This is a genomic window from Rhodococcus sp. 14-1411-2a (assembly GCF_002259485.1).
Taxonomy (GTDB): domain Bacteria; phylum Actinomycetota; class Actinomycetes; order Mycobacteriales; family Mycobacteriaceae; genus Rhodococcoides.
Genome location: NZ_NPGA01000011.1, coordinates 170087 through 225690 on the forward strand (window position 1 = coordinate 170087; position 55604 = coordinate 225690).

At 63.9% G+C, this 55604-nt stretch carries 61 protein-coding genes (2 of these 61 running past the window's edge); 31 read left to right on the forward strand and 30 right to left on the reverse strand.

Annotated features, from left to right (window positions below; translation table 11 throughout):
• The 7 genes from deoC to CH291_RS09210 all read right to left on the reverse strand — a co-directional run.
• A protein-coding gene (gene deoC / locus CH291_RS09180; RefSeq protein ID WP_094687270.1) for a deoxyribose-phosphate aldolase crosses the window boundary here: on the reverse strand, positions 1-670 show its 5' portion. Its footprint begins 23 nt before the window's first position; only the first 670 of its 693 coding nucleotides appear in the window; the start codon lies at positions 668-670; its stop codon lies off the left edge, out of view.
• Between the two features lie 39 nt (positions 671-709).
• Positions 710-1699: an ABC transporter permease gene (locus tag CH291_RS09185; protein WP_094687271.1), complete on the reverse strand. Its 990-nt coding sequence runs from the start codon at positions 1697-1699 to the stop codon at positions 710-712.
• Positions 1692-3182: a sugar ABC transporter ATP-binding protein gene (locus CH291_RS09190; protein WP_094687272.1), complete on the reverse strand. Its 1491-nt coding sequence runs from the start codon at positions 3180-3182 to the stop codon at positions 1692-1694. The genes CH291_RS09185 and CH291_RS09190 overlap by 8 nt, the downstream gene beginning before the upstream one ends.
• Positions 3179-4132, reverse strand: coding sequence for a sugar-binding transcriptional regulator (locus CH291_RS09195; protein WP_094687273.1), 954 nt, complete (start codon positions 4130-4132; stop codon positions 3179-3181). Before CH291_RS09195 ends, CH291_RS09190 begins: the two co-directional genes overlap by 4 nt.
• Positions 4129-5652, reverse strand: coding sequence for an FGGY-family carbohydrate kinase (locus CH291_RS09200; protein ID WP_094687274.1), 1524 nt, complete (start codon positions 5650-5652; stop codon positions 4129-4131). Before CH291_RS09200 ends, CH291_RS09195 begins: the two co-directional genes overlap by 4 nt.
• A 6-nt stretch (positions 5653-5658) precedes the next feature.
• Positions 5659-6690, reverse strand: coding sequence for a galactitol-1-phosphate 5-dehydrogenase (locus CH291_RS09205; RefSeq protein ID WP_094687313.1), 1032 nt, complete (start codon positions 6688-6690; stop codon positions 5659-5661).
• A 79-nt stretch (positions 6691-6769) separates the two neighbouring features.
• Positions 6770-7765 carry a substrate-binding domain-containing protein gene (locus CH291_RS09210; RefSeq protein ID WP_256980781.1) on the reverse strand — a complete coding sequence of 332 codons (996 nt, stop codon included), beginning with the start codon at positions 7763-7765 and terminating at the stop codon, positions 6770-6772.
• Between the two features lie 159 nt (positions 7766-7924).
• On the opposite strand from CH291_RS09210, the gene CH291_RS09215 reads away from it, so the two are divergent.
• Together CH291_RS09215 and CH291_RS09220 are read left to right on the forward strand one after the other, a co-directional pair.
• A complete protein-coding gene (locus CH291_RS09215; RefSeq protein WP_094687275.1) occupies positions 7925-8659 on the forward strand; it encodes a pirin family protein in 735 nt (244 codons plus the stop codon).
• Positions 8660-8672: 13 nt separating this feature from the next.
• Entirely contained in the window at positions 8673-9482 is an 810-nt protein-coding gene (locus CH291_RS09220) for an alpha/beta fold hydrolase (protein ID WP_094687276.1), read from the forward strand.
• 2 nt (positions 9483-9484) lie between these two features.
• Here CH291_RS09220 and CH291_RS09225 read toward each other — a convergent pair whose 3' ends face one another.
• Complete coding sequence (locus tag CH291_RS09225) at positions 9485-9919, reverse strand: MarR family winged helix-turn-helix transcriptional regulator (RefSeq protein ID WP_068049409.1); 435 nt, start codon at positions 9917-9919, stop codon at positions 9485-9487.
• Between the two features lie 63 nt (positions 9920-9982).
• On the opposite strand from CH291_RS09225, the gene CH291_RS09230 reads away from it, so the two are divergent.
• The 3 genes from CH291_RS09230 to CH291_RS09240 are packed head-to-tail and all read left to right on the forward strand — an operon-like array spanning position 9983 to position 11211.
• On the forward strand, positions 9983-10354 hold the full coding sequence (locus CH291_RS09230; RefSeq protein ID WP_094687277.1) for a VOC family protein: 372 nt from the start codon (positions 9983-9985) through the stop codon (positions 10352-10354).
• A gap of 48 nt (positions 10355-10402) precedes the next feature.
• Entirely contained in the window at positions 10403-10990 is a 588-nt protein-coding gene (locus CH291_RS09235; protein ID WP_256980782.1) for an ArsR/SmtB family transcription factor, read from the forward strand.
• 8 nt (positions 10991-10998) lie between these two features.
• On the forward strand, positions 10999-11211 hold the full coding sequence (locus CH291_RS09240; protein WP_094638340.1) for a hypothetical protein: 213 nt from the start codon (positions 10999-11001) through the stop codon (positions 11209-11211).
• A gap of 12 nt (positions 11212-11223) precedes the next feature.
• Here CH291_RS09240 and CH291_RS09245 read toward each other — a convergent pair whose 3' ends face one another.
• From CH291_RS09245 to CH291_RS09260, 4 genes are all read right to left on the reverse strand, one after another.
• Positions 11224-12165: a DUF808 domain-containing protein gene (locus CH291_RS09245; RefSeq protein ID WP_094638341.1), complete on the reverse strand. Its 942-nt coding sequence runs from the start codon at positions 12163-12165 to the stop codon at positions 11224-11226.
• Between the two features lie 115 nt (positions 12166-12280).
• Positions 12281-13444, reverse strand: coding sequence for an NADH:flavin oxidoreductase/NADH oxidase (locus CH291_RS09250; RefSeq protein WP_094687279.1), 1164 nt, complete (start codon positions 13442-13444; stop codon positions 12281-12283).
• 161 nt (positions 13445-13605) lie between these two features.
• Positions 13606-14826 carry a pyridoxal phosphate-dependent aminotransferase gene (locus CH291_RS09255; protein ID WP_094687280.1) on the reverse strand — a complete coding sequence of 407 codons (1221 nt, stop codon included), beginning with the start codon at positions 14824-14826 and terminating at the stop codon, positions 13606-13608.
• Entirely contained in the window at positions 14823-15764 is a 942-nt protein-coding gene (locus CH291_RS09260; RefSeq protein WP_094687281.1) for a DMT family transporter, read from the reverse strand. Before CH291_RS09260 ends, CH291_RS09255 begins: the two co-directional genes overlap by 4 nt.
• Between CH291_RS09260 and CH291_RS09265 the strand changes: the two genes are divergently transcribed.
• A complete protein-coding gene (locus CH291_RS09265; RefSeq protein WP_094687282.1) occupies positions 15763-17157 on the forward strand; it encodes an aminotransferase-like domain-containing protein in 1395 nt (464 codons plus the stop codon). The two genes, CH291_RS09260 and CH291_RS09265, sit on opposite strands and share 2 nt — an antisense overlap.
• Here the strand turns inward: CH291_RS09265 and CH291_RS09270 are convergent.
• Positions 17150-17425: a PLD nuclease N-terminal domain-containing protein gene (locus CH291_RS09270; RefSeq protein ID WP_094687283.1), complete on the reverse strand. Its 276-nt coding sequence runs from the start codon at positions 17423-17425 to the stop codon at positions 17150-17152. The genes CH291_RS09265 and CH291_RS09270 overlap by 8 nt on opposite strands.
• Before the next feature lie 276 nt (positions 17426-17701).
• On the opposite strand from CH291_RS09270, the gene CH291_RS09275 reads away from it, so the two are divergent.
• Positions 17702-18280: a hypothetical protein gene (locus CH291_RS09275; protein ID WP_256980783.1), complete on the forward strand. Its 579-nt coding sequence runs from the start codon at positions 17702-17704 to the stop codon at positions 18278-18280.
• Between the two features lie 66 nt (positions 18281-18346).
• Positions 18347-18970, forward strand: a complete 624-nt coding sequence (locus CH291_RS09280) for a luciferase domain-containing protein (RefSeq protein ID WP_094687284.1) — start codon at positions 18347-18349, stop codon at positions 18968-18970.
• 20 nt (positions 18971-18990) lie between these two features.
• On the opposite strand, the gene CH291_RS09285 is transcribed toward CH291_RS09280, so the two are convergent.
• Positions 18991-19611 (reverse strand): TetR/AcrR family transcriptional regulator, encoded by a 621-nt coding sequence (locus CH291_RS09285; protein WP_094687285.1) that lies wholly within the window; start codon positions 19609-19611, stop codon positions 18991-18993.
• Positions 19612-19667: 56 nt separating this feature from the next.
• Between CH291_RS09285 and CH291_RS09290 the strand changes: the two genes are divergently transcribed.
• Together CH291_RS09290 and CH291_RS09295 are read left to right on the forward strand one after the other, a co-directional pair.
• A complete protein-coding gene (locus CH291_RS09290) occupies positions 19668-20102 on the forward strand; it encodes a PaaI family thioesterase (RefSeq protein ID WP_068049268.1) in 435 nt (144 codons plus the stop codon).
• Between the two features lie 39 nt (positions 20103-20141).
• Entirely contained in the window at positions 20142-20600 is a 459-nt protein-coding gene (locus tag CH291_RS09295) for a DUF6194 family protein (protein ID WP_094668975.1), read from the forward strand.
• Here the strand turns inward: CH291_RS09295 and CH291_RS09300 are convergent, their stop codons facing one another.
• Both CH291_RS09300 and CH291_RS09305 read right to left on the reverse strand, forming a co-directional pair.
• Entirely contained in the window at positions 20601-21500 is a 900-nt protein-coding gene (locus CH291_RS09300; RefSeq protein ID WP_094638347.1) for a transketolase family protein, read from the reverse strand.
• Complete coding sequence (locus tag CH291_RS09305; protein WP_094638348.1) at positions 21500-22180, reverse strand: thiamine pyrophosphate-dependent enzyme; 681 nt, start codon at positions 22178-22180, stop codon at positions 21500-21502. The genes CH291_RS09300 and CH291_RS09305 overlap by 1 nt, the downstream gene beginning before the upstream one ends.
• Positions 22181-22328: 148 nt before the next feature.
• Here CH291_RS09305 and CH291_RS09310 point away from each other — a divergent pair, with 148 nt between their 5' ends.
• The 6 genes from CH291_RS09310 to CH291_RS09335 all read left to right on the forward strand — a co-directional run bounded on the left by CH291_RS09310 (position 22329) and on the right by CH291_RS09335 (position 26945).
• Complete coding sequence (locus CH291_RS09310; RefSeq protein ID WP_094638349.1) at positions 22329-22700, forward strand: VOC family protein; 372 nt, start codon at positions 22329-22331, stop codon at positions 22698-22700.
• Between the two features lie 57 nt (positions 22701-22757).
• On the forward strand, positions 22758-23102 hold the full coding sequence (locus tag CH291_RS09315) for a hypothetical protein (protein ID WP_218829020.1): 345 nt from the start codon (positions 22758-22760) through the stop codon (positions 23100-23102).
• Between the two features lie 14 nt (positions 23103-23116).
• On the forward strand, positions 23117-23590 hold the full coding sequence (locus CH291_RS09320) for a GNAT family N-acetyltransferase (RefSeq protein WP_094687287.1): 474 nt from the start codon (positions 23117-23119) through the stop codon (positions 23588-23590).
• A gap of 23 nt (positions 23591-23613) precedes the next feature.
• Positions 23614-24369, forward strand: a complete 756-nt coding sequence (locus tag CH291_RS09325; protein WP_094687288.1) for a class I SAM-dependent methyltransferase — start codon at positions 23614-23616, stop codon at positions 24367-24369.
• Between the two features lie 91 nt (positions 24370-24460).
• Positions 24461-24745: a DUF1490 family protein gene (locus CH291_RS09330; protein ID WP_068049254.1), complete on the forward strand. Its 285-nt coding sequence runs from the start codon at positions 24461-24463 to the stop codon at positions 24743-24745.
• Positions 24746-24764: 19 nt separating this feature from the next.
• Complete coding sequence (locus tag CH291_RS09335) at positions 24765-26945, forward strand: heavy metal translocating P-type ATPase (protein ID WP_068049252.1); 2181 nt, start codon at positions 24765-24767, stop codon at positions 26943-26945.
• A gap of 46 nt (positions 26946-26991) precedes the next feature.
• On the opposite strand, the gene CH291_RS09340 is transcribed toward CH291_RS09335, so the two are convergent.
• Together CH291_RS09340 and CH291_RS09345 are read right to left on the reverse strand one after the other, a co-directional pair.
• Entirely contained in the window at positions 26992-27249 is a 258-nt protein-coding gene (locus CH291_RS09340) for a DUF3297 family protein (RefSeq protein ID WP_094638354.1), read from the reverse strand.
• Positions 27250-27411: 162 nt separating this feature from the next.
• Positions 27412-27642, reverse strand: a complete 231-nt coding sequence (locus tag CH291_RS09345) for a hypothetical protein (RefSeq protein WP_094668983.1) — start codon at positions 27640-27642, stop codon at positions 27412-27414.
• Between the two features lie 163 nt (positions 27643-27805).
• Here CH291_RS09345 and CH291_RS09350 point away from each other — a divergent pair, with 163 nt between their 5' ends.
• A complete protein-coding gene (locus tag CH291_RS09350; protein ID WP_094687289.1) occupies positions 27806-28342 on the forward strand; it encodes a hypothetical protein in 537 nt (178 codons plus the stop codon).
• Here the strand turns inward: CH291_RS09350 and dnaB are convergent.
• The 6 genes from dnaB to rpsF all read right to left on the reverse strand — a co-directional run bounded on the left by dnaB (position 28339) and on the right by rpsF (position 34420).
• Entirely contained in the window at positions 28339-29733 is a 1395-nt protein-coding gene (dnaB, locus tag CH291_RS09355; RefSeq protein WP_032396923.1) for a replicative DNA helicase, read from the reverse strand. The two genes, CH291_RS09350 and dnaB, sit on opposite strands and share 4 nt — an antisense overlap.
• A gap of 521 nt (positions 29734-30254) precedes the next feature.
• The gene (locus CH291_RS09360; RefSeq protein ID WP_068048787.1) at positions 30255-32534 is read right to left on the reverse strand and encodes a SulP family inorganic anion transporter; all 2280 of its coding nucleotides are present in this window, start codon (positions 32532-32534) and stop codon (positions 30255-30257) included.
• Positions 32535-32768: 234 nt separating this feature from the next.
• A complete protein-coding gene (gene rplI / locus CH291_RS09365) occupies positions 32769-33224 on the reverse strand; it encodes a 50S ribosomal protein L9 (RefSeq protein WP_032378698.1) in 456 nt (151 codons plus the stop codon).
• A gap of 14 nt (positions 33225-33238) precedes the next feature.
• Positions 33239-33481, reverse strand: a complete 243-nt coding sequence (rpsR, locus tag CH291_RS09370; protein ID WP_032396926.1) for a 30S ribosomal protein S18 — start codon at positions 33479-33481, stop codon at positions 33239-33241.
• Positions 33482-33523: 42 nt separating this feature from the next.
• The gene (locus tag CH291_RS09375; RefSeq protein ID WP_037195207.1) at positions 33524-34075 is read right to left on the reverse strand and encodes a single-stranded DNA-binding protein; all 552 of its coding nucleotides are present in this window, start codon (positions 34073-34075) and stop codon (positions 33524-33526) included.
• A gap of 57 nt (positions 34076-34132) precedes the next feature.
• A complete protein-coding gene (gene rpsF, locus CH291_RS09380) occupies positions 34133-34420 on the reverse strand; it encodes a 30S ribosomal protein S6 (RefSeq protein ID WP_008711385.1) in 288 nt (95 codons plus the stop codon).
• A 162-nt stretch (positions 34421-34582) separates the two neighbouring features.
• On the opposite strand from rpsF, the gene CH291_RS09385 reads away from it, so the two are divergent.
• The 3 genes from CH291_RS09385 (at position 34583) to CH291_RS09395 (ending at position 37411) form a co-directional block, all read left to right on the forward strand.
• Entirely contained in the window at positions 34583-35986 is a 1404-nt protein-coding gene (locus CH291_RS09385) for a hypothetical protein (protein ID WP_082898661.1), read from the forward strand.
• A gap of 21 nt (positions 35987-36007) precedes the next feature.
• Positions 36008-36706: a response regulator transcription factor gene (locus CH291_RS09390; RefSeq protein WP_068048783.1), complete on the forward strand. Its 699-nt coding sequence runs from the start codon at positions 36008-36010 to the stop codon at positions 36704-36706.
• A gap of 339 nt (positions 36707-37045) precedes the next feature.
• On the forward strand, positions 37046-37411 hold the full coding sequence (locus tag CH291_RS09395) for a helix-turn-helix transcriptional regulator (protein ID WP_068048450.1): 366 nt from the start codon (positions 37046-37048) through the stop codon (positions 37409-37411).
• A gap of 24 nt (positions 37412-37435) precedes the next feature.
• Here CH291_RS09395 and CH291_RS09400 read toward each other — a convergent pair whose 3' ends face one another.
• Both CH291_RS09400 and CH291_RS09405 read right to left on the reverse strand, forming a co-directional pair.
• Positions 37436-38533 carry a DUF475 domain-containing protein gene (locus tag CH291_RS09400; RefSeq protein ID WP_068048447.1) on the reverse strand — a complete coding sequence of 366 codons (1098 nt, stop codon included), beginning with the start codon at positions 38531-38533 and terminating at the stop codon, positions 37436-37438.
• Between the two features lie 93 nt (positions 38534-38626).
• Entirely contained in the window at positions 38627-39202 is a 576-nt protein-coding gene (locus CH291_RS09405) for a TerD family protein (RefSeq protein ID WP_032396932.1), read from the reverse strand.
• A 220-nt stretch (positions 39203-39422) separates the two neighbouring features.
• On the opposite strand from CH291_RS09405, the gene CH291_RS09410 reads away from it, so the two are divergent.
• The 9 genes from CH291_RS09410 to CH291_RS09450 all read left to right on the forward strand — a co-directional run bounded on the left by CH291_RS09410 (position 39423) and on the right by CH291_RS09450 (position 49233).
• Positions 39423-40508: a hypothetical protein gene (locus CH291_RS09410; RefSeq protein ID WP_094687316.1), complete on the forward strand. Its 1086-nt coding sequence runs from the start codon at positions 39423-39425 to the stop codon at positions 40506-40508.
• Between the two features lie 23 nt (positions 40509-40531).
• Complete coding sequence (locus tag CH291_RS09415) at positions 40532-41680, forward strand: HpcH/HpaI aldolase/citrate lyase family protein (RefSeq protein ID WP_094638539.1); 1149 nt, start codon at positions 40532-40534, stop codon at positions 41678-41680.
• Positions 41677-44010: a phosphoribosyltransferase gene (locus tag CH291_RS09420; RefSeq protein WP_094687290.1), complete on the forward strand. Its 2334-nt coding sequence runs from the start codon at positions 41677-41679 to the stop codon at positions 44008-44010. Before CH291_RS09415 ends, CH291_RS09420 begins: the two co-directional genes overlap by 4 nt.
• The gene (locus CH291_RS09425; RefSeq protein WP_094687291.1) at positions 44007-44810 is read left to right on the forward strand and encodes an HAD family hydrolase; all 804 of its coding nucleotides are present in this window, start codon (positions 44007-44009) and stop codon (positions 44808-44810) included. Before CH291_RS09420 ends, CH291_RS09425 begins: the two co-directional genes overlap by 4 nt.
• A gap of 39 nt (positions 44811-44849) precedes the next feature.
• Positions 44850-46250, forward strand: coding sequence for a PPE domain-containing protein (locus CH291_RS09430; RefSeq protein WP_094687292.1), 1401 nt, complete (start codon positions 44850-44852; stop codon positions 46248-46250).
• A 17-nt stretch (positions 46251-46267) separates the two neighbouring features.
• Positions 46268-46999, forward strand: a complete 732-nt coding sequence (locus tag CH291_RS09435; RefSeq protein ID WP_143545905.1) for an ESX secretion-associated protein EspG — start codon at positions 46268-46270, stop codon at positions 46997-46999.
• An 84-nt stretch (positions 47000-47083) separates the two neighbouring features.
• Positions 47084-47683 carry a DUF2975 domain-containing protein gene (locus CH291_RS09440; RefSeq protein WP_256980784.1) on the forward strand — a complete coding sequence of 200 codons (600 nt, stop codon included), beginning with the start codon at positions 47084-47086 and terminating at the stop codon, positions 47681-47683.
• The gene (locus CH291_RS09445) at positions 47683-47910 is read left to right on the forward strand and encodes a helix-turn-helix domain-containing protein (RefSeq protein WP_068047485.1); all 228 of its coding nucleotides are present in this window, start codon (positions 47683-47685) and stop codon (positions 47908-47910) included. Before CH291_RS09440 ends, CH291_RS09445 begins: the two co-directional genes overlap by 1 nt.
• Before the next feature lie 90 nt (positions 47911-48000).
• Positions 48001-49233: a TerD family protein gene (locus CH291_RS09450; RefSeq protein WP_231893746.1), complete on the forward strand. Its 1233-nt coding sequence runs from the start codon at positions 48001-48003 to the stop codon at positions 49231-49233.
• Here the strand turns inward: CH291_RS09450 and CH291_RS09455 are convergent.
• From CH291_RS09455 to CH291_RS09465, 3 genes are all read right to left on the reverse strand, one after another.
• The gene (locus CH291_RS09455) at positions 49208-50659 is read right to left on the reverse strand and encodes a glycosyltransferase family 87 protein (RefSeq protein ID WP_094687318.1); all 1452 of its coding nucleotides are present in this window, start codon (positions 50657-50659) and stop codon (positions 49208-49210) included. The genes CH291_RS09450 and CH291_RS09455 overlap by 26 nt on opposite strands.
• 112 nt (positions 50660-50771) lie before the next feature.
• Positions 50772-52880, reverse strand: a complete 2109-nt coding sequence (locus tag CH291_RS09460; protein ID WP_094687294.1) for a transglycosylase domain-containing protein — start codon at positions 52878-52880, stop codon at positions 50772-50774.
• Positions 52881-53582: 702 nt separating this feature from the next.
• Complete coding sequence (locus CH291_RS09465) at positions 53583-54014, reverse strand: DUF5318 domain-containing protein (RefSeq protein WP_170944655.1); 432 nt, start codon at positions 54012-54014, stop codon at positions 53583-53585.
• Positions 54015-54205: 191 nt separating this feature from the next.
• Between CH291_RS09465 and CH291_RS09470 the strand changes: the two genes are divergently transcribed.
• The gene (locus tag CH291_RS09470) at positions 54206-54736 is read left to right on the forward strand and encodes a GNAT family N-acetyltransferase (RefSeq protein ID WP_068047494.1); all 531 of its coding nucleotides are present in this window, start codon (positions 54206-54208) and stop codon (positions 54734-54736) included.
• Between the two features lie 35 nt (positions 54737-54771).
• Here CH291_RS09470 and CH291_RS09475 read toward each other — a convergent pair whose 3' ends face one another.
• Entirely contained in the window at positions 54772-55179 is a 408-nt protein-coding gene (locus tag CH291_RS09475; RefSeq protein WP_094638365.1) for a hypothetical protein, read from the reverse strand.
• A gap of 121 nt (positions 55180-55300) precedes the next feature.
• Between CH291_RS09475 and CH291_RS09480 the strand changes: the two genes are divergently transcribed.
• On the forward strand, positions 55301-55604 hold the 5' portion of the coding sequence (locus tag CH291_RS09480) for a PadR family transcriptional regulator (protein ID WP_068047497.1). Its footprint extends 287 nt past the window's final position; only the first 304 of its 591 coding nucleotides appear in the window; its start codon is at positions 55301-55303; its stop codon lies off the right edge, out of view.

The following is a 55604-nucleotide window of genomic DNA, read 5'->3' on the forward strand; positions in this document are numbered from 1 at the left end:
TGTTCACCGCGCCGGAAACCACCGCTTCCGAACCCGACACTCCCAGCCTGGTAGCTCCAGCCGCAATCATCGCCACAGCATCGTCGTAGCTGCGGATGCCTCCCGACGCCTTGACCCCCAACTTGCCCTGCACGGTGTCGGACATCAGGGATACAGCATGTGCCGACGCCCCACCGGTCGGATGGAAGCCCGTCGACGTCTTGACGAAATCCGCGTCGGCGGCGACAGCGGCGCGGCATGCCCCGACGATCTCGTCATCTGTGAGAGCAGCCGACTCGATGATCACCTTGAGAACTGCCGGCCGCTCGACTGCAGCGCGGACGGCCGCGATATCGGCTTCGATCGCATCGAAGCGACCCTCTCTGGCTGCCCCGATGTCGATGACCATGTCGATCTCGTCGGCCCCCCGGCTCACGGCGAGCCGCGCTTCCGCAGCCTTGACCTCCGTTGCGTGCTTTCCGCTCGGAAAGCCGCACACCACAGCCACTTTCAGATTCGATTCCTCAGGTAGTTCGAGTGGCAACATCGAAGGAGACACGCACACCGAATAGGTGCCGAGCCTCGCTGCGTCGGCGACGGTAGCGGCAACATCCGCCGTGGTGGCCTCCGGCTTGAGCAGAGTGTGATCGATGTAGCGGGCCAGCTGTGCGGGTGAGATCGAAGACGGCATCGGAACTTCCTTGTCGGTAACGAGAATGGTGTGGACGGACTAGCGACTGCCGCGCCTGTCCAGGACATGGTTGAGGATGAGGGCAGCCACGAGAATGAGACCCGTGACGAGCATCTGGAAGAACGAGCTCAAACCCATGAGGTTGAATAGGTTTCGTAGTACCGAAAGCAGCAGCACGGCAACGAAGGTTCCGAAGATGCTGCCCTTGCCGCCGAACAGACTGGTCCCGCCCAATACCACCGCTGCGATGGCGTCGAGTTCGAGTCCCTGGTTGGCGGTCGGCTGCCCGATGGTCAGTCGGGCGGTCAGCAGGATGCCGGCGAAGGCGGCGAGCGAACCCGAGATCACGTAGACGCTGACCAGAATCTTCTTGACCGGAAGTCCGGACAACCGGGCCGCGTCCTTGTTGCTTCCGACGGCATAGATGTATTCGCCGTACGTCGTCTTGTTCAACACGACACCGGCGACGATGGCCACCACGATGAAAATGATTCCTACCGTCGGGATGGGTCCGACCGAGCCGGCCCCCAGAAACCGAAGTCCCAGAGGAATTTCCGACGTGGTCGGCGTTCCGTTGGTGGTCAGGTACGTCAGTCCACGCACCGATTGGAGGGCAGCGAGGGTTACCATGAATGCCGGCAGCATGAGATAGGCGCTCAGGCTTCCCACGATACCGCCGGAGACCGCACCCGCCAGCACAGCGAGCAGCAACGCCACTGGCCACGCGATTCCCATCCCGATGAAGATCGCGACGAGCATTCCAGCTAGAGCCGCAACACTTCCCACTGACAGATCGATACCTGCCGTCAGGATCACCAAGGTCATACCGATGGCCACGATGCCGGTCAACGAAGACTGCTGAAGCAGATTGGCCAGGTTCTGCGACGTCAGGAACTGCGGTGCCACGAGTGAGGCAACGACGAACAGCGCCGCGAAGATGAACAGAAGGTTGAACTTGACGATGATGTTCTGCCGGTGCTGCTTCTGCGTCGACAATGTTTCGGCGACGGCGACAGATGTATCAGACATTGCTCTCGATGCTTCCTGTGACGACGACTCGTGCGATGTCGGCCGATGCGGTTGTGTGGGGGTCGTACTGGGCTACGTTCCGGCCTTCGTGCAGAACCCAGACGGTGTTGCAGTTTTCGGTCAGCTCGGACAACTCACTGCTGGCCATCAGTACCCCGACTCCGGAATCAGCGAGGCCTCGAACCTGCTCGAACAGGTCCGCCTTCGCACCGATATCGAGACCACGAGTCGGCTCGTCGAGCAGCAGCAGCGAGATACCGCGCGCCATCCATTTCGCCAAGACCACCTTCTGTTGGTTACCTCCCGAAAGTTGGCCCACCGCTTGGGTTTCGGATGCGAATTTGACGCCCAGCTTCTGCAGGGGTTCGCGTGCCACTGCGGAGGCGCGTCCTGAAGGATTGATGCCGAAGAGTTTCAAGGCCGCCAATCCGGCGTTGCGGACTACCGACATCTCCAGCAACAGACCCTGTTTCTTTCGGTCCTCGGGTACGAGTCCGATGCCCAACCGAACTGCTCGCTGCGGATTCATCGATGTGAACCGCGTCCCATGCAACGTCATATCCAGTTCCGCTGAGTTGTCGCCGAACACGGCGGACAGCAGCGTGGACCGGCCCGCACCACCCAATCCTGCAAGACCCACGATTTCCCCCGGGCGCACGGAAATTCCTCGAATGTCGAGAACACCCTCGATGGTGGCCCGATCGATGCTCAGGAGCTGCCCGGAACCGGTGAACGGGCCACGGGTTGTTCCGGCCGAATCGACTGTGCGACCGATCATCGCGTCGACCATGCGGGCTTTCGAGGTAGTGGGCACGTCGAACACCTCCACAGTCGAACCGTCGCGCATCACCGTCGCCCGGTGCCCGATCTCCTTGATTTCGTCGAGTCGGTGCGAGATGTAAACGACCGATTTGCCTTCGGCCACCAGTTCACGGATCACGTCGAACACCGCTGCCAGATCATGATCCGTCAGTGTCGCCGACGGTTCGTCCATCACGATGATCCGCGCAGAGGTGGTCAGTGCGCGCGCAATGGCAGTGAGCTGTTGGTCCGATACCGACAGTGCACCCACGGTCGCGGTGGGCGCGAACTTTCCACCGACGCGAGCGATGGCGTCGGCGGCAGCCGCGTTGCGAGCCTTGCTGTCGACGAAAATACCTCGTGTCGGGGCATGCCCGAGGAACAGGTTCTGCGCCACCGTCAGGTCGGGAACCAGGTCGAGTTCCTGGTAGATCGTGCTGATGCCGGCCTTGACCCCGTCGAGGGGGCTGGAGAAATTCATCGACTCACCGTCGACGGTGATCGTGCCGCCGTCGGGGCGATAGGACCCGGACAAGATCTTCATCATCGTGCTCTTGCCTGCACCGTTCTCTCCGAGCAGGCAATGAACTTCGCCCTTGGCCACCTCAAGCGTTGCCTTGTTGCAGGCCAACGTTCCCGGGAACTCCTTGACGATGTTCTCCATACGCAGTGCTGCGTTCATAGCTTTCTCTCCAGAACTGTGCGTGCGGTCTCTTCGTCCGTGATCAGGACCGAACACAGACCGTTTCTCAGTGCGCCCGTAACCACATCGACCTTGCGCAGGCCGGCCGCGACGGCCACCGAGCAACGCGCTGCGCGCAGGTCGTCGAGCGACAGGCCCATCGTGCGAGATTCCAGGTCGGTATCGGCAAGCGTGCCGTCCGGGGTGATGTAATGCGCCAGAACGTCGCCGCACGCCCCCGCCGATTGCAGGCGCTCGAGCTCATCGGAACTGATCGCACCACTCTGCACCAGAACAGAATTCGCATCCAGGGCACCCAGCGAGAACAGCAGAACGTCAGCTGCACGGCCTTTGTCGAGAACCTCACGCATGAACGGCTCGCTGTCGAGTGCACGCTTGGTGGACACCTGCTCGACGATTGCCGGTACCGGCAACAGAACCGCATGACCGTGGGCACTGTGCGCAATACTCGTCGCCACGTTCGCCGCGGTGGTCGGCTTGATGGAGCGGCTTATGCTGCCGTTGATCTGGATGACTTCCACGCCGTCACTCCATCCGGAGGGCAACGCAGCGGCGATGTCCTGCATCGTGTTTCCCCACGACACACCGAGAGTACGGACCTGAGATCCCCTACTCTGCAGATAGTCGGCAGCGGCCTTCGCCACTTGTGCCCGTTGATCCGACAGATCTGCATGAGTCCGCACCACGATGCACTCGGTCAGGCCGAATCGCCTGGACAACTCCAGTTCGAGGGTGGACTGGCGCGCCTGCGGATGAACGATCTGAATGCGGACGATTCCACACTTGCGAGCCTCGTCGAGCAATCGACCGATTTTCCATCTGGTCAGATGCAGTTCTCGCCCGATATCGTCCTGAGTTCGGTTCTGCTCGTAGTAGAGCAGTGCCACTTCGAGCAGCAGTGTGTCGTGTTCCTTGTCCGGCGTCGTCATCGCTTCTCCAATGCGATCACCGATCGATGCATGACGGGCTTGAGCACTGCGGTCAGCTCGACGTAGCTCTCGTAGGTCTGTGTGTAGTGCTCGTGCAAGGCCGCATCGGGGACCAATGTGGTTGTGCGAGGACGGAACAGCGCCGCTCCCTCGTCCAGCGACCCAACGAGACCGGCGGCTCTGGCGGCAATGACGGCGCAGGCGCGCAGCGTCAAATTGTCACTGAGAACCATCTCGGTTTCGATTCCCAGTACGTCTGTGGTGATCTGTTGCCACAGCCGATTCCTCTGCATTCCACCCGAAAATACGAGTCGGTCGCACGAGATATTGCCACGTGCAAAGGAATCGAGTACCGACTTGGTTCCGCATGCAACCGCTTCCACGGTCGCTCGGTACAGCTCTTCCCGAGTGGTACCGAGCGTCAGTCCGACGACCGCGCCGCGCAGCCGAGCGTCCCGGTGCGGAGTTCGGTTGCCCATGAAGAAGTCGAGCGCCAGCAGTCCATGGCTTCTCGGATCGACCGCAGCAGCACCTTCGATGAGAGAACCGATCTGCTCTCTCGGCACCCCCATGATTCCCTCGCCGACCCACTTGAGGATGGATCCACTGGTGATCTGGCCGCCTTCCACCAGCCACTTGCCCTGACGTAACGCGTGTGGGTACGGTCCCCACACTTCGCCGGTGTCACACGGATCGTCGATCTCGGTGATGATCGCTGTGGAAGTACCCGAGACCAAGGACACCAGACCCTCGGGCTTCCCTCCACAGGCGAGCAACGACACGTGCGCGTCGATACCGCCCACGCCTACCACCGCATCGCGTGATATTCCCAATTCTTCTGCGGCACAGGCACGAATTACTCCAGCACTCGATCCGACGGAAAGGATCGTATCAGGCAGCTTGGCGGTCAGCTCCCCGACACCGAGCGCGTCGTACAGCTCCTGTGGCAACCTGCCTGCGACCGAGTCGTAGTTGTACTTGCACACGGCGTTCATCTGCGAACCGACCCACCGGCCGGTCAATTTGAAGGTGATGAAGTCGATGGCCTCGATGATTCGCGTGGCCCGCTGGAAAGTCTCCGGTTCATACTGTTGGAGCCACATAGCCTTGGGAAGCAGCCATTCCGTCGCGTCGGATCCACCCGACCACTTCAGAATGGGATGATCCGCTACGAACGTGGCGGTGAGGTCCGACTGCGCAGAGGCTCTCGAATCCATCCACAGGATCGCGGGGCGCAGTGTGTTACCGGCCTCGTCGACGACAGCAACGGTCGAAGCCGTCGTCGACGACGCCACTGCGAGCACAGGACCCGCAGCAACACATTCGGGCATCGCGAGCAACTCACGCGTTGCACCGACACAGGCACGCCACCAGTCCGACGGGTTCTGTTCGGCCCAACCGGGTCGAGGAAAGGCCGTCGGGTAGGGCCGATGAACGGAGCCGAGAGCGACTCCGTCATCGGTGAAGGCTCCTACTCGAGCGCCTTCGGTGCCGAGATCGAGACTCAGCAGTATTCCCATCGTGGATCAGCTTTCGTTGGGCGTGAAGATGACCTTGGAGCTGAAGACGGACCGGTCACCGAGCGCTTTCATCATGTCCGGCAGCTCCGACAGCGGCAGTTGGTGCGTGATCATGAACTCCCACTTCAGCGATCCGTCGGCCAATTTCTGCGCAGCCGTGTGCCACTCGGAACCGGGGAACGGAGCAGAGAACGAGTTCCACGAACCGTGGAGGCTCGTCTCCTGCCGAAGAAAGTTGTTGAACGTTTCTTTCTCCAGTGTGACCGGTGCATGCGGGATACCGATGAAGGTCGCATGACCTTGCGGTCCGGTGAGTGCAGCAGCGAGGTCGACTGTCGATGCCACGCCGGCGGATTCGAGAACGATGTCGAATCCGCGCCCACCGAGTGCGCGTGCCTCGTCGGCGGACTGCACCGCATGAGTCGCACCGGCTTCGAGTGCCATCGCCGCCTTCTCGGGACTCAGGTCCAGGGCGACCACCTGACTGGCACCAGCCATTCTCGCCCACTGGATACCGAACAGACCGATCGGGCCGGCACCGATGACCAGGACGCGATGTCCGGTTCGCAGGTTGGTCTTCCACAGCGCATGCAATGCGATGGCAGCGGGATCGAGCATCGCCGCCGCCCGTGGATCGATCCCGTCGGGCATCTTCATCAGATTTCCGACAGGGGACGTCACGTACTGCGCATATGCTCCATCGCAACGACTTCCGAAGTAGTCGTAGTCCTCGCACAAGCCGAACTCGCCCTTCAGGCAGTACTCGCACTCGTAACATGGAATGAGCGGCGGGACCGAGACCAGGTCACCCACCTCGAACCCGATCACTCCGTCGCCGAGAACCGCTATGTGAGCAGAGAACTCGTGACCGCAGATGATGGGCATCTTGTAACCACCATTGCGCAGCATACGGGGAATGTCGGACCCGCACACTCCGCATGCCGCGACCTCGAGCAAGACTTCTCCGGCCTTGGGCTCGGGTACAGCGACCTGCTCCACTCGAATATCGCCCGGCGCGTACATCACGGCAGCAGTCATCTGCTGGGGAACCATTATCGAACTCGACTTTCTCGAAATATATTGAGCTACAGGGGCAGAACTGAACCGGCCAGAGACGCTACTGGGCAGAGGACTCGGCGAAGGTGGTATCTCCGACGAGGCTTTCGGCGTTGGACTTGTCCACCAATGCGGTGCCGGCGTCGACGAAGGATTCGACGCTGTCGCCATTGGCTACGGCAATCGCTGTCTGTACTGCCTTTTGACCCTCGCTGCCCGGATCGTTCGAGGCCGTGGCCACATACTGGTCTCCGTCGGCGATGGCCTTCACTGCCTCCATCAGACCGTCGACACCGAACACCTTGACATCGGTGCGGTTGTTCTCCTGAAGAACTTGCAGTGCACCGAGAGCCATGTCGTCGTTGTGCGCATAGACGGCCTTGACGTCCGGGTTCGCCTGGAGCAGATCCTGCATGGCGGTCACCGCTTCGGACCTGATGTAGTTCGCGTACGGACCTTCGACAATGGTGATGTTCGATGCGGCATCTGCGGCGGCGTGGAAGCCGTCGCTTCGGTCCTTCGCGACGGTTCCGCCTGCGTCGCCTTGTATTTCGATGACCTTGCCGCCTGCTTGGCCGAGTGTCTCAACCATGGCTTCACCGACGAGCTGGCCCATCGCCTTGTTGTCGCGCCCGACGAACGACTCCGCTCCCGAGTCGATCGGGCGGTCGACGGTTACGACCTTGACACCTGCTGCCTCGGCTGCGGCGAGCGCCGGCGCGATGCCTTTGGGGTCGACCGGGTTGATGATCAGGACGTTGATCCCGCGGGTGATGAGGTCCTGGACGTCGTTGTTCTGTTTGGTCACATCGCCGTTGGCATCGACGTTGAGCAGCTCGTTGCCCTGTGCCTGTGCCTCGGCGGTCGCTGCATCGGTGAGCGAGACGTAGAAGGGGCTCTGCTGGGTTGCCTGACTGAACCCGATCTTGGCCTTGGCACCTTCGGGCAGAGAATTGGTTGCGGTCGAGCTGCCGTCACCGGGTGTGGAGCATCCTGCGATGACGACGGTCGCGAGGGCAACCAGCCCGGCCGACTTCATTGTCGTGGCGAGTTTCATGGGGTCCTTCCGAAAAAGTGGGGCCGAAGTGGGGCGGACTCAAACGTAGGCAGTGACTCGGGTCACGGTCAACACTTGAGCGCAATTATGCTCATATGAGCATGCGGGGGACCGGCGACCCACCGGAATGCCAGGTTCACCGTCCGCGTTGAGGACATCATGACGTTGAAACCCCAGGTCAACCGCATTGTGAGCGCACAGCGGCATCACTGGTGGAACGAATGGCTCGACTCCAAACAGTCCTTCCCCGCCACCGGCAATTACGACCTGGCGGCGAACGCGCACGGGCTGCTGATGCTGCACAACGAGGACACCGTCTTTCCCGGGGAAGGCTTCGACTCGCACGAGCACCGGAACATGGAGATCCTCACGTGGGTACTCGAGGGCACGCTCGCGCACACCGATTCCGAGGGCCATTCCGGGCTGATCCGCCCCGGGCTGATTCAAAGAATGAGTGCGGGCACCGGCATTCGCCACACCGAACGCAATGCGTCGAGCCTGACCAGCCGCGACAAGCTACGCGTCGTACAGATGTGGATCCCGCCGGATGCCGACGGACGAGTGCCCTGGTACGACGAACTGGACATGCGCGACGAGTTGGCATCCGGCGAGCTGGTCTGTGTGGCATCGGGAATGCCGGGCAGAAGTGGAATACACATCGGCAATCGCTTCGCGGCACTGCACGTTGCGCGGCTCCGGCCCGGACAGTCCATCACCGTTCCCGACGCGCCGTTCGGTCACGTCTTCGTCGCCGACGGTTCAGCGATGTTCGAGGACATCGGCGAGCTCGCCCAGGGTGACGCGGTGCGACTGACCTCCACCGGCGGACACCGTGTGACAGCATCGACCGCGAGCGAAATCATGATCTGGGAAATGCACGCCACCTTCGCCTGAGGGAGTGTCGACCATGCCGACCGTCATCACCGACGATGCCGTCACCCTGAACTATCTGGACGAGGGCACGGGCCCGGCCGTGGTGCTCATTGCCGGTTTCTGCGCGCCCGCGACGACGTGGGTGCTGCAGCAGAAAGCGTTGGTGGACGCCGGGTATCGCGTTCTGGCGCTCGATCGACGAGGACACGGTGCCTCGGAGGCACCGACCCACGGGGCGTCCATGGAGCGGCACGGACGCGACGTGGCGAGCTTCTTGTCCGAGGTGGGCGTCGACGAGGCCGTCTTGATCGGCGGCTCCATGGGGGCGAGCACCATCTGGTCGTACATCTCGCAATTCGGCACCGAGCACGTACGAGCCGTCGTATCGGTGGATCAGACGCCGAAGATGGTGAACACCTCCGACTGGAAGAACGGCTTCTACGGTCTCACCGAGGACAACCGAACGACATTCTTCGACAACGGAATACCTGATACCGGACACGGCCTGCCCAAGTGGAAGTCCGTGCCGTCGCTCCTGAAGCTCGTGCTCGCGCTACGTGCGGTTCCGAAGATGGCGTCGCCCGATACCCCGCCGATGCAGGCTCTGCTCGCAGACCACGCTGCCCGAGATTGGCGCGCGACCATCGCAGCAACGGATCGGCCGCACCTGATGGTCGCCGGGCGTGAGAGTCAGTTCTGGCCCGCTGCACACGCTTCCGAGTCCGTGGCAGGCAACTCACATGGCCGATCGGTAGTGCTGGACAAATGCGGCCACGCCGCGAACATGGACCGACCGAACGAATTCAACACGGCAATGCTGGAGTTCCTCGACTCGATCGAGTGAGGTCACGCGTGCGGGTGGCCGCCCAATGCCTCCGCGCACGCAACAAGATTGCGATGCAGCACTTCCCGCTCCTGCGCGGAGAGCGATTCGATCATGGTGCGTTCCACGTCTGCGACGGCGGCCGACGCTTGTCGTAGGCGTTCGATTCCCCGAGCCGTCACGTGCAGGCGTTGGTCTCGACCGGCACCTTCGATCTCCACCAAACCATCGCGCGTCAGCCCGGCCAGCAGCTGATGGGTTGCCTGCCGGCTGACGAACACCGCGCGGGCGAGCTCTGCGTTGGACAGCCCCGGCTTGTGTGCGAGGAGTTCGAGGCTCGAATACTGCGAGACCGTGATGTCGAGTTCGCGGAGGCGGTCGTCCATCGCCGAACGCAGTGCGGAGGTGGCCCGCTTGAGGGCGTAACCGATCGAGGTGTCGAGGTCCACTTGACTCATGTCAACATCTTGACATAAATTCCATTCGTCAAGAACTTGACGACCACCTCGAAAGGACCCCACATGACCACGGCTACCGTTTCCGGACCGAGCTTCCTCTCTCTGCAAGTACGCGACCTCGCCGTCAGCGCAGACTTCTACGAAAGCCTGCTCGGCTTGGTCCGCGCTCCCCAGGCACCCCCCGGCGCGGTGGTGTTCACGACCTCACCCATCCCGTTCGCCGTCCGAAACCCATCTCCCGGAACCGATCTCGACAGCGGGCAGGCCGGACTGGGGGTAGCCCTGTGGCTCTCCTGCGACGACGCCGAGGCGTTGCACGCGTCACTGGTCGCCGCCGACGTGCCCATCCTGACAGCACCCTTCGACGGCCCCTTCGGTAAGACCTTCGTCCTCTCCGACCCGGACGGATACGCGGTGACCGTGCACAGCAGCTAGTTCCGAAAAAACTATTGCGAAATATTTCTTTCGGGTTATGGTTGTCGTATGACCCCACCACCTCCGGATCGGACGCCACGGAAGCTGACGGACATGTCCGAGCTGAAGGCGCTGACGCATCCCATCCGGCTGCGACTGCTCTATGCGTTGCGCGCCAACAAGTCGATGACAGCGACCCAGCTCGGCGATCTGGTGGACGAGTCACCCGCCTCGGTGAGCTATCACCTACGGAAACTCGCCGAGCACGGGTTCGTGAAGGAGGTCGAGAACGGATCGGACAAACGTCAGCGCTGGTGGTCGGAGGCCAACGAGGGAGGGTTCAGCTGGTCCGAGAACGACTTCTCGGACTCACCCGAATCGTTGTCGGTTGCCAAGGCATCCATGGATTCATGGCTGGCACACCAATGGTCACGTCTGCACGACTTCGGCCGAACCTCGGAATCATGGGGCCAGGACTGGGTAAACGCGGCATTCAGCAGCGACGACGTTCTGCGGCTCACTGCGGAGGAAACGAAGACCATGGGCACGGAGATGCGCGCCGTTATCGACAAGTGGCGTCGACGTGGGGAAACCGCGACCTCGGGGGAGCGCGAACACGTCATGGTTCTGATGCACGGATTCCCCACGACACCATAGGAGCTGGCATGTATCCGTTCGATCCGCACACGTACCTGTTCATCGCCCGGCACGATCGCGAGTTGCATGCGCTTCGAGCCGAGCGCCGCAGACTGGCTGCCGCCCAGAAACGCCTGCGCCGCGACGAACTTCGCGTTCAGCGCGCATGGGACCAGTTGACGGCGTCGCTCGCCGATGTCTCCATGTCCGAGCGAAGGGTGCTCGAGCTGATTCATCGGTGAGGAATGCTGCCACTACTTCGCGGCAGCCCGCTTGGCGAGTACCTTCGAGATTCCCAGCTGCGCAGCGACGATGATGCCGCCCACGATCGCGCCGATGATCGCCGACGCGAGGGTGTTGACGATCCATGCCAGCACTCCGCCGATGCCGGCCACGCCGCGCACTGCGTCCTCGCCGTGGTGCACGAGTTCGTAGATCGGATGGAATCCGAGCTCGTCGATACCGACGAGCAGGATGTGTCCGCCGACCCACAGCATCGCCGCGGTGCCGACGACCGAGAGCACCGACATGACCTTCGGCATGCCCTTGACCAGGCCTCGGCCGAACTTCTCCACGAATCCGGTGGAGCCGTCGGCCAGTTTCAGACCGATGTCGTCCATCTTCACGATGAGCGCAACGACTCCGTACACGACGATCGTGATGACAACGGCGACAACCGCCAGGATGATCAGGCGGCTCCAAAAATCCTCTGCAGCAATGGTGTCGAGCGCGATGACCATGATCTCGGCGGACAGAATCAGATCGGTGCGCACTGCGCCGGAGACAACGGTGTCCTCGTCGCGCGGCTCGTCCTCGGCTGCGGCGTGATGGTCGCCGTGGCCGAACAGCGCGCCCCAGATCTTGTGCGCGGCCTCATAGCTGAGGTAGCAGCCGCCGAGCATCAGAATGGGTGTGAGCAGCCACGGCAGGAACTGACTGAGCAACAAGGCGATCGGCAGAATGATCAGCAGCTTGTTGCGCAGCGAGCCCACGGCGATGCGCTTGATGATGGGCAGTTCACGTTCGGCTGCGAGACCGCGAACGTACTGCGGCGTCACTGCTGCGTCGTCGATCACGACGCCGGCGGCCTTGGCCGTCGCCTTGCCCGTCGCCGCACCGACATCGTCGATGGACGCAGCTGCCAGACGCGCCAGCGCTGCCACGTCGTCGAGCAGGGCTACGAGTCCGCCGGCCATCACAAACCTCCGCGTCGATACGAGAACACCACTGGGCTCCTCATGATGCGAGCCCTTGGAACCCTACCGTCCGCAGGTGGTCTGTGATCGCCGTCCGGCCCCTCCTTGTCGGTGGCTACGCGATCTTGCGCTCCTGCTCGACCTCGACGACCTTCGCAGGCGGCAATCCGATGCTCGGGTCATGTCCTCGGAAATTCTTCAACCACCAGCTCCAGTCCTCGGGCACCAGCGAGAACGGGTCACCATGGCCGAGCTCGCGTGCAGCCCACACCGGCCAGTGCGGGTTGGCCAGCGCCGGACGACCGAGCAACACCACATCGATCTTGCCGTCGCGGATCACAGCGTCCGCATTCTCCGGAACGCCCAGATTCCAGCTGCACGTCACCGGGATATCCAGCTCACGCTTGACCCGCGCGGCGCGCTCGACCATGAACCCCATGTCGCCGAACGGTGGGTCCACCATGTCGTCGGTGTTGAAGCCGAGGCTGACATCCGCCATGTCGAGCCCGTGTTCCTTCATCCATCCGATGGCGATCATGGATTCGTCGAACTGAACTCCGTCGGGGTGATGGTCGTCCGAGCCCAATCGCATGGTGAGCGGGTACTTCTCGGGCCACACCTCACGCACCGCGTCGAGTGCCTCGAGGTGGAACCGGGCCCGGTTCTCCAGGCTCCCGCCGTACTGGTCGGTGCGCTGGTTCGCCAGCGGGGAGAAGAAGCTGGCACCGAGATAACCATGGGCGTAGTGCATTTCGAGCCACTCGTATCCGGCTTCCGCAGCACGAACAGCTGCGTCGGCGTAGCTCTGATGGATCGCCTTGATCTCGGGCACGGTGAGTTCGTGGACGGGGAACGAGTGGTCGCCGCCGTAGGGAATCGCCGACGGCGCAACGCACTCCCATCCGTCGGGATGGTCTGCCGGAAGCTGGTGTCCGCCCTGCCACGGTGGCACTTCACTGCCCTTGCGTCCGGTGTGTCCCAGTTGAATCGCGGGGACCGAGCCCATCTGCTTGATCATCGCCGTCACGCGAGCGTGACCCTCGATCTGATCGTCGTCGTAGATCCCGGCGCATCCGGGAGTGGTGCGTCCGTCGGGCGTGATCGCAACCTGCTCCGGGAACACCATCCCGAAGCCGCCTGCCGCACGCGCACCGAGGTACATGAGGTGGAAGTCGTTCATCTTCCCGTCGACGGCGCGGTACATCGTCATCGGCGACATGGCGATGCGGTTTCGAAGCGTGACGCCTTTGAGCGTGAACGGACTGAAGAGATCGGGCATGGCAGTGGTCCTTTCCTCGGTAGAACCACCTCATCACCTGGCACGTTTCGACCGACTACACCGGTGGTGCAACTCGGTGACGGTTTTCTCACCGTCCAACTCACCCGAGTGTGAGGGCCGGTGTGCGGCTTCCTGTACGCACACCGGTCCACGGTCGATCTTCACTGCCGGTACGAGCTCATGAAGTTGCCCAGCCGCTCGAGCGCCGTTGCGAGATCGTCCACGTTGGGCAGGGTCACCAGTCGGAAGTGATCGGGCACATCCCAATTGAAGGCGCGGCCGTGGCTGACGAGGATCTTCTCGGATTCGAGGAGGTCGAGTACGAATTTCTCGTCGTCGACGATCCCGAATCGGTCGGTGTCGAGTTTCGGGAACATGTACAGCGCACCCGCGGCCTGGACACAGCTGATTCCGTCGATCGAGTTGAGCATGCGATGCGCCAGGTCACGCTGCGCGGTCAGCCTGCCCGCCGGAAGCAGCAGATCCTCGATCGACTGCCTACCGCCGAGCGCTGTCTGTATTGCATGTTGCGCCGGCACATTCGCGCACATGCGCATGTTGGACAGCAGCGTGATGCCCTCGATGAAACTCGCCGCGCGTCGACGCGGGCCGGTGATCGCCAGCCATCCGGCACGAAATCCGCACACCCGGTACGCCTTCGACAGACCCGAATAAGTCAGGCACAGAATGTCTTTCCCGGTCAGAGTGGCGAGGTTCGTCATCACCGACCCGTCGTAGACGACCTTCTCGTAGATCTCGTCGGCGAGGAGAATCAGATCGTGCTCCCGCGCCAGGTCGACGAATCGCTGCAGTACCTCCCGTGAGTACACGGCGCCGGTCGGATTGTTCGGGTTGATGACCACGATCGCGCGGGTACGGGGGGTGATCTTGGCTTCGAGGTCCTCGAAGTCCGGAGCCCAGTCCTGGCTTTCGTCGGCCAGATAGTGGACGGGTACGCCGCCAGCAAGGGCCACCGAACCGGTCCACAGCGGATAGTCGGGCGACGGGATCAGGATTTCGTCTTCAGGGTTGCACAGCGCCTGCATCGTCATGGTGATCAATTCCGATACCCCGTTGCCGAGGTAGACGTCGCCGACGTCGAGATCGGTCAGGCCTTTGGTCTGGTAGTACTGGACCACCGCGGTGCGGGCGGAGAACAGGCCCCGGGAATCCGAATAGCCCTGTGCGGTAGGAAGGTTGCGGATCATCGCCATCATGATCTCGTCCGGTGCCTCGAAACCGAACGGGGCAGGATTACCGACGTTGAGTCGCAGGATCGTGTGGCCCTGCTCCTCGAGTTCTTCGGTCTTGTCCAGAATGCGTCCACGAATGTCGTAGCGCACTTGTCCGAGCTTGCGCGCCTGATCGATCGATTTCGTCATCTCGAAAACTCCTCCTGCCGAACGGTCGGCGACATCCGGGTCCGGACCGCCACTGTTGCACACACGATGACCGCCGCTCCACCCACGAGCACCGGCCACGTCAAGCCTTCACGCAGGATGATCGCGGCCCAGCAGATGGTGAGCACAGGTTGGATCAACTGGACCTGGCTGACGCTGGACATGGGGCCGATCGCCAGTCCCCGGTACCAGGCGAAGAACCCGAGGTACATGCTCACTACCGCCAGGTACCCGAAGGCGGCCCACTCGGATGCCCCTGCTGTCGAGGGTTGCTGCCACCACGCGAACGCGGCCGATGCGCCGGTGACCGGTACGGACACGACCAGCGCCCACGACACCGTCTGCCACGCGCCGAGTTCGCGGGACAACAGGCCGCCCTCGGCATATCCCACCGCTGCGGCGACCACTGCTCCGAGCAGCAACAGATCCGACCACTGCACACCCGTCGACTGCCCGCCCTGCACGGCAGCGAACCCGACCGCGACGGCGGCCCCCATGCCTGCGACCACCCAGAACATCGGCCGGACCGGTTGCCGTTCGTGGATGATCGCGGTTGCGGCGGTGGCGGCCGGCAGCAATGCGATGACGACGGCGCTGTGTCCCGCCGATGCAGTGGTAAGGGCGTACGAGGTGAGCACCGGGAAGCCGATGACCACACCGGCTGCGATCACCGCGAGCCGCATCCACTGCCACCCCTGAGGGAGCCGTTGCCCAGTAGCGGCGAGCGCCACCGCGGCCAATGCGGCGGCGACCACAGCGCGACCGCAGCCGACGAAGAGCGGGGACAGGCCCCCGGTGACGGCGACGCGGGTCAGCGGCACCGTGAACGAGAACGCTGTGACGCCTGCCAGGCCCCAGAGCAGTCCGGCGCGGGATAGCAGACCCGTCCCAGACCGAGTAGCGCTACTATGCTGTGCCATGTCCGACGATAGCAGTTCCCGGATCGTGTCTGCACTGAGAATATGGATTGCGACTGCGCCACCGGAAGCCCGGCTGCCGTCCACCCGCGCCTTGGTCGCCGAACATTCGGCAAGCCCGGTCACGGTTCAGAAGGCCCTCCGCACGCTCATCGCACAAGGCGTCATCGAAAGCCGGCCTGGCGTCGGCACATTCGTCAAGACGGTGCGCACGGCCCGCCCCAACGATTACGGATGGCAGACTGCAGCTCTGGGAGCGCCGGACAATCGACTGCAACTGCCGGCGGCTCTGCAGTCGACCTCCAGCGATGTGATCGCTCTGCATTCTGGCTATCCTGCTCGAGAGTTGTTGCCGGAGCGGCTCGTTCACGCGGCATTCACCCGCGCCTCCCGCACCGACGCGGTGATCGCCCGACCGCCCACCGCGGGTCTACCGGAACTGCGGGCATGGTTCGCCGCCGAGTTGGGGGCGTCGACACCGTTGGGCATCACGCCACCGTCGGCCAGTGACGTCGTCATCATCCCCGGCAGCCAGACCGGACTCAGCACGGCATTTCGGGCCCTCGTCGGCGCTGGGCGGCCGTTGCTCATGGAGTCCCCGACGTACTGGGGCGCGATCCTTGCTGCCACGCAGGCAGGTGTCCGCGTCGTACCGATACCCAGCGGCGTCGACGGTCCGGACCCCGACGCGCTCGCTCGGGCATTCGCGCACACCGGCGCTCGGGCGTTCTATGCCCAACCCACGTTCGCCAGCCCCACCGGTGCACAGTGGTCGCCTGCATTGTCCGAACAGATCCTCGCCACTGTTCGACGCCACGGCGCGTTTCTGATCGAGGACGACTCGGCCCACGATTTCGGCATCACCTCGGAGCCGAGTCCGCTGGCCGCACGAGACGACGCCGGGCATGTCGTCTACCTTCGCTCACTCACCAAGACGGTGTCACCCTCGGTTCGACTGGCAGGCCTGATCGCTCGCGGGCCCGCACACGAGCGCATCCTCGCCGATACGGGGGCCGAATCGATGTATGTCAGCGGGATTCTGCAGTCCGTCGCGCTCGATGTGGTGGCGCAGCCTGCCTGGCGAACCCACCTTCGGCGGTTGAGAACACAGTTGGCTTCACGTCGAGACTTGTTGGCGAACAGCCTCATCGAGTTCGCACCCCGAGGCCATCTCGACGCGGTGCCGCGCGGTGGACTCAATCTCTGGATGCGCCTGCGCGACGACTCCGATCTGGAACGTATTGTGCAGGAATGCAAGTCGGCGGGTGTGATCGTCGGGGCCGGCGACGACTACTTTCCCGCCGAACCCACCGGGAAATACCTTCGACTCAACTACGCGGGCCCCAACCCCGGCGAGTTCGCCGACGCGGCGCGCACGATCGGATCGATCATCTGAGACCGTTCGAGGCATCGACGGCGAACGTCGACTTCCGACCCCAGACGAACCAGACCAGGGGACCGAGGAACGGGAACGCCAGTACGACGAAGATCCACACTGCCCGGCCGGCGACGGTGTAGTTGGGCGAGCCGAGGATGCTGAACAGCGCGGCAACGAAGAGTACGACCGCGCCGAGCACCGCCACCAGAACGATGGTTCCCAACCCCCATCCCAGTACCTGCTCGGTGGTGGACGATTGCTGAGACAGAAGTGTTGCGGCGTGCATGACGGTTCCTCCGGTATCGCTGTGTCGTTGACCTGAACAACGTTACGAACCAGCGGGCCGCGCCACATCGGTCGACGTGAGTATCTCCTCGTACATCTCGAGATGTACATGTGGTCGGGGTCAGGGCCGCGCTTCAGTCGACTGAACGACACAACTCTTTGGGGCACAGAGTATTTGAGACAGAAGGATCATCCGAACAAGGGATACTCGACGCGGTTCCGTTGTGTCAGCATCGCTGAGACGGACAGCCCGTCACGTACTTTCGGTGGAGGAATTGTGTCGAGCAAGAGTGGAACTCGTAAGAACCTGGCGCGCCGTTCGGTGGCGGTGGCCCTCGCCGCCGCGGCGTTCACACTGGCCGCGCCCGCGTCGGCCCTCGCCCAGCCCGAACTCGGCCCGATCGTCGACAGTGGCAGCGCCATCGTCGACAGTGGTAGCGCGATTCTCGACGGCGGGAACATCATCGACAACGGCGCACGCATTCTCGGCAGCGGAAGTGCCATCGCCGGCGGCATTCTCGGCATCGACACAGGTTCGGCGAACGGAGGTATCGCAACCCAGCAATGCAACGCCTCGACATTGTCGGGTGAAGAGGGCGTGACGGAGACCCTGCACGAGTTGGGTCGAACCGGACCGACGTCGTTCGTCCTCAGCTACGACACCGTCAACGTTCCCGATCAGATCGAGGTGTTCTACCAGGGCGCGCTGATCCACAACACCGGCTATGTCGGCGGCAGCACCGGCGTCGGCTCGGTGGTGGTGGCAGTTCCGCCCGGCGCCGCAACCAATGTTCTGGTGCGCGTCACGGGACCGGTCGGCACCGTCTGGACCTACACCGTGAGCTGCCCGGCCTGAGAGAGCTACCCACGACAGGCCCCTCCGGGCTACGTTGTCTCTGAGCGACGTGACCTGGGGGGGACTGTGCAGAACGTCAAGAACGACTACGCCGCGTGGATGGGACTGGGGCCGGGCGGACTTCCCGCGAACGTGGGCGGCTGGCTGATCACCACTGCCCTGAGGCCACTTGCTCGACGCGATCCACTGACGGTCGCCGGCACATCGAGTCCTGGGCTGCACTGGTATCTCGAACAGCGCCCCGGGACTCGGCCGGCGATCGCGCCGCACCCCATTCCTCATCGCCAACTCACCGATCGAGGTACCCCTGCTTCGATCGAGCGTCTGACTGCCGCCGTCAACGAATACGCCGGATCGGAATCGCCGTTTCACATGGAGCGCAGTCGATTCGAGCGACGAGGCGACGCGCTGTACGTCTCGGACATCAACGCTGCCGCGCCGTGGATATCGCGAACGAAGGGCGAAGTTCTGCACGTACACGAGAGCGAAGGCTCGATGCACGTGGTGATGCAGCCGGACGACGCCCAGACCGTCATCTCCGCCGGGTGGGGTGAACTGCACCCCTTGGCCGGACGCCCGATCCTCGGACTACCCGAGACCTACGTCTTCCTCTATGCACCAAGAGATTCCGACGACATCCACGGAATCGAACAGATCATCCGACGCGCGGTCTCCACCGCGAGAACCTGACTCTGCACAAGAGCGGACGATCACCGGTTTTCGTTGGACGCGCCTGTCAGGTGACGGAGCATATCGGCCCGCGTGATCGCGAGCATCGCGTCGAGCATCGGTTGATCGACGATGCGTCGCTGTCGCAGTGACACGGCGCCGTTCATCGCCGCCCAGGCATTCAGAACCAGTGCACGGGGGACGACGTCGGTACCGGCGTTCTCCACCGCTCGCGTCACCGAATCGATGAGTTCTCCGAGTGCAGTGTCGATCCTGTTCTTCGCCTCACCGACCGATACGGACTCGGACTTGTCCACATCCGTCAGCGCCAGCAGTCGCAGCGCCAGTGGATTCTCGCGGTGGAACGCGATGTATCGGTCGAGGAACTCGGCAACCACACGGACGGGGTCGACCGCGTCGATGGGTGCAGACATCTGCTCGACGTGAGTGAGCGCAGTTCGCCACGCCAGTGCCGCATAGACGTCGACCTTGCCTGCGCCGAAGTTGGCGTAGATCGAACTCACTGCCACATCTGCTGCTGCAGTGAGCATCTCGATCGTCGTTCCGCGATAGCCGTGCCGAAGGAAGAGCGTCTGACCGGCGTCGAGCACAGCGTTGTGGGTTCGACGCTTCCGCTTGTCGGTGGGGGTATCCAAGACCATAACTTTATCGTACTCTGATTCCGATATCGGAATCCAATTACGATAGAGGGGTAGTGATGACAACCAACGACGTACAGGCACCGGACAGCGGCAGCGCGGCGATGGCCATGTTTCTCCCGCAGTCACCGTTCGTGCAGCAACTGGGCATCGAGCTGGTCGACATCGACGAGGGCACAGCTCGGCTGCGGCTGCCATACCGCGATGAGCTGTCCACCGTCGGCCAGATGCTGCACGGCGGCGTGATAGCCGGCTGCATCGATATCGGGATCATGACCGCCGCATGGGCCGGATCCGCAGTGCCCGAGAAGCTTCGGGGCGTCACGGTCTCCATGTCTGTGCAGTTCATGGAGCCGGTCTACGCCGAGGGTGTCGACATCGTCGGGACCCGGATGCACGCGGGCCGGAGCCTGAAGACATGTCGAGTCGACATCGTCGGGACCGAATCCGGCCGCCTCGTCGCAACCGGTACGGGAACCTACAAAGTGGGCTGAACTCTGGGCAGAAGCTGCCGAACATGTGACGATCGATGAATGACACTCGACGACATCGTGAACGTGGTCGCCAGCTTCGAGGGCACCGTGACGCAGCGCCCACGAGAGGGTGATGGAACTCCCGAACTTGCTTGGGGCGATGCGTTCTTCTACTACTCACCCGACGGGACGATCCCGACGACGCAGCCGTTCGCAACCATCGTGACCAAGAACTATCCGGGTGACGAATTGTCCCAACTGAACAGGCCAGGCGCGTTCCGCGTCAATATCGTTGCAGGAAAGCAGGATTTCGAGAGGATTCTGGGAATGCCGCCCCGCGAAGCGGCCCACGCACCCCAGGCCGACAGCGACGACGTCATCGCCGCCCACCCTCAGTACGGCACCGCCGGTTGGCTTTCGGTGGTCAACCCGTCGGCGCAGACCGAGACACACGTTCGGGAACTACTGGACTCCGCCTACAACGTTGCCAAGAGCAGATACGAACGACGCCAGGGCTGATCAGCCGAAGAAGTCGTCCATCGATCGGGACAGCCCTTCGACGTCCAGGCCGTTGGCCCGATCGTGTTCGGCCACTGTGCCGTACTTGCGACGCTCTCCGGGCTCCACCCCGATTCCCGACACCCGATGACGCACATCGGCCAAGGCTCGATCGACCTGCAGCACAGACGTTCCCGCGAGATACGGCTCGACGATCATGATGTCCGGCGCCGTCAGCCTCTCTCGTAGAGTGGCACTGTCGAAGGGCCTGATCGTCGACGCATGCAGCACCGTCAGGTCGCGGCCTTCGGCCGCGTTCTGCACCCGATCGGTCATGGGCCCGACGGAGATGACGGTTCCCGAATTGCCCTGCTGCAGAACGGTGAACATCCCGTCGGACCGTCCGTAAGGGCGATCGTTGCACACCCCGTCGAGCCTGATGTACACGCGATCGTCGGTGGCCGCCGCGCTGTGCAGCATCCACTCGACCTCGTCTACGTGACCGGGGACGTGGACCGTCCACTCGCCCAGCGTGTCGAGGAGTGCGACATCTCGCTGACCGAAATGTGTCTCGCCGCCCTGCGGCCATCCGTAGGACCCGCCCGAGCTCACCAGGATGGCACCGACGCCCTGGTGCCCCAGATCGAGCTTCACCTGCTCGAAGGGTCGCTCGATCAGAAACGGCGGGAAGGTATGCACGATCGGCCGCATTCCGGCCAGGGCCAGACCACCGGCGACACCGATCATCGCCTGCTCTCGAATCCCGACGTTGATGACCCGCGATCGAATATCAGGGGTGAGGTGCGGTTCGAGATACCCGGCTCCGATCTCCGCCAGCACCAACGCTGTTCGCTCGTTATGCGCCAACAATTGGGGTACCAGACTGTAGAAGTACTCGCGTTGATCCAGCGATGCACTCATCAGCTCTCCTTCTTTTCGACGTGAGCGACCACCACGTGCGGACGGCCTGCGTGATCGGCGCGAAACGCCTGGCGAAGAGCACTGTGGTCTCGACCGTCGACGTCAGAGGTGAGCCACCCCTCGACAGCGAACCGCGAGGCGATACCTCCGGGCCAACCCAGACCGGCAGAATCGTTGTCGATCACCACGGCGGTCAGGTTGCCCAACTCGGACCGCGCAGCGAATTGGATGGCCTCCATATTGCTGCCCTCGTCGAGTTCCGCGTCGCCGATCAGTACGAAGACTCGGGCAATGCGCTTCTGAATCCGCAGCGCGACAGCAGTTCCAGCGGCCAGCGCCAGACCATGACCGAGCGATCCGGATCCGATGTCGACCCCGCGAATGAGCGTGCGGTCCGGATGATTACCCAGCGGAGAGTGGTAGCTGCCGAACGACGCGAGCTCGGTGGGCGTCAAGAATCCACGTGCCGCGAGCACGGCGTAGTACGCCATCGGGCCATGCCCCTTGGACAGATAGAACCGATCACGATTCGGGTCATCGGGATTCGTAGGATCGAGCCGCACTATGTCGGAGTACAGCACCCACAACACATCCAGCGTCGAAGTGGCACTGGTGCTGTGCTTTTCGTCGCCCGTCATCAATGTCATGAGTTGCGGCAACTCGTCGTAAGTCCTCTGCATGACCCCACCTTGCAACCTCGAGTGCACTCGAGGTCAAGGCAGAAGTGGGTGGTGCGGTGGGTGTCCAACATTTGTGCTCCGATGCGCTTTCCAGATTCTCGAGCAGAATCGTGGACACTGAGCGCACCGCCGCCCGTAGTCTCCAGACATGCCGCGAAAACACCTCGCTGTAGCGGGGACGTCCATCGACTGCGCCGAGCCGGCGGAGCTGGCTCGCTTCTACCTCGCCCTACTCGGTGGAGAGCTGTTGTGGGAGAACCCGTCGAGCTCGGGCATACGCACGCAGGCAGGCCTGAACATCGTTGCGCAGAAAGTAGCGAAATACATTCCGCCCGTGTGGCCGTCGACTTCGATCGTGCACTTCGACCTAAACGCGGGAGGGGACCTCGCGGGATCTGTTTCCTACGCAGTCGAATGCGGAGCGACCGAGGCGGCGGACCAGCCTGACCCCCGTTGGCGCGTTCTCCTCGACCCTGCCGGACACCCCTTCTGCATCACCACGGAGGTGTACGACGGTTGACGGGCGGTATCGAATTGCGACGCTGAGCCGTTGCCCATACCGGGGTGCGGTGACAGCATGAAAGGCATGAAGGCCGAAGAACGCCCCTGGAAGCGATACGGGCTTGCCGCGTTGCTGGCTGCGCTCGCGTTCATGACCATCAGCGACCTTGTGTCCGATCCTTCTGCCTGGAACTGGTCGAAGCTGGTTGTGCTGGCTGTAGCCGGTCCGTTCATCTGGTTCGGAGAGAGCCGGTCCCGGACGTCTCCGGAGAAGATCGGGCCCGAGGCCGTACCCGCCGAGGATGTCGACGCGGTGGTCGCAGAATCCGGCAGAACTGTCCACGCCATCAAAGCGCTACGAGAGATGCATCCCGGTCTCGGTCTGCTCGATGCGAAGAATCTCGTTCAACCGGATCACTGACGGGGGAGAAGTCGATGACATCGGTCAGCGGTACACGTGCCGTCCAGGATGCCGCCGAATTCATCGAGGCTGCGCAGCTGTTGATCGATTTCAATCGCGAGTACGACTACCCGGTGCCCGAGCCCGACTGGCTTGCAGCACATCTCGACACTCTGGTGAAGTCGGGCGACACCAGCGTGCTGACGTTCGGGACCCCCGCTATCGGTGTTGCGGTACTGCGCTTCCGGACCGGTACGCTGAGCGCAGACCTCGAGGCCTACCTGGCCGAGTTCTACATCCAGCCCGGTCTTCGCGGGAAGGGCTACGGCACAACCTTTCTCGATGGCGTCATCGAACACGCGCGCGGCAGGGGTGCCACCTACATGGACCTCAATACCTCAGAGGACGACGAGGCGGCGCGACACGTATACGAAAAGCGTGGGTTCGACTGCCACGAAGGCCGCGGCGAGGGACCGAAGGCTCTCTACTACGAACTCGAACTGAACTGACGCAGGAGATGTAACCTGGCTATATGGTTAGCCGAGATAACAGCTCGACGTCGTTCGGGACCGTCGCCGACGTGTACGAATCTGCTCGCCCCGAATACCCGTCAGCCGCGGTCGAGTGGCTGTTGGAACCCGTTCTCGAGGTCGGCAGGCGTCCTCTTGTCGCCGACGTCGGAGCCGGCACCGGCAAGCTCACCCGCATCATCGTTGCTGCAGGGTGCGATGCCGTCGCCGTCGACCCTGATCCCGCCATGCTCGACGCCCTGCGCGACGCAGTGCCCGGCGTTTCCGCCCACGTCGGCACTGCCGAGTCCCTCCCGTTGGAAGACGGAAGCGTGGATGCCGTCCTGCTCGGACAGGCCTGGCACTGGGTCGAGCCAGTGGCCGCGTCACGCGAGATCGGCCGGATTCTTCGCCCTGGCGGCACCCTGGGACTGATCTGGAACCTTCGCGACGAATCGCAGCCGTGGGTTCGGCGACTGAACTCGGTGGTCTCGCGTGGTGGAGCCCTGACCATGTTCGACGACGGTCCACCGCCGATCGCAGAACCGTTCCATCAGCTCGACGAAAAGCGGTGGGCGTGGTCGCGGACTGTGACTCGGTCCCAGCTGACCGACCTGGTTCGGTCGCGCAGCTTCTACATCACTGCCACCGCCGATGAGCGCAACCCCATCGACCAGGATCTCGCCGCACTGTTCGACGAACTGGGCCTGAACGGCTCGACGACGATCGACCTTCCCTACCTGACCAGAGCGTTCCGCACCACAATGCCGATCCGATGATGCTTCCCGCGACCCCGGAAGTCGCCACAGCCGAACAAAACGAATACGATTCCCAATAAGTGGGTCAGGTTCGAATTCGAGGAGCTACAACATGGCGTTTCCGATCATCGTCGCGAAGGCAGTATCGACGGTCGTAACAGGCGCAGTCGGCGTCGCCGCATACAACGGTGCCAAGAAGCTGTACGACAAGGCTCCCGTCCGCAAGGCTGCGGTATCGGCAACCGAACTCGGTCTCCGCGCCGCACGAAAAGCCGAAATTCACGCCGAATCAGCGCGTTTGGCCGTGTCCGATGTCGTTGCGGAGGCACGCGACCGGCTCGGCGAAGAGGTACCGCCACCCTCGGCCACCGAAGTCGGCCACGGCCACTCGCACTGACCGCGACAGCACGCCGGTTATGACGACGCTCGTCGAACACTCGCTCGATGCGGTTCCCGACCGCGCGGATGGCATCGAAATCCTGTCCGACGCAGCCGGCCGCATGCGGCTCCGCGTCGACTGGCTGCGGTCCAGTCCGGGTCGCGCAGTCGCCGTCGAAGACCACGTCGACAAGATTCGCGGCGTGCGGGCCGTCCACGCGTATCCCCGCACCGCATCGGTTGTGGTCTGGTACTCCCGCACCCGCATCGACCGGGCCGAGTTGTTCGACGCAGTGAACGCCGGTCGCACCACCGACTGGGGACTCGTACCAGTCCGTAGCCCACGGTCTGCGGACGTCAACAACGGCGACGTCCTGCGCATGACCATCGGCGGAGCCGCGCTGGTCCTGCTCGGCTTCCGTCGCTACGCCTTCCGGCGGCCACCCATCCTCGGCCCCACCAGCCGTGTCGTGGCCACCGGAGCCACCATCTTCACCGGCTATCCGTTCCTGAAGGGAGCGCTGCGCTCGCTGGCCGGAAACCGGTCCGCCGGCACCGACGCGCTCGTCAGCGCTGCCACTGTGGCAAGTCTCGTACTCCGCGAGAATGTCGTTGCCCTGACCGTGCTGTGGCTGCTCAACATCGGCGAATACCTGCAGGAGCTGACCCTCAAGCGCACTCGTCGGGCAATCTCCGATCTCCTGACCGGCACGCAGGACACCGCATGGATCCGGCTACCCGACGGTTCCGAGATCTCCGTGGACGTCGATCGGCTGGAGATCGGCGACGAGGTCGTCGTGCACGATCACGTCGGCGTTCCGGTGGACGGGACCGTCGTCGACGGGGACGCGGTGGTCGACCAGTCGGCGATCACCGGTGAGACACTGCCGGTATCGATCGTTGCAGGCGACCGCATCCACGCTGGATCCGTCGTGGTTCGTGGCCGCATCGTCATCCGCGCGTCTGCGGTGGGCCGCGATACGACGATCGGTCGAATCATTTCCCGTGTCGAGGAAGCGCAGGAAGACCGCGCCCCGATTCAGACTGTGGGAGAGAACTTCTCACGTCGGTTCGTACCCGCGTCGTTCATCCTGTCGGCTCTCACGCTCGTTGTCACCCGCGATGTCCGACGAGCGATGACCATGCTGCTCGTCGCATGCCCGTGCGCGGTGGGGTTGTCGACTCCGACGGCCATCAGTGCCGCTATCGGAAACGGTGCTCGCCGAGGCATTCTCATCAAGGGCGGATCGCATCTGGAACAAGCAGGCAGAGTCGATGCCTTCGTGTTCGACAAGACCGGAACCCTCACCGTCGGGCGCCCCGTCGTCACCAATGTCGTGTCTTTTCAGGACGACTGGGAGCCGGAGCAGGTACTGGCGTACGCGGCCAGTTCCGAAATCCATTCTCGACATCCGTTGGCCGAGGCCGTGATTCGCAGCACCGAGGAACGCCACATCGTCATTCCTCCGCACGAGGAATGCGAGGTGCTCGTCGGTCTCGGCATGCGCACCGTCGCAGACGGCCGGACCTTGCTGCTGGGCAGTCCTTCGCTGCTGCGCAGTGAGAACGTCGACGTGTCCGAGTATGCAGCCGACTGGGTTTCGCGACTTCAGCGTCAGGCCGAGACCCCATTGCTGCTCGCAGTCGACGGGGTGTTGGTCGGGTTGATCAGCCTGCGCGACGAGGTCCGGTCGAATGCTCTGGACGTACTGAACGCCCTTCGCGCCGACGGTGTGGAACGCATCGTCATGCTCACCGGAGATCACCCCGAGACCGCTGCGGCCGTAGCCGCCGAACTGGGCATTGCCGAGTGGCGAGCCGAGGTGATGCCCGACGACAAACTCGAAGCCGTCCGAAAGCTACAAGAAGAGGGCTACGTCGTCGCCATGGTCGGAGACGGCACCAACGACGCTCCCGCCCTCGCCGTCGCGGATATCGGAATCGCAATGGGCTTGGCGGGCACCGATGTTGCCGTCGAGACGGCCGATGTAGCTCTGGCCAGCGACGACCTGACACGGTTGCTCGACGTTCGCGATCTCGGCCGACATTCGGTGTCGGTCATCCGGCAGAACTACGGAATGTCGATCGCTGTGAATGCACTGGGCCTCGTCGTCAGCGCCGGTGGAGCACTGTCTCCGGTGCTCGCCGCGATCCTGCACAACGCATCCTCGGTCGCGGTGGTGGGCAACAGCTCACGACTGATCCGATACCGAATCTGATCAGTAGCGCCCGAACGCGAGGGCGATGTGCTCGGTACCTAATCCGCTACTTCGCGCCGCGGAAGTACGGTTCGACCGTGCCCTTGAGCTTGACGAGCATGGGATTTCCGAAGCGATCCTTCGCGGTAGGGACTTCGACTCGCACCCAACCCTCGGACACGTTGTATTCGCGGACACTGGTCTTTTCGACGCCATTGAAGCGAATACCGACGTCCCGCTGAAGAACTTCTTCGTTGTAGAAGGGGCTCCGCGGATCGATCGAGAGGTGATTCGGTGGAACGTCTGTGTTCTGGTCCTCGGGCATGGATCACTTTCGTCGAATGCGGCGTCAGGTGCTCGGTTGATTCACAGCGAGAATACGCGACCCAGCGTTGGACCAGCGCCGTTGGTGTTGGTTCTCGACCTCAGAGATGCTGTCCGCGCAGGTGCACAGAGCGAGAGTTGTTCTCAGACATTGGAGCTCAGGTCAGCCGAGAAGTGCGGCGGGGGTGCTGCAACCGACACTTCCCATGACCGTGCAGTGGCCCGGCAGGAAGATTCGAATGATGTCGTCGACCTGCTCGATGGTCAGACCCGACGATCCGAACGTCGGTGGCGTCGGGTCGCTGGGAGCAGCCGATGCAGACGGGGCTGCGCTCAACATCGCCAAAGCGACGAAGCTGGATACGACCAGGGTGCGTACGCGGTTCGATTTCATGTTCGGCCTCTCATCGGATCGGTGGCGTCACCATAAACCGAACGATAGGTTTGTTCAACCCCTGTTCGCACAAGAGCGAAGGCTGATAGCTGCCGGTGTTGCACCGGACTGTGGGGTTGCAGACCGTTGACGGTCGACGCCGATCGAGCACAGACTCGGGTTCATGGATCTGGAGCACCTCGTCGTCGCCGTCGGCGACCTCGTTATCGGGCGAGGCACACTGGTGGCGGACTCCGATGGTTCGCTGTTCATCGAACCCGATACTCCCGATCGGGCAGCGGAATCCTCGAGTGTGGCGCGGCTACCGTTGAACGGCTCCGATCTCGATGCCTCCGCGGCCGGCAACCTGGTAGCCATTCGCGGAACCTTCCGGGCGGACGGAATTCATCTGCGCGACTTCAGGATTGTCGAGGCGACTCCGTTTCCCGGCGCGCCCACACTGAGAATTCCTGTACCACTCCGCACGAACTGGACTCGCGCGGACGTACTCGACACAGTCGAACATGACATGCCGGCAGAAAACGAACTGCTGGCCGGTAGCGGCGGGACAAGGAATCCCGACGGGTCGGACACGTTCACACTCTTCTTCCTCTACATAGACGACGCGGCCGCCGCTTGGCTGCGCCGTCCTCACCCCGGCCCGATCGACGTGTGGACCGCACTGACCAAAGATCTGCGGTCGGCCGACCGATCCAACTAGCCCCGCGCCATGTCCACGAATCTGGACAGGTGAAGCTGGTGTGCCACGGTGATTGTCGCGGTCGGACCGTTACGGTGCTTGCCGAGAATCAAGTCGGCCTCACCGCCGCGGGGGTCGTCGCGCTCGATCGCGTCGGGGCGGTGCAGCAGAATCACCATGTCGGCGTCCTGCTCGAGTGAGCCGGACTCACGGAGGTCCGAGACCATCGGCTTCTTGTCGGTTCGCTGCTCAGGACCACGGTTGAGCTGGCAGACCGCGACCACCGGGCATTCGAGTTCCTTCGCCAACAGCTTGAGCTGACGCGAGAAGTCCGAGACCTCCTGCTGACGAGATTCGACCTTCTTACCGGACGACATCAGCTGAAGGTAGTCCACCACAATGAGTTTCAGGCCGTTGCGCTGTTTGAGGCGACGGGCCTTGGCGCGGATTTCCATCATCGTCAGGTTCGGAGAATCGTCGACGAACAACGGCGCTTCGCTGATCTCGCTCATTCGGCGGGCCAGCTTGGTCCAGTCGTCGTCGGTCATCTTTCCCGAACGCATGTCGCCGAGCTTGATCTTCGCCTCGGCGGACAACAGTCGCATGACGATCTCGGTGCGACTCATCTCCAGAGAGAAGATGACACTGGGCATGCCGTGCTTGATGGAGCACGAACGCATAAAATCCATACTTAGGGTCGACTTACCCACGCCAGGCCTCGCCGCCACGATGATCATCTGACCCGGGTGCAAGCCGTTGGTGATTTCGTCGAGTTCGGCGAATCCTGTTGGTACGCCAAGGGATATGCCGCCGCGGCTGGCGATGGAGTCGATTTCGTCCATCGTGGGCTGCAGGAGTTCCTCGAGGGGGAGGAAGTCCTCGGAGGTGCGGCGCTCGGTGACCTCGTACACCTCGGCCTGCGCGCGGTCGACGACCTCGGCGACGTCCTGCCCGTCTGCTCCGGCGTAACCGAACTGCACGATGCGGGTACCGGCCTGTACGAGCCTGCGCAGAATCGACTTCTCCGCGACGATCTCGGCGTAGTACCCGGCATTGGCTGCCGTCGGCGTGGTCTGGGTGAGGGTGATCAAGTACGGCGGGCCGCCGATGCGCTTGAGTTCCCCGCGACGATCCAGCTCGGCCGATACGGTCACCGGGTCGGCAGGCTCACCGCGGCTGTAGAGGTCGAGGATCGCGTCGTACACGTTCTGGTGGGCCGGCCGGTAGAAATCGCCGGGACGAAGCACCTCTAGCACGTCTGCGATGGCGTCCTTGCTCAGCAGCATGCCGCCCAGAACGGACTGTTCCGCGGCCATGTCCTGTGGGGGCTGGCGACCGAAATCCTCGCCGGGCCCCTCGCTGGACGAGGGGCCGGAGTAGTCGGACTGTCCTCGATCGTCCACAACTGCCACGCGAACCGGCCGTCCTCTCCCCATTGTCGTCGGCATCGTCGGGTGTCACCCGGCGGTGCTGTGTAGCAAGTTCTACCCCCGGGCACCGACAAGCTTTTTCGGCACCGGATTCGCACTGTCCCGTCGCCGCTGCACGGCATCGAGAGAGACGCTGCACGGACGTTAAGCGCTATCGGCAGGAGTCACAACACGGCCTGTGGATGAACCTGTGCACGAAATGTGGATGGTCTTGAACAACCGTGTTGACCGTCTGGGGATAACCTGGGTATAACTTTCCAAGTTTCGGTCTTTTCGGCAGGTCAGGGCATGTACATAAAGTTTTCTTCCTGTGCATCGATTCTGGATCGGCGTGTCGGCCGAATTGACAGCTCGGGCGTGTTGAGTAAATACCAGGTAAACCCGGGGGTGAACCAGGTCACAGTGGCTGGGATGACTCACAGAAACAGACCAGTGTCCCGTTTGCGCGCGAGGGGCCCGATTCCACGCTGGGAATCGGGCCCCTCGACACTGTTGACGAAAGCTCAGCTACCGAGCTCCTGCGGGCACATCGCCGGGTCCAGCACGGTGACCTCCTTGGTACCGATCTGAAGCACTCGTGCCGTGGGAATGTCGAAGAACAGTCCGGTGATGCGCAACCGCCCCTCGGCATTGGCTCGGCCGACGACCCGGTGACGGGTGAGCGTCTGCAACTGCACCGCCACGTTCACCATCGCGAGTTGGTCCGCCTCCCCGAAGCCGAGCTCTGCCGCCTGACGGCCCACCACGTGCCCGCTGCGGTACGCATCCAGGCTCGTCATGGCATGACCCAGCCATTCCGCCACCGACTCGTCCGCGGCGTTCTCCGGTCCACTCAGCACCGCCTTCATGGCACCGCAGCCCGAGTGTCCGCACACCACCACCGACGAGGTACCCAGTTGATCGACACCGAAGGCCAGCGCTGCCTCCACCGAGCAGTCCTGCCCCTGGGCAGGAACGAGATTGCCCATGTTTCGGACCGTGAACAGATCGCCCGGTCCGCTACTGGTGATCGTGTTCGGCATCACGCGCGAATCCACGCAGCACAGAAACAGGGTGTCGGGATCCTGAGATTCGGTCAAACCCTCGAGGTGCGGTCGAATATTGGGGGCGTGGGTGCGGTGATACTCGGCTACGCCACTGAGGACCGCCCGCAGCGCTACGGGTGACTCATTCTGTGTCACATCGCTTTTCAGCTGCCATGCCCGCCACGGTGCCAACGAGCTGCGTACCGTCGCAGATCCGCGCTTGGGCGGCCCCTCGGCAGCAGCTGCCATCGACGCCGTGCCCACTTCCTCGACTCTCACCGTGCCGCCGCCGAGTTCGTGCTGACGGATCCACTCGTTCAGAGCGTCGTGCACCGCATGATCGAGGAAATCCACTCCCAGATGCACGGTGACGACGGTGCCTGCGGGGACGGTGGACAGTACGTGTGTCAATCGAGGGAGCGCAAGGAAGCTCAACGACCCCTCGGTCGTGACGCGCCAGGTGCCGTCGACCGTCTCCTCTGCGCGAACCTTTGCCCACACCACACGGCGCAGCACGAGAACGATCGACAGTGCCAAACCGATCAGCACACCCTCGAGCAGGTTGAGTGCCACCACGCCTACAACCGTCACTGTATAGACCGCGATGTCTCCGGTCTTGTTGGCGATCTTTATGTCTGCCAACTTGATCAGCTGCACACCGATCATCACCAGCAATCCGGCGAGTGCGGCGAACGGAACCAATTCGACGATCGAGATGAACAGCACCGAGAAGATCAGAATCCACACGCCGTGCAGAATCGCCGACGCACGGGACTTGGCACCGACCTTGACGTTGGTGGCACTGCGCACGATCACGCCGGTGATCGGCAGACCGCCGATGGCACCGGAGGCCATGTTGCCCGCGCCCTGAGCCATCAGTTCCCGGTCGAAGTTGGTGCGCTCACCGCTGTGCATCTTGTCGACTGCCACCGCGGAGAGCAGACTCTCGACGCTGGCGATCAACGCGATGGTGATGACGCCGGTCGCGAAAGCGCTCCACTGCCCGTCGGGCATGATCGGAAAGCTCAGCGATTCGATCAGGTTGCCGGGCAACTCGATTCGCTCGACATCCAGGGAGAAGAAGATCGAGACCGCGGTAGCGGTGACCACCGCGACCAGCGCAGCCGGCACCTTCGTGATCTTTGCCATCACGCCCGACACTCCAGCCAATCGCGGCCAGCCGAACATGAGCACGACCACGATTCCGCCGACGATGATCGACGGCCATTGGCCGTTGGCGACCGATGTGGGAATGGCGAGGACGTTCTGAACTGCGGAGCTTTCGGATTCACCGCCGAGAAGTACGTGAATCTGTTGCAGCGCAATGGTTATACCGATTCCGGCCAGCATGGCGTGCACCACCACGGGAGAGATGGCCAGCGCACTGCGGGCAATCCGGCTCATTCCCAGCAGTATCTGCACCGCACCGGCCAGCACCGTGATGGCACACGTTACGCCCCAACCGAATTGATTGACGAGCTCGGCAACCACCACGGTCAGTCCCGCGGCGGGCCCACTGACCTGCAACGGTGATCCGCCGAGTATGCCGGCGAGAATTCCGCCGACCACGGCGGCAATGAGGCCGGCCATGATCGGGGCACCGGAGGCGACGGCGATACCGATCGAAAGCGGTACTGCCACAAGGAAGACGACCAACGAGGCCGGTACGTCGTACTTCAGGATCGACCCGACGCGAGACTGCGGCTCGGGTCGGGTCTCGGGACTGGGGTCGGAATCGGGTTCCACGGTCGTGGTCACGGCAGCGTTCCTCCGGGCGTCTAGGCGTCAGGTCGGGTGGATCCAGTTGGTGATGATGTTCGATGTCGCCCCGCCTAAAGACTACGCAAAGCTTTGCTCACGAACCTTTGAAGAGAGATGCTTCACAAATCGGAACCCATTGCGACAGTTGATCTTTGTGAGAAGACACGAAAAAGCCCCACGAACCCAGGGTTCGTGGGGCTTTGTTCGACCGAAACGGGCCGAAAGCTGAAATCAGCTTCCGACGACCTCCAGCTTGAACTTCGCGGTCACGTCGGGGTGCAGGTTCACGACGATGTCGTGCTTGCCCGTGCTCTTGACGTGAGCCTTCGGCAGATCGATGCTGCGCTTGTCGACGACCGGGCCACCGGCAGCCTTCAGAGCAGAAGCGACGTCCGACGCGGTGACCGAGCCGAACAGCTTGCCCGAGTCGCCCGCGGTCTTCACGGACAGCGTGACGGCCTCGAGGCCTTCGATGGCCTGCTTGAGCTCGTTGGCGTGCTCGAGGCCGCGGACGGCACGAGCTTCCTGAGCGCGGCGGATGCCGTCGACCTGCTTCTGAGCGCCACGGGTGGCCTGGATGGCCAATCCGCGGGGCAGCAGGAAGTTACGGCCGTAGCCGTCCTTGACCTCTACGGTGTCGCCAGGCGCACCGAGGTTGTCCACATCAGCGGTGAGGATCAGTTTCATACCAATCGCCCTTTCTATCGAGCCGTCGCGGCGTAAGGCAGCAGTGCTACCTCACGCGAGTTCTTCACGGCAACGGCCACGTCACGCTGATGCTGGACGCAGTTGCCGGTGACACGGCGAGCGCGGATCTTTCCGCGATCGCTGACGTACTTACGCAGCAACGTCGTGTCCTTGTAATCGATCGACGTGTTCTTTTCCTTGCAGAAGGAACACGCTTTCTTCTTGAGCACCTTGTCGCGCAATGGCGGTTTGGGCATGGGTCTTTCTCCGTTACATCTGGTTGTTCTCGATCGAAGGATCTAGAACGGTGGCTCTTCGTCTCCGCCACGTCCGCCGAAGGAGCCCGACGCCGCCGGGGCACTGCCCCAGGGATCGTCTCCGCCGGAACCGGAGTTGGACGAGGAGTTCGAGCGGCCGCCGCCCGATCCGCCGGAGGAACCGGAGCCGGAGCCGGAGTTGAAGCCGCCTCCGCCGCCACCTCCACCGCGATTGGCCTTGTTGACCTTTGCGGTGGCGTAGCGAAGTGAAGGTCCGATCTCGTCGACTTCGAGCTCGACGACTGTCCGCTTCTCACCTTCACGCGTCTCGTACGAGCGCTGCCGCAGCCGTCCGCTCACGATCACTCGCGAGCCTCGGGTCAAGCTCTCGGCAACGTTCTCCGCTGCCTCGCGCCAGATGTTGCAGCGCATGAAGAGCGCGTCGCCGTCTTTCCACTCGTTCGTCTGACGATCGAATGTGCGCGGGGTGGATGCAACCGTGAAGTTGGCAACCGCCGCACCGGCGGGGGTGAATCGAAGTTCTGGATCAGCCGTCAAGTTTCCGATGACGGTGATGACGGTCTCGCCTGCCATGGTTCCTCTTTCAGTAGTAAGCGTTGTAGATGCCAGCCTAGAGGCGGGCAACGACAATTACTTGCCCTGTCGCAGGACCTTCGTGCGCAGAACGGACTCGTTGAGTCCGAGCTGACGATCCAGCTCGCTGACCGTGGCAGGCTCGGCGTTGAGGTTCACAACGGCGTAGATGCCCTCGGCATGCTTGAGGATTTCGTAGGCCAGACGACGCTTGCCCCATACATCGACCTTGTCGACGGTGCCGCCATCCTTGCGAACGACGTTGAGGAACGTATCGAGCGACGGAGCGACAGTGCGCTCGTCCAGATTGGGGTCGAGAATGACCATCAATTCGTAATGACGCATAAGACCTCATCACCTCCTGTGGACTAGTGAAAACGGCCACGGACTGTCCGTGGCAGGAGGGTCGTTGCGTCAGCAACCCCTCGAAGATACACGAGGCGGGCCCTGACCTGCTAATTCACGTCGGGCGCACGGTCCGGCGTTCGGGCGTCATAGTCTTGCACCATGCGATCCGGGGTCCGCGCCAATCCGATGACGGTCGTCGTGGTCGTCGCCATGGCTGCGGTGGGATTGATTCTGGGTTATCTGAACAAGGCCCGATGCGCGGTCGCGCCGTTCGACGCCTCCGGTCGCAGCACGATGTTCGACGCCATCAAGGATTCCTCGGTCTGCTACTCCGACATCCAATTCCTGTGGCTCGGCCGAGACATCGACAATCACATCTTTCCGTATATCCACGGGGCCATCACCAGCGACGGAATCCTCACGGGCGGAACGGTGGAGTACCCGGTCCTCAGTGGCTTGCTGATGTGGCTCGGAGCCATTCCGGCCCACACCGATGCACAGTTCCTGTTGACCTCGGCGTTGATTCTCGCGCCGTTCGGTCTGCTCACCGCCTGGATGCTCGGCCGGATGGCAGGCTGGCCCGCCTTGCTCTGGTCGATCGGCCCGCCTCTGGTGATGTACGCCTTCCACAACTGGGAGCTTCCCGTCGTGGCCACCGCCGTCGGCGCGATCTTCGTCATGACGCTGCCGATGCCGCTGCGACGCAAGGCGATACTCGCCTCGGTGCTGCTGGCCGTCGGCTTCTGCCTCAAGCTCTACCCGGGAGCATTCGTGTTGCCCCTGATCGCGTACGTCGTCACCGGCGGCATCGATGGACGTGAGTCCGCCGACACCGTCCGAGCTCGCTGGGACATCCGCGGCGGCCTGATGGTGGCCGGCGCTGCCATCGGCACGGTCGTCGCAGTGAATCTGCCGTTCGCGGTGCTCGGTTACGAAGGATGGCGGGCGTCCTTCACATTCCAGTCGCTGCGGCAGGCAGACCTGACGACCAACTCCATCTGGTACTGGGGATTGCGCCACTTCTACATCAACGACCAGATGAATCCCGATGCCTACGCCGAGGCCGAGGCCTCCTTCCAGAACGTGGTCGACGTGGCGTCGCCGCTGCTGGTGTTCGCCGCGTTCGCTCTCGCGCTGTGGCTCGGATGGCGTCGCGCGAAGGTCGTCGGGACGTACCCGTGGGTCGCGGTCAGCGGATCGATGCTGTGCGGTTTCATGCTGCTGCACAAAGTGCACTCGCCCCAGTACACGCTGTGGCTGCTGCCCTTTCTGGTGCTGCTTCGGGTCCCGTGGGGGCTCGTCGCCGCGTATCTGGTCGTCGATCTGTCGATGGGAATCGGCGTCTTCAAGTACTTCGCCGCGTTGGCCTCGGGGGCCGATGCCACCGACGAGGAGTTCTTCGTTCTCGTCGGAGTGTGGGGACGAGCGCTGCTGCTGGTGGTGTTCTTCGTACTGTTCCTCCGAGCTCGGATGCGGGTTCCGTTCCCGGGCGAAACCGACCAGGCGTCTGTATCATCGCCCCGACCAGCAACGATATCGCTGACAACATCACCGGGGCAGTAGCACGTAGGGCGGGGCGGGGACATGACACAGGTGTCGCAATCGCAGGAGAACACCGAGAAACGAACCACCGATGTACGACGCGTCGGCCTCGTCGAGGACCACGAATCGGTAGCGCTCGGACTCAAGGCCATGCTCGCAGACGAACCCGACCTGGAACTGGTGTCCACCGCCGCCACGGTCGCGGAGCTGCTCGCCCAACAGCCGACACTCGATCTGGTGGTGCTCGATCTTCGTCTGGGTGACGGTTCGTCACCCCGCTCGAACGTGGAGCAGTTGCACGCCGCCGGCGCGCGCGTCCTCGTCTACACCGGAGCCGAGAACGCCTTTCTCGTTCGTTCGGCAGCCCGTGCAGGTGTGCTCGGCGTGGTCCGAAAGTCCGCCCCGGCGGCGGCGATCGTCTCCGCGATCCGACGCGCAGCGAGCGGCGGGCAGGTCGTCACGACGGATTGGGCTGCGGCGATCGACGGTGATCCGCAGCTTCCCGACGTCGGACTCAGTCCGCGTCAGCGCGAGGTACTCGCCCTCTACGCGTCGGGCGAGAAGGCCGGACGCGTCGCCCGCCTCGCCGGATTGTCCGAGCAGACCGTCAACGACTACCTGGTGCGGATCCGCAACAAATACGCCGAGGCCGGGCGGCCGGCACCGACGAAAACCGATCTGTACAAGCGAGCGGTCGAGGACGGCTGGCTGCCGATGCCCGAACTACCTCCGCAGGATTGACCCGCGGACTTGCTGTGGTTCATCCCACAGTGTCGACGCGGGTGAGCACCGCGGTTTCCGACGCACTCAGGGGTTCGACGAGCGGAGTGGTGACCGCCCGGATACTGCCGCCCGGCCGCGCGAGGATCGTATCCATCCTGGTCAGCGACTCGAGCGCCGACGTGCGGATCGAACTCGATGCTGAAGGCCGGCAGTCTGTCGTAGCTTCGTGACACGCTTACCGGACGGTTGACGGTTCAATGCCCCCAATAGTCAGGGCAGAAAACCTGCGAATTACCTGTGAGAATCATTCCCATTGGTTTAGTTGGTCTCAACCCACTACGGCGTCCGGGAGAATTGATGTCTGCACTGCTCGAACCCTTGCCCTCCGCGGACGACGCGGGAGTCCCGACGACGCCTCGTTCACGTGGGCCCATCAGCTTGGTTCCGCCTGCGATGCAGATACACCCCGTCCCGGCCGCCCCGAGCCCGTTCCCGCCGCGACCGGATCTGACCGGCCGCGAGATCGAGGTGCTGCTCTGCTGGATTCGACACGACTCGAAGACCGAAGTGGCGAAGACACTGTTTCTCTCGCTCGGCACGGTCAACACACACCTCACCCGAATCCGGGCCAAGTACACCTCGGTGGGGCGCCCGGCACCGACCAAAGCCGCCCTCGTCGCACGGGCCCTGCAGGACGGGCTGGTCGACATCTCGGAGCTGTGAGTCTCGGAGCTGTGAACCCGCCGGTCAGACGCTGACTGCGGTCTCCACGCCTTCGTTCTCCAGACGCTTGTTGCGTCGGATGCTGCTCAGCAGGGCGGCTCCGATGAACAGAATTCCCACGAAACCGGTGATCAGCTCGTTGATGTGCACACCGATCGAGACCAGCAGGATGATGGACAACGCGCCGATCGCCCAGTGCGCACCGTGCTCGAGGTACACGTAGTCGGACAACGTTCCCTTGCGGACCAGGAACACCGTGATCGAGCGGACGAACATCGCGCCGATGAAGCCGAGGCCGAGCGCGATGATGATGGGGTCGGCGGTGATGGCGAAGGCACCGATGACACCGTCGAACGAGAAGGACGCGTCGAGCACCTCGAGGTAGAGGAACAGGAAGAATCCGGCCTTACCCGTCGCCTTCGCCAGTTCGCTCGGTCCGCCCGAGGACTCTTCGCCCTCTTCCTCGACGTGGAAGAGCTCGCCGAGTCCGTTGACCGAGATGTAGGTGATCATGCCCAGCACACCCGAGACCATGACGGTGGAGATCTTGTCGTCCTCGGCCAGGAACTCGGCGCTCAGTACCAACAGCAGGCCTGCGACGACCACGGAGAGCTGATCGAGGCGGCCGATCCGGGCGAGGGGCTTCTCGAGCCAGCTCAACCAGGTGATCTCGCGGTCCTCGAAAATGAAGCCGAGGAACAACATCAGCAGGAACATGCCACCGAACGCGGCGATCTGCGGATGCGCGTCGGTGAGCAGAGTTTCGTAACTCGGCGACCCGTCCGGGAAGGTCGCGGCACCGTCGGCGGGCGGGTTCAGTGCCAGATCGAGTGCCGCCACCGGGCCCAGACCGGACGCGGCCCAAACGATGACCAGCGGGAACAGCAACCGCATGCCGAACACCGCGATGATGATGCCGATGGTGAGGAAGATCTTCTGCCAGAACTCGCTCATGCGTCGCAGCACAGTGGCATTGATGACGGCGTTGTCGAAGGACAACGACACCTCGAGCACGCCGAGGATGAGGACCAGGATCATCGCCTCGATCCCGCCGTACAGGAAAGCCACGATCACGGACACGATGGTGACCGCGATCGACCATCCGAAGATCTTCACAACCACAGTCAGTGGCCTTTCTCGAGACTTGAGACGGAAAAACCCCCGCCCATCATGAATGACGAGGCGGGGGTACTCCCAATCTTGAGAGGGCCTTTACTACACGTTTACCCCGAAATCGCGGGCGATTCCTGCGAGTCCGGATGCGTAGCCCTGACCGACTGCGCGGAACTTCCACTCCGCGCCGTTGCGGTACAGCTCACCGAAGACCATGGCGGTCTCGGTGGAGGCATCCTCGCTGAGGTCGTAGCGAGCGAGCTCGGAGTTGTCGGCCTGGTTGATGACGCGGATGAACGCGTTGCGCACCTGACCGAACGACTGCGAGCGTGCGTCCGCATCGTAGATCGACACGGGGAAGACGATGGTCTCGATCTCCGGCGGTACCGCGGCGAGATCGACCTTGATCTGCTCGTCGTCTCCGTCGCCCTCACCCGTGGTGTTGTCGCCGGTGTGCTCGATGGAGCCGTCCGGAGACTTCAGGTTGTTGAAGAACACGAAGTGCCCGTCGCTCAAGGCCTTCTTCGTCGAGTTCAGAGCGATGGCGCTGGCGTCGAGATCGAAGTCGGTGCCGGTCGTCGTGCGGATGTCCCATCCGAGACCGACCACGACCGCGGTCAGGTTCGGAGCTGCCTTGGTGAGCGAGACATTGCCACCCTTGCTGAGGCTGACGCCCATTGAGAGGTCCTTTCGCAATTGGTTTCCCGTTACGGGTTCAACCGTAGTGGGAATGTCCGGTTCTTGGACGTACTCCGCCAACGAGTACGACATCGCCAGGGTTCCCGTCAGTACTATCGAGCAGGTGACAAGTCGCTGGCCTGGGGTGTTCCGCCGGGGTGCCGAATCCGACGCCGCCGCGCGTCGTTCCCAGGACAACGCTGTCGCCGCGTTCCTCGACATGGACAAACGTCAGTCGATCGCCTCGGCGGGCGTCGAGGCCTCCACCGCACTGCGTCCTCAGGATCGACTCGCGAGCCGGTGGGCAGACACCGAGAAGCAATGTTTCGATGCCGGAGCTGCCTACCTCGCCGCCGTCGATCAGTTCGACGGAATCACCACTCCTGCCGCCAGATCGGCCTTCGACCGAGCGACCGCGCTTCTGCACGACGCCAGCTCGGCTGTGGATCGGTTCTACGAAGCCCACCGAGACACCCTCGAGCAGTCCTCCGCTCAGTTCGCCGCGACCCCGCGCTTGGTCCAGGACGCACTGGCCGAGGCCGACGCCGCCCGATCGACCGTCGACGAACAGTTTGCCGGCTACCCCTCACTCCGGCAGGCGTGGCGCGAACTCGATTCGGCAACAACGCAATTGCAGGCCGATCAGCGCGACCCCCTGCGCGCCCGAGAGCACGCCGCCCTGGTCCGCGAGCGGGCGGCCGCACTGCGTGCTGCAGTGAACTCGGCCCCGGGCCGCCTTCAGGAGGCCCGAACGGCACTGACCTCGGTGCGCACCCGAATCGAAGCCGTGCGAACGAGATCCGAGGGCATTGCCCCGGCCTTCTCGAGCTTGCTGCGGGAGTTCAACGCCAAGAGCTCGGCGGACCTCTCTCGCAACGAACGGTCCAGTGTGCGCCACATCGAGCAGGCCGACGAGGATCTGAGCGCAGCGCGTTCTGCACTCGACGCGGGCAATCCCGAACACTCATTGGATCTGGTGACCCAGGCACGCCAACACCTGAGCGATGCCGAACAACTGGTCGACGCGGTCACCGACCGAGTTCGTCTGCTGCGCGCGGTCAAAGCCGATCCGAAACAGACCGAGAACAAAGTGCGGTTCAAACTTCGTGACGCCCAACAACTCGCGGTCAACCGTGGTCTGGTTGCCGAATGGGGCTCGGTGTTGGATGCTCAGCTCGCCCGGATCGACAGGGCGAGCACAGCCCTGTCGGGTACCCACCCCGACTACTGGTCATATCTGCAGGATCTGGATACCATTTCGGACTTCATCGCAGGCGTGATCGACCGCATGCGTACCTCGCACTGATCACATTCACACGAAGGACAGTGGTGCAACACTTTCGCCATCTCGACGCAGACACCCGTGAACGAGTGTTCTTCCTGCAGCCGGAGGACATCGAGACGAGCGACGGAAACGACCTCGTGGCAACGGCTCTCGGAGCGACGCTGTACATCCCGGCTACGCGTCCCGACCTGACCGCGACGGTGAACAAACGCACCGACGAGGGGGTTCGGTCCATCGTCATCGATCTCGAAGACGCTGTGGCGGACCATAATCTGGAAGAAGCGCTGGCCAACACCGTACGAACTCTGAACGAACTCTCGGGTTCGGGATCACTGGTGTTCGTTCGAGCTCGCACCGCCGCGCACATCCGCAGCATCTGCGCCGGCCTGAACCACGGTGCCGCCGGGCTCGCCGGATTCGTCGTACCGAAGTTCACGGCAGCACGCGGAGCCGAGTTCCTCGACGAGATCGTCGCCGCGTCCACGACACACGGCACCCGTCTGTTCGCCATGCCCGTCCTCGAATCCACGGAAGTGGTGCACCGAGAGACACGCGACGCGGAACTGGTTGCCATCCGTGAACTCCTCGGTGAGTACCGCGACACCGTGCTGGCGGTGCGAATCGGGGCCACCGACATGTGCGGCACCTTCGGCATCCGCCGCGACCGCGACCTGACGATCTACGACGTCCGCGTCGTCTCCGACGTCATCAGCGCTATCGTCAATCACCTGGGTCGTTACGACGGATCGGGTTTCGTCATCACCGGACCGGTGTGGGAGTACTTCGCAGACCACGAACGCATGTTCCGCCCGCTGCTGCGCCAGACGCCGTTCGTCGATCAGGAGGCCGTGCGCTTTCGCCAGCAACTGGTGAGCAGCGACCTCGACGCCCTCCTGCGCGAGGTCGCACTCGACCGCGCGAACGGCATTCAGGGCAAGACCGTCATCCACCCCTCGCACGTGCCTGCCGTGCACGCGCTGTCCGCGGTGACGCACGAGGAATACCACGACGCACTCGACATTCTCTCCTCCGACCAGGGCGGCGTCCAGGCATCCGGCTACCGCAACAAGATGAACGAGCTCGGCCCGCACCGCAATTGGGCGAAACAGACAGTGGTGCGCGCCAGGGCGTTCGGTGTCACCAACGAGGGGATCACGTTCGTGGATCTACTGACCGCACTGGCACAGCGATGAACGCGAATCCGGCCGACGGCATCGTGCTCACCGACACCGGTTCGTCGTCGTCCTGGACGGCAACACAGTTGGTGCTGCCCGGTCTGCGTCGCAACCCTCGCCGCGCCCACCTGTTGGTCTCGACGGTGCTCGGCAAACACATACCCGTCGATCCGGACGTCGTCATCGCCGCCGGCAACGAACTGGCCGCCCTGGTGCAGACCGCGGTGGGCGGCTCCGACGTCGACGTCCTCGGATTCGCCGAAACGGCAACCGGATTGGGCCATACCGTCGCGACGGCTCTGGGCGCGCACTGCTACCTGCACTCGACGCGTCGCCACGTTCCCGGCATGACCGTGCACGGCGAGTTCGAGGAGGGTCACTCACACGCCACCGACCACCTGCTGATGCCCACCTCGGCCGACCTTCTCGCCGGCGACCTACCGTTGATCCTCGTCGACGACGAGATCTCGACCGGAGCGACCGCGCTCGATGCCCTTCGGCAGATTCACGCATCCGCCGGCCGCGCGCACTACGTCATCGCATCCCTGGTGGACATGCGCACCACCGAGCATCTCGCTGCTGCTGCGGCGGTGGCAACAGAACTCGGCGTTCGGATCGACAACGTGAGCCTGGCGCAGGGATCGGTGGAGCTCGAGCCAGGCCTGGTGGAGACGGTGCTGGCCCTCCCCGATCCGGAGTTCGATCCGGTTGCTGCACAGCCTGGTTCGGTTCGCCGCGTCGATGCACAGTGGCCGGCAACCCTGCCCGACGGCGGCCGGCACGGGTTCCTCCGATCCGACGCCGCCGGTTTCGACTCGGCGATCGATGCTCTCGCAGCCACCGTCGACGCGTCGCTCCCCGGATCGGCACCGGTGGTCGTCATCGGCCACGAGGAGCTCATGTACCTGCCGCTCCGACTGGCGGCGGCATTGCAGGAGCGCGGGCACACCGCACTGTTCCAGACCACCACTCGGTCACCGGCATACGTTCTCGACGTGCCCGGCTACCCCCTGCGCCGCGGCTTCGAGTTCACTGCGCCCGAGGACGAATCGGGACTGCGCTACCTCTACAACGCGTCCGGACCGGACGACGCGACACTGGTGCTCGTCGCCGACGCCCCCGCCGACACCGACGCTCTGGCAGCAGCCGCCGAGACCCTGGCCGCCTCGGGTACCGACGTGCTGCTGGTCGTCGTCACGGGCGCGGACCCGGTGGCTCTCGAAGTCTCGCGGCGGGCACGTCCGCTGCGGGGGCCGGATTTCGGTTCGTACGCAGCCGACGAAGTCACCTGGCTGCTCAAGGACCTCTCGTCGGTCTCACTCGAAGCAGGAATCGAGGAGCGGGAGAAGCGCATTCAGGCAGGCGAAGCCCACTACGCCGAATCGCTTCCGGTCGAGTATCAACCGGATCTCGCCTACCGCGAACTGTTCGAGAAAGTGCTGCAGGAGAGCGCGTCACGGCTGGCGGTCGCGGTCGGCACCGTCACCGAGGTCGTGCTGGCCGAGCGCGGACACGACATCGCACTGGCGTCTCTGGCCCGCGCGGGCACACCCGTCGGAATTCTGATGCGCCGCTGGGCATTCTCAGCCCATGGCCTCGAGATTCCGCACTATGCCGTCTCGATCGTGCGCGATCGAGGCATCGACGCCGTCGCCCTGCGCTACCTGGCCGAGCATCACGATTCGCGCTCGGTGGTGTTCGTCGACGGCTGGACGGGCAAGGGCGCGATCGCCCGCGAACTCACCGCGGCGCTGCGCGAATTCCCCGGAGCCGAGTTCGACGACGACCTCGCCGTGCTCGCCGATCCGGGCAACTGCGCTCGCACCTACGGCACCCGCGACGACTTCCTCATCGCGTCTGCCTGCCTGAACTCGACTGTGTCGGGCCTGGTTTCACGAACCGTGCTCAACGACAGTCTGATTCGTCCCGGGGACTTCCACGGCGCGAAGTACTACGCCGATCTCGCCCCCGACGACGTCTCGCGTCACCTGCTCGACACCGTCGCAGCCCGTTTCGAGGACGTCCGAGACGAGGTCGATGCCTCGGTAGCAGCGGTTCTCGGCTCCGACCGAACACCCACGTGGTCCGGCTGGGCATCGGTGGAGAAGGTCCGCGAGGAGTACGGCATCTCGCACGTCAATTTCGTCAAACCCGGCGTCGGCGAAACCACTCGGGTGCTGCTGCGTCGTGTCCCGTGGCGAGTACTGGTGCGCGAGGCCGATGCACCCGAGCACGAACACATCAGGATGCTCGCTGCGGCCAGAGGGGTGCCGGTGGATGTGGTTCCCGACCTCGCATATTCGTGCATGGGGCTGATCAAGAACGTGTCGAGCGTGGACGCGTCGTGAGCGCTCTCGTCGCGGTGGATCTCGACCGTACGATGATCTTCTCCGAGGGCGCACTCGTTGTGCCCCTGGACGATTCGTTCGAGTGCGTGGAGCTGTACAAGGGAAAGCCGTTGTCGTACATGTCTTCTCGTTCGATCTCTCTGCTGCGCGAGTTGAGCGAGAATGTTGTGGTCGTGCCGACCACGACACGTACCATCGAGCAGTTTCAGCGGATCGCACTCCCGGGTGCCCCGTGGCGGTACGCCATCACCAGCAACGGCGGCAACATTCTTGTCGACGGCGAGCCGGACATGCACTGGCGCAACGGGTTCGAGTTGAACCTGGCCGGCATCGGTGCCGAGTTGAGATCGAGGGTCTCCGAGGACTGGGTCCTCAAGTACCGCGAGGCCGACGGCCTGTTCTGCTACCTGGTGGTGAACACGGCGGCCGTGCCCGAGGGCTTCGTCGCGGAGTGGTCGCAGTGGTGCGCCGCTCGGGACTGGAACGTCTCGCAACAGGGGCGCAAGATCTACACGATGCCCAACGCGGTGTGCAAGAGCTCTGCGGTGGCCGAGGTTCGGAGCAGGCTGATACAGGACGGCACCCTCGACGCCGATGCCCGAGTCCTCGCCGCAGGTGACGGTGCACTCGACGCCGAGATGCTCATCGCGGCCGACGCCGCGATCCGTCCGCGGCACGGCGAACTGGAGCTGCTCGGATTCACTCGGCCCGGGTTGACCGTCACCGACTCCTCCGGTGTCCGGGCCAGCGAGGAAATTCTCGAATGGCTGCGGAACCGAACCGCCGTTCGCCGCGTCTAACTGTTCGTCGGGGAGGCAGACGTAGGGCAAGGGGTGGGCATGACGGATCCGTACGAGGAACTCGCAGCGACGATCGACAACATCGTCACCAGTGCGTTCGTGACGCCGATCGGCCCCGAATTTCTCGGCTCCGTTCTGAATGCGGCATTCGAGAAGGCGAACGTGGCCCTCGACTACCGCGGCGAGTTCGAGCCGGCCGAAGTGGTCATCACGGAGGCGTTCGAGGTGATGCCGCACGAGCAGATCGTGACCATGGTGAAATCGCTGGGTACCGAAACCATCGGGGAATCGTCCAAGAACTGGAACGACTTGTCCGCTGCCGCGAACAGCGGATCCGACGGCTTCCGGTCCGGCATCGAGGCGGCCATGACGTCGGGCTGGTCGGGACCTACAGCCGACGCCGTCCGCGGCGGTGTGGGCGACTACGTCTCGTCTGCGAACGCGCTGTCCACCTCCATGAGTCTGATCAGCAACAAGTTGCTCGAGGCGCACTCCGGTTTCACGCAGACGAAGTCGAGGATGCCGCCGGTGGTTGCGGGAGCCGAAAGCAGCTTGATCGATTCCCTGCTGCCCATTCCCTTCGCCGCGAAGGAGGTGGTGTCGGCCCGAGAGGAGCAGCAGGAGGAAGCACGGCGAATCATGCGCTCGGTCTACGTACCAGGGGTATTGCAGTCCGATTCCGAGGTCCCGGTGCTACCGGCAGCGCACAACCCGGTCGTTGACGGTGGCGGTTCCGACGGCAGCTGGGGACAGTTTGGTTCTGCCGGGGGCGGAGATGGGGGTATCGGGTCGACTTCGCCCGGCGGCTCCGGTGCCGTGGGTGGGGCTGACAGGGCAGCGCAGGCGCAGGCCGGCGGCACTGGGGCTGCCGAAGCGGGTCGGAGCGGTAGTGCTGCGTCGGAGCAGCCAGGGTCGAGCGGTTCGGGTTCCCTGCTTCCGGCCGACCACTCCGGTGAAACTCGTGCCGCAGCGGCTACCGGGCCGGGTGCTTCCGGCAGTGGTGCGGGTTCCGGGGTCGGCGCAGGTCCCGGCGGGGGGTTCGGCGGAACAGGACCGGGCGGCAGCGGCTTCGCAGGATCCAATGGTTCCAGCTACGGCGGCGGTGCGGGATACGGGTCCGGATCCGGAGGCAGTTCCGGTACCGGATCGGGTTACGGCGGCTCGATTCTCGGCTCTCCGATCGGCGGCGGCACGGGCGGGATCGGTGCGGGCGGCAGCGGGGCGGGAGGCAGCGGTGCGGGCAGCGCAGCTACGGCGTCGGCCGGCCGCGCGGGAGCGCACGGCATGCCGGGAATGGGTGCCATGGGCGCAGCAGGCGCACGGGGAGCCGGCGACAACGACGGAGAGCACGCCGTTCCCGGCTACCTCGTCGATGTGAGCAACGGCAGCGAGCTGATCGGCGATCTACCCCTGGTCGCACCTCCGGTACTCGGCGGCTGACGGTGACGAAATGGACCATGCCCGGCATCGACTTCATGATGCTGTGCAGTCGATTCGGGCGCGACCGACTGCCGTACCCCCTGGCGGTCACCATCGACGTCGAGACCGTCGACGAACTCCGACAGTTGCGGAGCGAGGCGTCGGCGAGGATCGACGCGATGATGGACGAGAAGCTCGGCGCAGCCGTTCGGACCGTCGTCGACCCGATCGTTCGCATCGAATGTCGCGGCGAGACAACCGATTCTCGTCACGGCATCGTGCGCAGCCACTCAGCGATTCGCCACGACACTGCCGCGGTGCTCACTCGAGAGCCCGGGCCCGACGCCTCCTCCGGCGGTGCCGTCACCGTCGAACTGACCGGCCCTGCCTATGCCCCCGCCGTCGTTCTCGGATCCGTACCGAACATCGCTGCAGGCCGTCGACCGGCCGAGCGACTCGAACGCGTCACTGCTGCAACGACTTCGGGTGGTTCGCATCTGTCCACCGCAACCCGGGGTGCGACGGCGGACGAGCGGTTCCGGTCGTTCTTCGACCGCCCGCGGTCTGCAGTCGGCGAGATCATCGTCGCGCGCGGCCCGACCTACGACAACCGCCGCGACACCGATGCCGTTTCGTTCTTCTGGATGGACTTCGAACACGACGGCCGGTACATCGTCCACTCCGCGGAAACGATCGACATCGCGCCCGCCGATACTGCCGGCCTGGCGTCGGAGATCGGGCGGCACGTGGCAGTGGCGCTGAGGCGGTGAGGACGGCCCGCTCTTGACACCGTATCGATTTTCGATAGGTTATCGATATTCGTTGTTATCGACTATCGATATGGAGGCGGCGGGATGGCATACGGAGTGGGCTCGGCACGGGCGAACAAATGGACGATGGCCGTCTATGCGGCGGCAGCTGTGATCTGGACCGGTCGGAAGATGTCGGAATACCGCTCTTCGGACCACGTCAGCGCAACCGTCACGCCTCTGGAGGAGTCGCCGACGCTCGACCTGTTCGGCGGACAGTTGCAGCCAGGCAACGTCATCGAGCTCAGTGTCGCCAAAAGCGACGTCCAGCGGCTCATCGGGATGATCGACTTCATGAGGTACGGCGAGATCGTGGCCGGCGGAATCCTCATCCTGGTGGGAATCTTCTTCGCGTACCGATTCTTCGACAATGTCATCAAGGAGACCCCGTTCAGCGTCGGTGCCAGCATCGACCTGGTCGTGGTTGCTGCCTGCCTGGTCCTGTACCCGGTCATCACCGGAGGGCTTCGGGTGATGAGTACCAACGCCATCCAGGCCGCACTCGAAACAACCGAGGTCACCGATACTGCACGAAGCTTCGGCTCGGTCTGGCTGGCCTTGATCGTCGCTCTGGTCCTGCAATTCGTCTACGCAGTTCTCCGGCAAGGCTCCAAGCTCGCTCGCGATGCCGATGGTCTGGTCTGATGGCGGAGGAGTTCGTCGACCATCTCGTCGTCTGTCATCTGGGCGAGATTCTCGACGCCCGCGGTATGACTCTCGCGGAACTCTCGCGTCTCGCCGGGGTCAGCGTCGTCAATCTGTCGGTGCTCAAGAACGACCGCGCCAAGGCCATCCGATTCTCGACGCTCACCGCAGTCTGTCGCGTCCTCGGCTGCACACCCGGCGACCTGTTCACCCTCCGCGAGATCTGACGTCCGCCCGATCGCAGCCACACCAGTCGGACAAATCGAACAAGTACATTGGATGACGGTAACCAGCACTACGAGAGAGAGTCCATCACATTGTCTGCTCCGGCCGGTCAACCGTTGTCCAAGGGTCAGAACGGCCCCCTCACCGTCGGTGACGTCGTCGTCTCCATCTCGCTGGCCGTACCTGCGGACCTGTCCGCGCTACTGGTCACCGACGCCGGAAAAGTACGCACCGACGCCGACTTCGTGTTCTTCAACCAGCCCACCGGCCCCGGTGTTCGCCTCGAGCCCGGCCAGGGCGGACCGGCCCGGCTCGCCGTGTCGCTCGCTGCAGTGCCCGCCGACATCGAGCAGATCCGCGCGGTCATCACCCTCGACGACGCGTCGAGCAACTTCGGGCGATCCACCGCCCCCGTGGCGCGGGTGAGCGATACAGCCGGAAATGTGTTGTACGAGTACACAATCGATGGCCTCAGCTCGGAGTCCATCGTGATCGCGCTGGAGATCTACCGCCGTCAGGGAAGTTGGAAGGTGCGAGCCGTCGGGCAGGGCTACGCGGGCGGGTTCGCCGCCCTGGTGACCGATCACGGTGTGTCCGTGGACGACGCCCCTGCTCCGACACCTGCCGCACCGACACCTCCTCCCGCTCCCGTCACTCCACCGCCGCCCGCTGCCCCGCCGGCACCGCCCGCCGCCCCGGTCCCCACCGAGGCTCCGGAAGTCAGCCTCACCAAGTCCAAGCCCGTCAGCCTCACGAAGGGCCAGAAGGTCACCCTCCGCAAGGACGGCGGCGTGGCGCTGACGGTCATCCGGATGGGTCTCGGCTGGGACCCGGTGACCACTCCGAAGAAGGGCGGATTCTTCGGCGGCGGCGGCCGAGCTGCGAACATCGACCTGGACGCGTCGGCGATCATGCTCGCCGACCGCAACGTCAACGATGTCGTCTACTACGGGCAGCTCAATGCCAAGGACGGCTCGATCGTGCACCAGGGTGACAACCTCACCGGCGAAGGCGAGGGCGACGACGAGGTGATCGTGGTCGACCTGACGCGGGTACCCAAGCACGTGACCGGCATCATCTTCACGGTCACGTCGTACCGCGGTCAGACGTTCGAGCAGGTCGCGAACGCATTCTGCCGTCTCGTCGACAACACCACCAACACCGAACTGGCCCGCTTCACCCTGCAGGGCGGCATGCCGTTCACCGGTCTGGTGATGGCGAAGGTGTACCGCCAGGGCAGCGAATGGAAGCTCCAGGCCATCGGCGACGGTATCCAGGCCAAGCATGCCGGTGAAGCCGTCAAACAGCTCGGCCGCTATATGTGACCTTGCGGGCAGTAGTCGTCCGATCTGCAGCGCCGTCGAGCACGCCACCGAGCGGGTCGACGGCGCTGCCGTTTCGAATGAGATCCTCGGCCGGCCGGTAGATCTGCCGAACGATCAACGCGCACAATCCGATCACGGCGACATCGCGCACCACGACGGTCGCGGTGAACCACTGTTCGGGTAGACCCTTGTTCTCCACACCCAGGTAGTAGTACATCCGCGGGAACCAGACGAAGGCGTCGATCGTCATCCACGCCAACAGGATTCGACGATGCGGCAGCGCCAGTACGGCCAGCGGAACCAGCCACAGCGAGTACTGCGGACTCCACACCTTGTTGGTGAGCAGGAACCCGGCGACCACCAGGAACACCAGCTGCGCGAGCCGCGGCCGCGTCGGAGCCGTCGTGCCGATGTACGCGATCAGCGCACACACGATGGCGAACAACACGAGCGTCACGGCATTGAGAACCAACGGTTTGTCGCCCGGGTACAGCGGACCGTCGAAACCGGTCCAACCGGTGAACGAGGTGACCACGTTGTACAGCGAATCCGGGTCCGCGCCGCGCTCGGAATTGAGCCGGAAGAACTCGTACCATCCCGACGGATACAGCAGCGCCAGTGGAAGATTGACCGCCAACCAGGCACCTATCGCCGCACCGGCGGTGATGCCCCACTCGCGCATCTTTCCGGTGCGCCAGCACAGCACCAGCAGGGGCCCGAGGAACAACAGGGGATAGAGCTTGGTGGCACCGCCGAGACCGATCAGAACTCCGGCCAGTACCGGCTTCTTCTTGGCCCATGCCAGCAACCCAGTGAGCGCGAAAGCCGTTGCGAGAGCGTCGAAATTGGTGAATCCGTGCACGATCACCAGGGGCGAGACCGCCACGAGGGCAGCGTCCCAGATGCGGCGTCCGGCGGCTATTGCGGTGGCCCATACGGTGACCAACCAGGCGACGGCCAATCCCAGGGCAACCACGTTGAAGTAGACGACGACCGGCAACGCCTGCGGCAGGAAACTCAGTGAGTTCCATGCCTTTCCGACGACCATCGACCCGTACTGGTAGAGCCCGGCGAGCACCGGGTACTCCATGTACCGAATCTGACTCGACCCGTCGGCCTTGGTCTCTTCCCAGGACTTCTTGTACGGGAACGCACCTTGATCGAGTCGCTCCGCCCCGTACAGCGGCACGGTATCGGAGTAACACATCGCCACGTACTGACGACTGCCACTCCAATCGAGTCCGAGCTCACCGCCCGGTCCCACCGGTGCCTGCTGGATACACGCGGCCTTGGCGAACCAACCGAAGCAGAGAAAGACCACCGCGAGCAGCAGAATCACCCGGAGCGCAGTGAACCAGCGCTGCCGTCCGATGACCGCGTGCTTGCCGACCGGACCGCCGATGACCGAGGACAATTCCTCGGTCATCGGATCGGTACGACTGGGTAGATCGCGGTCCGCAGCGCTCGCCGAATCGAGGCGACCGGGGCTCGCCACGGCTCGACCCTTGCGGTCGGGTTCGGTCGTCACCGCCGCGTCGCTACTGCCCGGGCGCTGCCGGTTCGGGCGCTGCCGGTTCGGGTGCCGCCGGTTCGGGTTCCGCGGGCTGCGCCGGTGCCAGTCCGGGAAGCGGGATGGTCACGCCGGGCAGAATCTCGACCTGCCGCGGAGTGATGACGACCGGCGGCGAGATCTCCGTCGGAATCGGCAGGGTCACCTGCGGCGGAGCTGTCGATGGTGCCACCGTCGTCGCCGGAGCGGGTGCCGAGTACTGCGGCACACCGGCCTGACCCGCGATGGCCTCGGGCGTCGGGAAGGTCTCGTTCGAGGTGCCGTCCAACGTGCCGTCCAACGTGTCTTTCCAGATGTCCGACGGTAGTCCCGAGCCGTAGATCGGTCCGCCGTAACTGTTCTCGAGCGGCAGACCCTGCTCGGTGCCCACCCAGACGGCAGTGGACAGCGACGGCGTGTAGCCGACCATCCAGGCATCCTTGTTCTGACCGGTGTCTCCGAGCTGAGCGGTACCGGTCTTGGCTGCCGACTGGCGACCGCCGGCGAGGTTGTGACCGTTGGAGTAGCCGGCGATCGGACGCATCGCCGAGGTCACGTTGTCCGCAACCGCAGCCGAGACGACCTGCTGGCCGGCTTCGGGAGCCCGGTCGAGCAGCACGGTGCCGTCGGCGGTGACGACCTTCTGCACGAAGTGCGGAGTGTGATAGACGCCGGACGCAGCCAATGTCGCGTAGGCCGAAGCCATGTCGATGACGCGAGACTGATACTGGCCGAGCACGACTCCGTAGTTGGGGCCCGCGTTGTCGGGCTCGGTGAGGGTGGGTCCGACGCCCTCGATCTCCTGCGGGATGCCGAGCGTGTGTGCCATGTCCGCGATGGCCTGCGGACCGTTGTCCATGCTGAGCATCATCCGGTAGAAGCTGGTGTTCAGTGAACGCTTCAGCGCCTCGGCGATGGTGCACGTTCCACAGGAAGCGCCCTCGACATTGCTGATCTCGATGCCGTTGACGTCGAGCGGGGAGCTGTCGTACATCTTCGACAGCGGAATGCCCTGATCCAGCGCGGCGGCAAGACCGAACACCTTGAACGAGGATCCGGTCTGCAAGCCGGACTGGGCGAAGTCGAATCCTCGACCGTCCGCACCGCCGTAGTACGAGCGAACCGCGCCGGTGCGTGGATCGATCGACACCGACGCCGTCCGCAGCTCCGAGGGCTCGCCCTCCATGTTGCTGTTCACGGCCTCGACCGCGGCCGCCTGGGCGTTCGGGTCGATGGTCGTGGTGATCTGCAACCCCTCGGTATTGAGGTCCTGGTCACTGATACCCACCGCCGACAGCTCTCGCAGCACCTGGGCCTTGATCAAGCCGTCCGGCCCGGCATCCTGAGCATCGCCGGTATCGACCTGCGCGCTCGGGACCACCGCCGGGAACGTCATCGACGCCCGCTGGGTCGCATCGAGCTGACCCTGGGAGACCATGCCGTCGAGCACGTAGTCCCAACGCGCTTGCGCGCCGGTGGGGTTGAACTCGGGATCGAGATTGGAGGGTTGCTGGATGACGGAGGCGAGAACGGCACCCTCCTCCACCGACAGCTGGTCGACGGACTTGCCGAAGTACGCCGTCGACGCGGCGGCGATGCCGTAGGCACCGCGACCGAAGTAGATGGTGTTCAGGTACGCCGCAAGAATGTCGTCCTTGGACCACTGCCGCGCCATCTTCGAGGAGATGACGAGCTCACGCATCTTTCGGGTCAGCGTCCGATCGTTACCGACCAGCGCGTTCTTGACGTACTGCTGGGTGATGGTCGAGCCACCGCCGGCACTGTCGCGTCCGAGCACGTTGTCACGCAGAGCCCGGCCGAAACCGGTCACCGAGAATCCCGGATTGGAGTAGAAGTCGCGATCCTCGGCCGAGAGAACGGCGTTGCGCACGTGCTCCGGGATCTGATCGATCGTCACGTCGGTGCGGTTGCCCTCGGGTGGCACCACCTTGCCGAGCACACTCGAGCCGTCGGCCGCGAAGATCGTGGCGACCTGGTTGGTTCTGATGTCGCCGGGACGCGGCACGTCCTCGACGGTGTAGGCCACCATGAACGCCAGGATCGGCACGATCAGACCCAGGGCGATCAACGCATACATCGTGCGTCGAACGACCCGCCACTTGGACTTCTTCTTCGTTTTCGCGGCGGGACCTCTTTCGGGCGGCTCGGGCGGTTCGCTGCCCGAGGAGAGAACTGATGGATCGTTCGGTTCGTGGGGTGGTGGCACAGCGCCGGACCGAGTCACGCCCGTCGGGGCGGCGGATCGCACAGGAGGCGCGATGGGCGGCTCTCCGTACCGACGTTCGCCGTAGGGACGCTCACCCGCGGGACGTCCACTCACCGGATCCACCGGTGGCCTGCCCTGAGCGGGTCGGCCCTGCGGGGGCATGGGAGGGCGGCCCTGCGGGGGCATCGGACGCTGACCGGGAGGGGGACCGGGTCGCTGGCCGGGAGGAGGCATGGGAGGACGACCCTGCGGCGGCATCGGACGCTGACCGGGAGGAGGTCCCGGTCGCTGGCCGGGAGGGGGTACCGGTCGCTGGCCGGGCGGAGGCATCGGGGGACGGCCCTGCGGCGGCATCGGACGCTGGCCGGGAGGGGGTACCGGGCGACGCCCGGGTGGGTCGGAATGGCGGCTGCCGCGCGGCGGCCCGGGCACGTCGGGACGCCGTCCGGAGTCGCTACGGCCCGGTTCGTTGCTACCCGGATTGTTGTCGTAGGGGGAACTCACGTACGAATCTCCAGTAATTTCGGCGGCCGCGTCGAATTCTCGGTGGATGGGATCAGCTGAGCGATTGTGTCACTCACTCGCTGTTCGACGGTTCGGTTGACGGGAACCCGATCGCGGACGACGGGGTTGCTTGGGCGCGGGGACGGCCCCGAGGACATAGGACTGGACGAGGTGGTTCCAACTGCACGACCTACACACCTCGACCACGTGGACCGAGAACTCCTCCTGGGTCGCCGCGAGACGGACGAGTTCGTCCGCCGTTCTCGCCGACCCGGACAGTGCCCCGAGCTTCTCACCGAACACCCAGGACACCAGCGTGAGCTGCTCCTTGCGGCAGATGGGGCACACCACATCGCTGCCACGTCCGTGGAACTTGGCGGCGCGAAGAAGGTACGGATCCGCATCACAGACCGCTGCGACGCCCGTCCTTCCGGAGTACACCTCGGCCAGCAGCGACCGACGCTGAAGGGCGTAGTCCACCACCTGTCGCTGAAGTCGCACGAGGACCAGAGTACGTGCGGCCCCTCCGATGCGGACCTGCGAACCCCGCCTCGACGGCGAGCAGGGCCCATTTCGGCCCTCGGAAACTACGCTCCACCTGTGCCGACGCGGTCTGCCCCTCGACGCAGGCGAGAGACGCAGATCGCACCGACGTCGATTCGGTGTGAGCTCCGGTCCCTACACTTGCTCGCATGTCGGCCACATCGGGAATCCACGTGCGCCCCCGACGACACGGCGACCTGACCACTCTCCTGCCCATCCTGCAACGTGCGCACGAATTACACCGTTATCCCGTGCGCGCAGCGGCGGTGCGAGCCGACTGGCTTGCCCCACCGAACGAACTCGCGGCCTGGGTGGCCGAGTCCGACGACGCCGTCGTCGGCCATGTCGCGCTGCACTCGACGGCGGCACCGGGAACCGATCCCGGCGCGGACGACGCAAGCGCGCAGTGGCGGCGAGCAACGGGGGTGGCTGCTGATCGACTCGCTGTGGTGTCGCGCTTGGTCACCGACGGTTCCGTACCGGGCAGTGGAACGACTCTGCTTGCACACGCGATCGATGCTGCGCGCGATGCAGGGCGCGTGGCGGTTCTGCTCGTCGAGCCGAGTAGCGCCGCCCTCGGCTTCTACCGCAGGCGAGGGTGGCAACAGATCGGGACGTCTGCGCAGCAGTGGGGCGAGTATCGAGTCGATGCCGTGCTGATGGTGGCACCGTCTCGCTGAGCCGACTGGCCACGTGCACGTTCACCCGCGCTCGGTCACGCCGACAGTGCAAAAAACGCACACACCACTGCACCGCAGAGACGTACGCGGTCCGCCGATCGCAGCCGACTCATCAGGTGTTCGTTGCGTCCCGCACGCCCCAGTTCGCCATGGGTGGGGGCAGCCACGAAGGCAGTCGCCGACGCCGAGACCGCCGCGCCGCCGATGCTCGTCAAGACAACCGCATCGATCGGCCCGGACACCAACACCCACAGACACGCAGCAGCGAGCAGTCCGTAGACCGGCCCGACGACGAGGGTTATCCGACGCGAGTGCGCGTCGTGGGCACGCGACCAGTCTTCGTCCGGAACCTCCGCCAGCGCCGGATAGACGACGCCGGTCACCACCATCTGAAAGCCCAGGTGGAGGGCCGCGGCGGCGAGAAGCGCGTCGACCGGGGTCATGTGTCGCACGATACGTGCACGGCCGAGTTGTCAGAATATGTATCGGCGCGATACATTCTTCGATAGTGCGGTCAATCGCATCGTCATGATGTGATCGTTGGATTCGAGAAGGGGGAGTTGCATGCTCGAGCTCGCAATTCTCGGACTGCTTCTCGAATCACCCATGCACGGTTACGAGCTCCGCAAGCGGCTGACCGGCCTGCTCGGAGCTTTTCGAGCGTTTTCGTACGGATCGCTGTACCCGGCACTCCGTCGACTACAAACCGACGGACTCATCGCCGAGGACGCCGGTCCCGACTTGCTCGTGAAGAGACGAGCAAAACGGGTGTATCAGCTCACCCCGCTCGGCAGGGAACGATTTGCCGAACTGGTGGCCGACACCGGACCGCAGAACTACACCGACGACGGATTCGGCGTACATCTTG

Bases quoted from the DNA above. Each gene is read 5' to 3' on its own strand.
- CH291_RS09475 (WP_094638365.1), bottom strand. From the start codon at position 55,179: ATGACCCCGGTCGACGCGCTTCTCGCCGCCGCGGCCCTCCACCTGGGC.
- CH291_RS09390 (WP_068048783.1), top strand. From the start codon at position 36,008: ATGACACAGGTGTCGCAATCGCAGGAGAACACCGAGAAACGAACCACC.
- CH291_RS09290 (WP_068049268.1), top strand. From the start codon at position 19,668: ATGACAACCAACGACGTACAGGCACCGGACAGCGGCAGCGCGGCGATG.
- CH291_RS09375 (WP_037195207.1), bottom strand. From the start codon at position 34,075: ATGGCAGGCGAGACCGTCATCACCGTCATCGGAAACTTGACGGCTGAT.
- CH291_RS09210 (WP_256980781.1), bottom strand. From the start codon at position 7,765: ATGAAACTCGCCACGACAATGAAGTCGGCCGGGCTGGTTGCCCTCGCG.
- CH291_RS09345 (WP_094668983.1), bottom strand. From the start codon at position 27,642: ATGAAATCGAACCGCGTACGCACCCTGGTCGTATCCAGCTTCGTCGCT.
- CH291_RS09245 (WP_094638341.1), bottom strand. From the start codon at position 12,165: ATGGCCGGCGGACTCGTAGCCCTGCTCGACGACGTGGCAGCGCTGGCG.
- CH291_RS09285 (WP_094687285.1), bottom strand. From the start codon at position 19,611: ATGGTCTTGGATACCCCCACCGACAAGCGGAAGCGTCGAACCCACAAC.
- CH291_RS09300 (WP_094638347.1), bottom strand. From the start codon at position 21,500: ATGAGTGCATCGCTGGATCAACGCGAGTACTTCTACAGTCTGGTACCC.
- CH291_RS09325 (WP_094687288.1), top strand. From the start codon at position 23,614: ATGGTTAGCCGAGATAACAGCTCGACGTCGTTCGGGACCGTCGCCGAC.
- CH291_RS09455 (WP_094687318.1), bottom strand. From the start codon at position 50,659: ATGACCGAGGAATTGTCCTCGGTCATCGGCGGTCCGGTCGGCAAGCAC.
- CH291_RS09240 (WP_094638340.1), top strand. From the start codon at position 10,999: ATGTATCCGTTCGATCCGCACACGTACCTGTTCATCGCCCGGCACGAT.
- CH291_RS09330 (WP_068049254.1), top strand. From the start codon at position 24,461: ATGGCGTTTCCGATCATCGTCGCGAAGGCAGTATCGACGGTCGTAACA.
- CH291_RS09265 (WP_094687282.1), top strand. From the start codon at position 15,763: ATGTCCGACGATAGCAGTTCCCGGATCGTGTCTGCACTGAGAATATGG.
- CH291_RS09255 (WP_094687280.1), bottom strand. From the start codon at position 14,826: ATGACGAAATCGATCGATCAGGCGCGCAAGCTCGGACAAGTGCGCTAC.
- CH291_RS09430 (WP_094687292.1), top strand. From the start codon at position 44,850: ATGACGGATCCGTACGAGGAACTCGCAGCGACGATCGACAACATCGTC.
- CH291_RS09305 (WP_094638348.1), bottom strand. From the start codon at position 22,180: ATGCAGAGGACTTACGACGAGTTGCCGCAACTCATGACATTGATGACG.
- CH291_RS09435 (WP_143545905.1), top strand. From the start codon at position 46,268: ATGCCCGGCATCGACTTCATGATGCTGTGCAGTCGATTCGGGCGCGAC.
- CH291_RS09225 (WP_068049409.1), bottom strand. From the start codon at position 9,919: ATGAGTCAAGTGGACCTCGACACCTCGATCGGTTACGCCCTCAAGCGG.
- CH291_RS09440 (WP_256980784.1), top strand. From the start codon at position 47,084: ATGGCATACGGAGTGGGCTCGGCACGGGCGAACAAATGGACGATGGCC.
- CH291_RS09230 (WP_094687277.1), top strand. From the start codon at position 9,983: ATGACCACGGCTACCGTTTCCGGACCGAGCTTCCTCTCTCTGCAAGTA.
- CH291_RS09335 (WP_068049252.1), top strand. From the start codon at position 24,765: ATGACGACGCTCGTCGAACACTCGCTCGATGCGGTTCCCGACCGCGCG.
- CH291_RS09395 (WP_068048450.1), top strand. From the start codon at position 37,046: ATGTCTGCACTGCTCGAACCCTTGCCCTCCGCGGACGACGCGGGAGTC.
- CH291_RS09470 (WP_068047494.1), top strand. From the start codon at position 54,206: ATGTCGGCCACATCGGGAATCCACGTGCGCCCCCGACGACACGGCGAC.
- CH291_RS09460 (WP_094687294.1), bottom strand. From the start codon at position 52,880: ATGTATGCGTTGATCGCCCTGGGTCTGATCGTGCCGATCCTGGCGTTC.
- CH291_RS09270 (WP_094687283.1), bottom strand. From the start codon at position 17,425: ATGCACGCCGCAACACTTCTGTCTCAGCAATCGTCCACCACCGAGCAG.
- CH291_RS09350 (WP_094687289.1), top strand. From the start codon at position 27,806: ATGGATCTGGAGCACCTCGTCGTCGCCGTCGGCGACCTCGTTATCGGG.
- CH291_RS09215 (WP_094687275.1), top strand. From the start codon at position 7,925: ATGACGTTGAAACCCCAGGTCAACCGCATTGTGAGCGCACAGCGGCAT.
- CH291_RS09340 (WP_094638354.1), bottom strand. From the start codon at position 27,249: ATGCCCGAGGACCAGAACACAGACGTTCCACCGAATCACCTCTCGATC.
- CH291_RS09320 (WP_094687287.1), top strand. From the start codon at position 23,117: ATGACATCGGTCAGCGGTACACGTGCCGTCCAGGATGCCGCCGAATTC.
- CH291_RS09235 (WP_256980782.1), top strand. From the start codon at position 10,403: ATGACCCCACCACCTCCGGATCGGACGCCACGGAAGCTGACGGACATG.
- CH291_RS09250 (WP_094687279.1), bottom strand. From the start codon at position 13,444: ATGCCCGATCTCTTCAGTCCGTTCACGCTCAAAGGCGTCACGCTTCGA.
- CH291_RS09420 (WP_094687290.1), top strand. From the start codon at position 41,677: ATGAACGCGAATCCGGCCGACGGCATCGTGCTCACCGACACCGGTTCG.
- CH291_RS09260 (WP_094687281.1), bottom strand. From the start codon at position 15,764: ATGGCACAGCATAGTAGCGCTACTCGGTCTGGGACGGGTCTGCTATCC.
- CH291_RS09385 (WP_082898661.1), top strand. From the start codon at position 34,583: ATGCGATCCGGGGTCCGCGCCAATCCGATGACGGTCGTCGTGGTCGTC.
- CH291_RS09200 (WP_094687274.1), bottom strand. From the start codon at position 5,652: ATGGGAATACTGCTGAGTCTCGATCTCGGCACCGAAGGCGCTCGAGTA.
- CH291_RS09315 (WP_218829020.1), top strand. From the start codon at position 22,758: ATGAAAGGCATGAAGGCCGAAGAACGCCCCTGGAAGCGATACGGGCTT.
- CH291_RS09295 (WP_094668975.1), top strand. From the start codon at position 20,142: ATGACACTCGACGACATCGTGAACGTGGTCGCCAGCTTCGAGGGCACC.
- rpsF (WP_008711385.1), bottom strand. From the start codon at position 34,420: ATGCGTCATTACGAATTGATGGTCATTCTCGACCCCAATCTGGACGAG.
- CH291_RS09220 (WP_094687276.1), top strand. From the start codon at position 8,673: ATGCCGACCGTCATCACCGACGATGCCGTCACCCTGAACTATCTGGAC.
- CH291_RS09185 (WP_094687271.1), bottom strand. From the start codon at position 1,699: ATGTCTGATACATCTGTCGCCGTCGCCGAAACATTGTCGACGCAGAAG.
- CH291_RS09205 (WP_094687313.1), bottom strand. From the start codon at position 6,690: ATGACTGCTGCCGTGATGTACGCGCCGGGCGATATTCGAGTGGAGCAG.
- CH291_RS09195 (WP_094687273.1), bottom strand. From the start codon at position 4,132: ATGACGACGCCGGACAAGGAACACGACACACTGCTGCTCGAAGTGGCA.
- CH291_RS09310 (WP_094638349.1), top strand. From the start codon at position 22,329: ATGCCGCGAAAACACCTCGCTGTAGCGGGGACGTCCATCGACTGCGCC.
- CH291_RS09410 (WP_094687316.1), top strand. From the start codon at position 39,423: ATGGACAAACGTCAGTCGATCGCCTCGGCGGGCGTCGAGGCCTCCACC.
- CH291_RS09405 (WP_032396932.1), bottom strand. From the start codon at position 39,202: ATGGGCGTCAGCCTCAGCAAGGGTGGCAATGTCTCGCTCACCAAGGCA.
- CH291_RS09190 (WP_094687272.1), bottom strand. From the start codon at position 3,182: ATGAACGCAGCACTGCGTATGGAGAACATCGTCAAGGAGTTCCCGGGA.
- rpsR (WP_032396926.1), bottom strand. From the start codon at position 33,481: ATGCCCAAACCGCCATTGCGCGACAAGGTGCTCAAGAAGAAAGCGTGT.
- rplI (WP_032378698.1), bottom strand. From the start codon at position 33,224: ATGAAACTGATCCTCACCGCTGATGTGGACAACCTCGGTGCGCCTGGC.
- CH291_RS09445 (WP_068047485.1), top strand. From the start codon at position 47,683: ATGGCGGAGGAGTTCGTCGACCATCTCGTCGTCTGTCATCTGGGCGAG.